Source organism: Falsihalocynthiibacter sp. CO-5D18, assembly GCF_041205445.1.
GTDB classification, from domain to species: Bacteria; Pseudomonadota; Alphaproteobacteria; order Rhodobacterales; family Rhodobacteraceae; genus Falsihalocynthiibacter; species Falsihalocynthiibacter arcticus.
In genome coordinates, this window is the sequence record NZ_JBGFCF010000009.1 from 57672 (window position 1) to 115342 (window position 57671).

Consider the following 57671-nt stretch of genomic DNA (forward strand, 5'->3'; position numbering starts at 1 on the left):
AGTACCGTATCATCTTGCGCTCCTCAACCTGTCGGTATCGGATAGGCACCCGTTTTCGCATGGAATAAATTCCGTTACGCTGTTCTAAGCTTTTCATTCCATCCGCCGCTATTGTGACTTTGCAAACAGTTATCAGCATTACGCGCAGAATGACAAGTGTACCTAATTGTGTACCAACCTGTGCACCAAAACTCGAAGCAATCCTGCATTCTTACTTGACGCAATTGCTGCCTTCAAAAGGAAAATTTTGCACAAATCATTTAAAACCAGCGCGTTAACGAAAGATTTCTCGTTTTCCATACCAAAGCTCAGGGAAGGTTCTGGCGGAGGAGCAGTCCGCCTTCGTACATTCCAACCCGTTCCGAAAGGCTCCCACAACCAATTATAAATAAAGGTAATAATTCCATACTTGATCCTATACGTTCCTACACAATCCTGTACAATCCCCCATTAGGTGGGGGATATTATGGGGGATCAAAGATGACCACTGGTGGTATCCGCAAACCTGAAAAAGCATTGACAGTGCAATTCGTGAAATCGGTCACGACAGCCGGAAAATATTTCGACGGGAATGGCTTGTTCCTACGCGTGAAATCGAACGGGACCAAGCAATGGGTGCAGCGCATCACTATTCGCCGCAAACGCTGTGAGCTCGGGTTAGGCAATCCATCGCTGGTATCCTTGGCGGCAGCACGGGAAACGGCACTCGAGAATCGGAAGCTGGCGCGATCGGGTGGCGACCCAATGCGCGCAAAAAAAGAAGCCGCTGCAATGTTAACCTTTGAACAGGCTGCTAGAACAGTTCACGAACTGCATAAGCCAACATGGCGCAATGTGAAGCACGCAGCGCAATTCATAAGCACGCTGGAAACCTACGCTTTCCCTCGCATGGGTAATCTAAAAGTAGGTGATGTGGAACCTTCCGATGTGCTGGCTGTACTGTCACCTATCTGGACGAAAAAGCCCGAGACCGCACGGCGTGTGCGGCAACGTATTGGCACCGTAATGAAATGGGCGGTTGCGCAGGGCTGGAGCCAAGACAACCCAGCGGATGCAATTGCACAAGCCCTGCCCAAAATCACAAAAGTGCAAAAGCATCGGAAATCCCTACCCTATCAGGAAGTGCAAAGCTGTCTTCGCACTATCAAAGCATCAGGTGCTGGGATCACCACCAAACTGGCTCTGGAATTTCTTGTTTTGACTGCGTCGCGATCTGGCGAGGTACGCGGGGCATTATGGTCAGAGTTTGATTTTCATGGGGCGTCCAGTGCGACAACGGCGACAATGGCGACATGGGAAATTCCAGCCGAGCGGATGAAAGCAAAGAAATCGCACCGCGTCCCAATTTCAGAACGAGCTCTCACTCTTCTACGAGAGGCGGAGCCAATGATTGATGATACTGGCCTCGTGTTTGTAGGCACAAAAATGGGCAAACCGCTTTCAGATATGACCTTATCCAAACTTGTGAAAGAACATGGCTTTGAAGTGGACGTCCACGGGTTCCGCACTTCGTTCCGTACGTGGACGCAAGAACAGACAAACTTCCCGAGAGAAGTCGCGGAAGCCGCTCTTGCGCATAAGTTGGGCGACGCAGTGGAGCAAGCTTACGCCCGATCGGATTTGTTTGATAAACGGCGCATAATGATGGAAAGTTGGGCAAATTTTATCTCTCTTTCAGAGAGGGCCGTCTAAAAGACTTGAAACGAATAAGGACACGAACGCTGGAAACCTTCAAAGCGATTTCCTGTAGTCAGATCAACTTTGCTACTTTCTGGTCACGCCTGTTCCGACGAGCGGATAACGCGGCGGATTGCACTGCAATCGAAAGGACCCCACATTACAACGGCATTGACAACAAGGTTGCAGGGTCGGTTCCCAACACTTTATTTGGCCTGATCAATTCAGTGCATGTCGACTACTATTTCAAAAACAGGGCAAAAGCCCTTCAAGATTTTTTTTCACCTAAGGTCACGGAGTTCTAATTGGTGGATAATTTTTTGAACGAAGGTGTTGCCTTGCAATCCCGACGATTGCAGTCATAACTTTACGTTGTTCTGAAAAACGCGGAGTTTACTATAGAATGGTCATTAGTGAAGACGACGCTGATCGATTGATCGCAACAATACTGGATGCGCTGACGGATAAAAATTTGGAGCCAAACGGATCCGGGGTCAATGATCTGATTGGTCAGTGGCGCGCCGAGATTGAATCAGGACGGGCGATCGACCGAAAGTTGACCTACAAGCAAAGCCCTGGTCTCGATGAAGTCAGTGGTACTCCTCGCTCTGGAACCTCCACTTCTGGTGACTTCGTTGGCAAAGAGGAATTTACTAAAGTTGAACAATTCGATCTTTTGATAGAGACTCTCGGCCTAGCTTTTATGGCCCCACAAATGATGGCATCACGCTTTCTCGACAATATCGAGAAATTTTCTTCGCCAGAAAATAGTGGAAAAGCTGAACCTACTAAGATTTCTCTCGCCGATGGCGGTGACTCTGAAGGTGCAGTGCGGCACATAAATCGAGAAAATGTTGCTCAATCGGCAGCGGCAACAGATCAGCTGGGAAAGCTTCTCCAAGAGTTAGCTAAAGAAGCTGGGCTGAAATTGCGCCAGTTTAAAACTAGTGTTGAGGAAATCTGATGCCACTACGCGCAGATATGTGGAATGATATTTCTACAGCAATAGGAACCGCTAAAAGCGCCAACCTTTCGGGAACATCCGCTGGGAACGACCTCTATGAGTGCTACATTTGGGCATTGGTCCTTGAGGCAGCACAACGAGAGGGAGCTACAATTCAATTGATTACACGGTCCGGCTCCCCAGTTAGTAACTTTTGGTTTCGAACAGCGCCTTCATCGATATTCTCGACAACGCATGATTACTGCCACGCTCAAATACACTTCATTGGACGCCCTACGCTTGAGGCACACGTCGGCATATTTGTATCGGGAAAGTCAAAAGTAAAACATGAATGTGATGTCGCTGTAATTCATTCAGACGAGGCCACTATATGCCGAAGTGAAAACGTAAACCCGCGATCGAGTAAGGTACTTATGGCGATCGAATGCAAATACTATCTCAGTAGTAGTTTAGGGGTAAACCTTGGCCGTTCCTTTCTTGGTTTGGTCGACGATATCTACACAAATAACCGATATTTTGTGTCTACACAAAACACTGGATCGGTGGACCGGCTTTTCTCTCGCCACAAGAAAGAATACGAAATTGGTTTGTCGCCTATGACGCCCGACTTGGAGATTAGGCTTCGTGGTTCCTTTGAAAAGGTGTTTCGAAATTTTAAGACTGGATAGATTCACCTTAGTTATTGTTCTGCAATTTGAACGACCTCCGAGATTTTTCAGGAGACCTGGGTAAGGTGTTGTCGGCTTTTTGTCCGGATGATCATTGCCTCACTAAAGAACTAAGCCCAATTGTAGCTATAATTTTCGAGCTACTGCATATCGTAGGAAGAACATTTGCCTAAACGATCTATTTCTCAGAGGATCGGAGACCAAGCCGAACACCTCGCCCAAGGAGCTTTTCTAGATTCTTCAAACTGGATTTGTAGAACCCAGTCGCATGACTTTGGGGTTGATCTGGAAGCAGAGCTTATCGACATCATCAATGGCGTCGAAGAATTGTCCGGCGCACTCGTGAAAATTCAAGTCAAAGGAACGCTCAAGCCGATTCTCAGGGACCGCGGTTATTATATCCGATTAAAGACGGATTATCTCAAGTACGCTAACCAGTTTAGAGTTCCGGTAATCCTTCTCTTGGTGAACGTCCTCAGCAAAGAAATCCACTACCTTTGGCTGCAGGAGTACATACTCGGCAGGGAAGATATCTTGTACGGGGCCAAAAGTGTTTTGGTTAAGGTTCCCAGAGAAAACGCGCTCAATCGTTCATTCGATCATCAGCTTCCAGAGATAGCGCTGGGCGTGACTAACGGCGCTCAGTTGATGGCCGTCCAGAAACTTTTTGAAGTGTTTTCATCAAAGTATGATCAGAAGGCAATGGAATTGGCTTCGGGTCTCCTTGAGCATCTTGGTGAAGGGGGGCACGTTTCAATATTCAATGGGGCCATAAACAATCTGATCAAACGAGGCCCGCACCTGTCTCGAATAGGCTCACAAGAGTTTGGGAAAATCCTAGCCGACCTTACTCGTCGTTTTGGCGACAAGTTGGATGCAGACCAAGTATTAAAGATGGTTGTAAGGGGCGACTCCTACTCTCTTGCCGGCCTCGACGGGCTGCTCGGTCTCTATGACGGGTTCCCCGACCACGCTAAGTCGCTTGATCTGGCAAGCCAGTTCGATAAACTCGGTCTCCACCAATTGAGTTGGTATTGCCGCTTTCGAGAAGCGCATGCTCAGTTGGATTCTATGAGTATTTGGCTCCAAATTTCCCAAATTGAAACTGCGTTCGAAACTAAGGCTGGAGTCCTGTTTATCCCTGAGGAAGAACGTGACTATTGCAGTATGAAATGGCCCAATAGAGCAGACGCAGTCTACATTCAGTCGCTCAAACTACGAGAAACTTAGGCCATTCAAATACTACTTACACTCTGGCACAAAATCTCCTAGGCGTCATATGGGTACAAAAACGCGCTATAATCCATCGACTTAGGACCGCTTGGTGCAAATGGAAGACCACAATGCATTCACTTTCCTACATAAACGAGTCGGACAAAATGGCCGCCTAAGGCCAAAAATCTAACCCCAAGGATCCGAGCAAAACTGGAGAATACTTGGGGCTCAGATCCAAGCACAAAATGACGGAAAGATGAATGAGTTATATTTCCACGTCAAACAGCGCCATCTTGATTGTTAGAATTAATCAGAATGATTCGCGCACGGCACTTTTTAGGTACTTCCAACCGTGATCGCCCAATTCATTGGTCAATATTTTTAGCGAACGCTCCACATATTTCGCCATACAATGGTCTTCCACACAGTTATCAATCAATTCTATAGAAGTTTTTTTACGAAGCCCCGCTTTAGACAAAGACTCGCAAGATACTGTACTTTAACAAAAAAATTTCCGCGTGGGCTTCTGGCGTAAAAAAACCGATTATTACGCCGCGCCCCTTACGCTGCACTGCAACTCTCACTACAATGCCTAACAGGTACGGTAAGAACCGAGACAATCCGTGCGGTGCCCCCCTAGATTAGCGATTGGCGTCGCTAAAGGGGGTCACCGAGATAGGCCAAGAATTTGCTAACCCATGGTCTGTCTCCTTTCTCTCATTTTTTGGCAGGTTTTCCAATGGGAAAATTTGGCATTCAACAAATGAAAAAGGTAAATAGGATGGAATCTATCCATAGACGCCCAGAAGTAGAGAAACAAACAGGGCTATCGCGCAGCACGATCTACCAACAAATGTCCGAGGGAACTTTCCCGAAGCCCATTCGCATCGGTAAGCGTGCTGTTGGTTGGACGGGGAGCTCAATCTCGGCATGGCTTGCGGATCGAGCAAAAATCAACGCCAATTAAAATGGCCCCGCTGTTCAGGGCGGGGCCTAGGCCATATTCACACATTATTTATAGCCTCGCCCGCCCTCTTTTGCAAATGCAACATGAGGTATTTTAAATGGTATACGACCACTTCTCTAGAAATTCGGTACAGGTTTTTGACTGCTACAATGCGCTTTTTGACCAGCGCATTGCAGCACTCAAAAACGAATTCCGAGATATTGACGTTTGGCCAGTCAGGGCAATTATTCACGTCCAACTTAAGAAATGCAAATGGCCCAAAAAGGTTGAGTATCATGCACCCAAGGACATTGCATACGACTGTCTAAAATTGGGCACTCACCCGACGAGGCGCATGAGCGAACATCAAACCTCATATTTATGCATTCGTTATGGCCATACCACGGCACAAGCGAAATTTGTAGCCCCTCTGGCCTGCGAAGGATGGGGGTAATCATGGATATTCAAAGACTTACGGAAGATCTTGGCGGCAGGTGGCACGGAAGCTACGGGCTGGCCTATTGCCCTGCACACGACAACACTCGGACCCCTGCCCTGTCGCTAGCCGAAGGAACGGACAACCGACTATTAGTGAAATGTCACACTGGATGTACGTTCACAGAGGTTTTGGACGCCCTACGCAGACGCGGACTAATAGATCAGGGCAGGAGTGACTCGACGCCGAATCCATTGGTACAAGCGCAACGTTGGGCGAAAAAACAAACTGATGCTGCCACAAGGGCAGCACAGGCAAGACGCCTTTGGACCGAGGCAAAACCCATAGCGGGCACTCTGGCAGAGGTCTATTTAAGAAAGCGCGGCATCACCTGCTTCCTTCCCGAGTCTTTGCGTTTTTCTCCATCATGCTGGCACGCATCCGCCCAGCGGTATCCGGCACTGGTTGCCATGATCGAGGGGGCCGAAAGCTTCGCAGTACATCGCACCTATCTTGCGCCGGATGGTACAGGAAAGGCCGCAGTGACGCCCTCAAAAACGATGCTCGGTCAATGTGCGGGTGGAGCTGTTCGCCTTTCAGAGGTGCAAGGACCGCTTATCATATCTGAAGGAATCGAAACTTCTCTAAGTCTAGCAAGTGGCCTTTTTCGCGGCCCTGCAAGCGTCTGGGCCGCATTATCCACCTCTGGAATGAAATCTTTGCGCCTGCCCCAGCATCCATCGCAACTGACGATTGCTTCCGATGGCGACAAAGCGGGCAAAGAGGCATCGTACGCCCTAGCTGAGCGAGCAACGGCTCTTGGCTGGAATGTGGCCTTACTCCCTGCCCCCAATGGGCTGGATTGGAACGATTTTTTGAAAGGAGGTGCTTTATGAACGCACCGCAACCCATCCCGTTCAAGGCCGAAGGGCCACACCCCCTATTGCACGAATTTCCAATAGGCGAACCATATCCTGTGGCCTCCCTTGGACCGCTGCGCAACCCTGTGGAAACGGTTTGTGGCATGACCCTTGCTCCCATCGCCATTCCGGCACAATCGGCCCTGGCTCAAGCATCCTTGGCTTTACAGGGCCATGCCAATGTCGAAACACTGGGTGGTGACCGCCCCCTTTCTCTATTCGCCCTAACCATCGCTCAATCGGGCGAAAGAAAATCGAGCTGCGACGCCCTGCTGATGGCCGCTCTGCGCGATTTCGAACGAGAGCAAGCCTGCGCATGGCGAAATGATTTAATCGTAGCACAAAACGCCCAAGCCCTTTGGAAAGGCGAACGAGACCGCATTTTGCAGAAAGCAAAATCGGACAAAGGGGAGAAGCGTAACGAGGCGCAAGCCAATCTCGACGCGTTAGGTGCTGAACCGCTTTTACCGCCATCCTCTGACCGGACAGTTACAGAACCGACCTTTGAGGGCTTGACCCGCAAGTTTGCCGAAGGACAACCGTCACTTGGTATATTCTCGGATGAAGGTGGGCAATTCCTTGGTGGATACGCCATGAATCACGAGAACCGGCAAAAAACACTAGCAGCACTAAATGATCTTTGGCAGGGAAATCCGATCAGGCGCACGCGGGCGGGCGACGGCTCTTTGACGCTTTTTGGGCGAAGATTAGCCGTACACCTTATGGTACAACCCTCTGTAGCACGGGCTTTCATGTCTGACCCAATGGCAGCGGATACGGGTTTCTTGCCAAGGTTTCTAATATGTGAACCGGTTAGCACTATCGGCACTAGACTACATGCTAGAACAACTCGAAACGATGCCGCACTTGCTGACTTCTCGAGCAAATTGAAACACATTTTGAACGCTCCTATGCCAATGGACCCTGAGACTCGAGAATTGACGCCACGCATTCTACCCCTTGCCCCAGCGGCTCGATCGCTTTTGGTGCGCTTTTCCGATGCGATAGAGAAGCAACAAGCCAAGGGTGGAGACTTGGCGTATGTCACAGGCACCGCGTCAAAAGCGGCGGAACAGGCGGCGCGCATCGCAGCTGTACTGACACTTTGGGGCGACCTGAACGCACCCGAGGTTTCCGCGCATTATATGGCGAACGCTATCACACTGGCCCAATTCTACCTAGGCGAGGCCCTTCGCCTGTCAGATGTGGCGACCGTATCTTTGGACATCGAACGGGCTGAAGTATTACGAAAATGGCTATTAGAATCGTGGGAATTCCCCGAGATTGTCATTCGCGATGTTATGCGACTTGCACCTATTCGGGCATTGCGTGAGAGCCAAAAGGCGAAAGCATCGATAAAACTCTTGGAAGACCACGGATGGCTTGTTCGACTGGAACCCGGCACTGTGGTGAATGGTTCAGCACGAAAAGAGGCATGGCGCATTGTGAGGCATCAAGATGTGGTTTGATGTGCAAACGGCACTTGCAGAAATCGAGGGGGGCAATGCGCCCCCTTCCCAAAAACGAGAAAATTCAATTCTTAAGCCTTGTGTCGCCGTTGTCGCCGTTGTCGCACTCCCCCACTCGTCAAAACTAGATACTTTTCCGGCACACAGACATCAGCCGGAAGCCTATCCTCATCCGGAAGCCTATCCTCATAGTGTGTCGATTGGTGGCTGGCCCAAAACATGGACGGGGCGCATAGTCTCAATGGCCGAATGGCAGGACCTGAACGAATGGGAACGGAATGGGCAAAATGGACGGCACTGGAATGGTCTCACGCGGGAATGGAATGACGTTATTGAAAAGTGAACCGTCACAGGTTTTCGTGCAGTCGCACCTAATTATCAAACTCCCCAGATATAGGCGCAACAAGGTCAGTTCGGTGTGGTTTAGACGTGCCGGAGCATACAACCCAAACCTCATGATCAGCTTAAATAAAATGGATTTCGTCACAAAAAAAACAGCGAGCACATCTTGAGAGCTTTTCCTATATAATCGCAAGATTATGGCTTGAATGCGAAAGGGGAACAGCTAGTGGTGATAACTGAATTATCCGAAGGATTCCGCGGTTCTTATTTGCCTTCACAAATTACAAAACCGTTTAAAATCTACCCATAATTCTGTTGTCAAACGATGATTGGTATGCGGCGGAGTTGCTCTCAATAATCTTGTTGAATTGATGCTGCTTGCAATAATTCGTTGAAGATGGAATTCACTAAACGAGCCGTGCGAAATTAGTAGCTGGCAGTTGGTCATTTTGACATCTGCACTGGCTGCTGATTGCGGCTAACTTGGCGCTTGCTGCCCTTTGCTGCCGTTCATCGTGCCTTCGGGATGCTGCACTGCGGCCAGTCGTACCTGCCATTCGCTACACGCGCGCCATGACGTTTAGTGGATTGCACAGGCATTCGATTCAGCCTTTCAATTTCAGCTTCCTGATCGTCAGCTTTCGGCAATGCACCCACTCTTCAGGCCAAACTGCACTGTTGCCTGATCCCTCCAGTTTTGGCGCACATGCCGGAGGCCGCCCGTATCTTTTCCAGTCATAAGACTTTTGTTATTATGTTGCTGTCAAATTTTGGCCTGCAGATCAAACCTATCCCGCATTAAACTCGTTCCAACGTTCTTGAAATTTGGATGCGGACGGTCCGTCTTCCGGAAGTTCCAGCATCTTTTCCTGCAGGTCAGGGTAAGCGAGTTTGACATTTTTTTGCATTGTGACGCTCAAAGTTTTTGGGTCCACCGCAATCAAACCTGCGTCGAATAGCCGATGAAGGTCTGCTCGCAGGACAATCGAGTTTGCCGCACGCATCTCTCCAGATTGTGCGTGTGGAACGATGTGTGCCGCTTCCAGAACTGTAACTAGAGTCGTGCCCGAGATGGCACAGCGATTGCCCCAAAGGGCGAGGGCATCGCGTCTGAATTGCAGTTGACCCGGCCGCGCGAGACGTCTTGCGGTTTCGTATGCTCTTGCAGCGGAGCTATCAAAATCGCCGTCTCGCTCAACGTCCCAGATTGCGAACCCGTTGCTTTCCAGCATGTCAATAATTGGGTCGGTATGCCAATTCTGATGAGGGATATTTTTGGCACGCAATGCTGCCTTGCCTATCGCTTTTGCATCCAACTTTTCACCATGCCAAATCAAAAAGTACCGCCTGCTTCGTCCAGCATTTAGTTCCCTCATCCACGCGTCTAAGTCATCAGCTTCTTGATATTCAGCGATCCCTTCTTCGATATCAGTATTGGAAATTTTCTGCAGTAGATCTGAGAGGGTATCTGGTCTGGTGTTTGGCCGATTCATAGAGGTTCTCCTAGTTGGTTATTCAGCTTTAAGATGCAAGTCTTACTCGGCGGCAGATATTAAATCCAACTAAAGGCACATCTTGAGCGTTATGAAATCGACCAAATACCTGCGCGATTGTCTAGGGGGAAATCAAAGCGGCTATTTTGTTTGTCTTTCGGCAATCGCTATACGACCTCGGCGTCGTCTTTCGATTTCGCGCCCGCAGCGAAAGCCCGGAAACCGCCCTTTGTGTCGATCGACGTGAACGGCCCATAGCTGCCATCCGATTGCCATTCCCGATGCTGCAGACGCAGCCCGTATTGCGGACATTCGTACATCTCGCGGCGTTCTCAGGGAGCCGATGACCGGTTGCCGAAGCTGACGCCAATCCAGCCCGACAGCAGGCGATCAGAATCTTCGTCCAGACGTAATAACCCGATCGCCCGCACCGCCGTTCATAAGCGCAGAGAGGCAAAGTGCTTCTGGCTCCGCCTGCCGATTTTCGTGGGGTGTTGGTAGTGTATGAATATCCATTTGGCCTTGACTTCAGCCAGAACTCGTGGGGACACTTACATAGTATCGCTGTGCCGTATCACCCAGTCAGAAAGAACGCGCAGGCTTAATTTTAAACCGAAAAAGGAGAGCATTCATGGCACTTAAACCAGGACCAAAGCCGGTAGCAAAATCAACAGGGAAACCAGATCAGCGCCGTCGTGATAACAAAACCACGCCAGGGAATACACCCTCCCTCAAACCTAGCAAATCTAGCAAGCCCCCAGAAAAGAAATGAAAGAGAACTCTCGTTAATTTGCCCTTCTAGTCCTGCAAGCCGATCACTTCTACGCTGAACGACAAGTCTTGGGACGGAAAGGTAGGTTTGTCCGGCTAAGGCTGATCCTTATCGGTCGCGGCCGATTGAGCAAGAGACCGCAAAGCGCAGCAAACGGCCGGTCAGCATGTTGCCATGCTCAGGTAGCTGACATGGTTCCTTTGTTATCCCCAACCTGGTTGGGCGTCGCTTCCGGCCCTTACGACTAACCGGTGAATAGGTGCCGTAGAACATCCTGAGCGATGTCCAAGGTGGGAATTGCCAGCATGGCTTATCCCCCAACTCCAAAAGCCAGGGAGTAAATCCGTGCGCGCTTATAGGTATGCATCATACCATCCCACCACTCTCTAGCGAGAAAGTCTATATAATCACCATGCTTCGAGAACATCTGGGCTCTGACGTTTGGCCTATGGCCCTGCAACGGAATGCTTGCCAGACTCCCCACTTACTATTTATCAATATACGGTTTTTGAAGCATTTTTTGCAAACCAGAAACGGAAGTCCTGTTCATACCTTTTCAACCCAACATAAACTTCTTTAACTCCAGACGTCTCATCATAACTTTTGCTTGATTTGTATTTTGAGAAACTCACCCGGTAAGCAAGGGACTGACGACAAGTTTTGAGAATTTCATCCAACCATTCCCGATTGGCCCACAAAATTTCGCCCTCATCCTGGTATCTGCCCCCTCTACCTTCTCCGTCAGGTTTCCACGATCCCCAGACCTCACTCTTGAGGGCGATACTACCTTTGCTATCAAGCCATCGGCGGTCGTTTTCGTCCGATCTTAGTCCAAGAGCTTTATTGATCGTATGCCCCAAGCGTGGCCGCGCGATTGCACCCCTAGTGGCCCACTCATCGCTCGCATCAATGCCAATGGGATACGTTTCCGGATCCCATATCAGCGGGGCGAATGCGCTTTTGGTGCTGAACCGATCACTGCGTCCATCTGAGCCAAATCGTGGCAACCAAAGTTCATGATCAGGTAATTTTGCCAAGCTCGCGCATTGGCCGATCATGCCACGGTTTCTTGTTAAAGCGGACGTATAGCTAACATAGACTCCGTCAACTGACTTCCAGTGGCCATACAGAGGCAAAAACTGATCCTCTACGCTCGGGCTCAGCCCAACTTTTGCCAACAACTTGTCTTGGGCAACGAGCGTTTCTTCGTATCCTTTGCGTTCGCCCAACAGATGCTCAAGGGCAACTTTAGGAACGTTGTCTTTATGGTCAGATAGCCAAGAACCGTCTCTAAAAGAAACGTCCAGCTCCTTTAAAAAATCTCGCCACGGATTAGCATCTTCACTATCGCAACTATTACGCACCACTGGCTGGATCTTCGCTCGCTGTGTCGCAGCGCTAATAAAGGCGTGTCTCTGAACGTGCTCACGATAAGATTCATATCGATCATCCCGATCGTAACTGTAGCTAATTTTGCCCGGGAAATCGTTCATGTCTTTTGCGTTAGGCCAGCGCTTAACAACGTCGTCAGCTATACAATCGATTGCTTCATTTTCAGAAATTCCAAACAGCCTCGCTAGTTCAGAAACTTTGTATTTGTTGAATTCATAGTCGAAATCGAAGTTCAGCCGACGTTGCTTTTTCTGCGGCCACCCATCGCGTTCGATGACCCCTTGAGGCGGGGTTTCAAGTTCTTCCCAGAGTTTTTCGAGCTCCGGGTTTTGTGTTACTTTGCCTTCAATATTCTTTAGGCACCGCAAGAGATGAAGTCTATTCAGAGCATGCAAGTCCGCACGTTTCAAAAGGGTCGCAAGTTTCGACTTATAGACCATGAGTTTGTCGCCGTGGTGCAACGCTGCCCGCGCCAATCCCATCAAAAGCCATTGCTGCGCATTCAGGAATGCAAAGTGATGATCCTCAGAGGCTAAAGCGGGGTTCTCCACTTGATCGAAGCAGTCAATTAGACACCCGACGTCCTTCACCAAGCCAACATCAAGCATGCCCTTTATGCTTCTTCCTGCGTTCCATCTGACAAATGCATCATCAGAGCCAAGAAGATGCCAAATGATATCAGCTAACAGATTGCCCTCATCGTCCTTACCCACAAACGCGGCGCGATAGGCACCTTCGCCTATCTCATCGCCGACATTGGCAGCGGGGCTGGATAGTAAGTTCTCGAATGCATCTAGGGCCGCTGATGGAGTGGCGTGTGTCGATAGAGCGGTGGCGACCTGAAGCCATTCGTCTCCACTAAGTTCGAGACGTTCCTTCGCGATGATTTCAATGACAGTTTGCATAACAAACTTCGGATCATCGTACATTTGCGACATACGAGAAATTTGCCGTGGAATGCCGGAATAACGAAGATTAAAAAGCTCCGAACCTTTGAATGCAAAGAACTTTTCTATCAGGCGCTTTGTCCCGTTCCTTACATGAGTCGTGCTACTGCTCCATGTTTCGACGCACTGGATCATCAGTTCAAGAACGGCTTCAAAACTAAGTTCTGTTGACTCGCAGATAGCCTCTAGGAATTTGACGCGCTTCTCATAAGGGCACGTCCTTTGAATTTCTTCTAACAGACGCTGCCGACTTCCAAAGTCCAACTGCTTATTGCCTTGTAGATCTTGAATAGATTTATCTAGCGATAACACGGACGCAGGGTCGCATTGAGCCACAATGGCATTGAAAGCATCTTCATTTGCTTGTTTGTCGGGACGATCTTCGTCTACCTGAAAGCTGAAATCGCTTCCGGTTTGGTGGCTGCTGTTTCTAGCATTTTTAACGTCACGCCTTATGCGGGCTGCCTCCCGCCGCCCTTGCAGGCGATCCTTTAATCCATTTTCATTAAGCTCGTCAAAAGCTTCAATACAATCAATTTGGCTTTCCCATAACCCTTCCCATCCGCCAAAGCTGTGCTCACCTTCAAGCTTGTCAGACACAAGTGAAAAAATTGCCTTTCGGCTCTCTGGCTTAGCGACTGAAAGTAAATCTTTGAGGCCTGTACCTACCTGCCATTCATGCCAACCATGATCTTCACATAGGGTGAGCAGCACAGCAGCGCGCCGTGGGTCTAGGCGACCCTCTTTTGAAAGGAGACAAGCGAGCTGTGGAAGGCCATAGGAGTAGTCAACGACATCCTGATCGTTCCAACGCATCAGCTTGTAAATCGCGGGCAGGCCAACGGATGAAGCTGTAGCGCGGCCAAAAAGCGTCCAACCAAATTTCGATGGCTCATGCTGGAAGATCGTGTGGCAAAGGTTCATCAGCCGATGTGATAGTTTAGGTTTGATCCAGCCCCCCGGCTGTTCGGCTGCGTAGTGTAAAATTGAGTAGACTAAATCAAAATCATCGCTACCCATTTGGTCAAGTTGAGACAAACCTTGAGCGTAGTATTCCCTCGCCTCTTCTGTGCTCATAGGAAGCAACGATAGTGCTAAATCTCGATAGGAATCGCCGCGTTGCTCGATAAAGTCATCTTTTAGAATTTCTCCAGACAACGAAGTTGCAAAAGCACCGGTCACGTCCGCCAAGTTGGAGCGCCTAGCAATAAGAGACAGCAATCCCAGTTTCTCGCTAACCGAAAACCGATTTGCACCAACGATAGCTATAAGCTCTTCTGCTTCGCTTTTTTCAACATGATCGCAATACCGCAGCAGGACCCTGGCAAACCCAATACCAACTCGTCGAGCAGTTTCGTCTCTTCCGCCTTCAGCCCTCCAATGGATGTCTGGCCTGAGTACTGTTTTCCAAATAGCCAAAAAGCTAGCCAGTGTTTCATTTGAAAACGTCTCTTTCGCAAAAAGGGCAGCCTCAATTGGCTGGGCTAGCTTCAAGACGCATGCAGCTCCTTTTACAATGCTCTCTTGTTCGCTGTGCGAAAACTGTTTTTGCTTCTCTGGCTTTGATGGCTTTCGTCGATTGTGCTGATGTTTGATTACAGTCAGACTATCGAGAAACGAACCCAATTCCGCTTCGGTTGTTATCGATTTTGCTTTTTGACCCATTTTGACATCGTTTGGCAGAAGATGGCGAAATGAAAGTGCCTCACCAGATGACCAAGCAGCTACACAAGCTGCATAGACAGGAGACCATATCCTGCTCATACCGTGTCGTTCGCCATAGTCATAGCTCGACGGTCTTCGGTGTGGGGACAACCCAAAAAGCCGTTGTGCAGACTGTCGAGAGTTTACAATGAGGCAGCTCATTGCTGCGCTAGTTACGGAACCTTGTAGCTCCATATGGTGATCATGGTTATCTTTATAGCTTTTGTTTTTCATTTGTAGCGACAGCACACTAGCAGCACGTGACACGGCTTTGAGTTTAGACTTATGGAGACCGCGCTCAGTCGAAAGCAAACCAATTTGTAAGGTTATCGACTCGCACTTTTTCGAAGCAGCAAACTCCGCGAGGTTTTGCAAAGGCTTGCCTCCGACTGCTATCTCATACTGCGCGCAGAGCGAAACCAGCTCATCAACGACTGAGCGCGCAAATTGAGAATTCCAAATCTTCATATTCCTATTAAACGATGAGAAATTATTCTCGAGCACGTTAAGGAATATGACCGCTGCAATATCAGATGCTCCGTACCCTGATTTTTTGTGTCTTACGTCTTCGTCGTTGTTATTGAGATACCAGTTGAGCCATCCAATCGCTCGTTGTTGATGGATGCGCGCCTCGTCCAATTCTTCCGAAAAGCTGTAGGCAACTATAAGCCGCGTATCACGCGCACCACGCCAACCTGAACGATCATTGAAAAGGCGTCGAGAGGCATCGGAATCTCCAAGGATGGTTGCCAAAGCGGGAGAACGACGGATAAATTCATCTCCCCGCGCGTTAGCTGAGGCCACCTGTGATAATTGCATCGCCAAACTTAAAACACGGTCCAAGTCCGTGTCCCGCGTAGCAAGCGAGAAGGCCGCGTTCAGGCGCACCAATTTCAAACGACGTTGACCGTATGCTGACGCTACGGCAGCAGGGAATTGATCGGAGAACGCAAGTTCATAGGCCCTTTTGCCGTCGCCAATAACTACAAGAAAGTGGGGCAGTGCCTCTGCAGCGTATATCGATCCTTGTTGACCATCCTGAAGTCTTTGTGCGATTGATTGCTGAGCAGCGAGCTCGCCAGCATATTGGTCTTTGATGTATGTCTCAGTGGGCTCGTCGCGGAATATCGCGCCGTGTTTGACCAACTCGAGCATGGGAGCAAGATCAGAAGCCGCGCTATTTATTTGAGATTCAGACCATCCAAGCGCCTTAGCCAATTCGTTCAACGGAATGGGTGGTGGCAATAGCGAAAGCGCGGCGAAAAATTCGTGGACTTCAGGTTTGTTCCATCCAGCCAAATGCAGATCCCGAAATATCGCATCGCATTTTTCTGCTATCAAAGCTTCTACAGATATTTCTGTCTGAATTGCACTGCCGGAGACATTAATGTCCCAGCTTTCATCGAGATACTCAAGAACGCGGGCATTGCCTTGCGACCGAGCCAGTGCGGTAGAAAACTCTACGTCCGTCATGTTTTTGCGCCGCGATGCAAGGAACTGCCGCGTTTCTTCTCTCGAGAACGGTTTTAGCTCAAAGCTTTCGGTTTGGCTGTTTCCGACAACGCTGTCCATTCGATGAGGACGCGCGGTTAGCAACAGCTTTACGCCATCAATTGGTTCCTCACTGAGTGATGCAAGAAGAAGCCGGGGGAAGGCTGTTTGGTCACGCGCATTTGCTTCTAGCTGTGCATTGTCGGCAGCATCAAGAACAACCAGCACTCCTCGAAGCGATGATTGTGTCTTAACAGTCTCGCTTGCTTGCTTGAGGCGCTTACGTGCAACACTAACCAAAACAATCTGATCACCATCGGTCGGTAGCAATGGATCGCAGAGACCGCGCGTCGCAAGTTCGTTAATAATCTGAAGTAGCCCAACCTTCGGCAAGTGACGTGCTTGAGCTTCTGAACGATATCCTCCGCCACCAAAACAGTCAAAAATCACGACCTCGAAGGTATCCGAGAAGCTCGAGGCAAGGCTTTGGATGAATACCGTTTTTCCAACACCTCCGTCCGCATGTAGAAAGACAGGTAAACTGCAATCAATTATCTTCCTTTTGACTGCTTGTATGGCATCACGCTCAACAAGACCTGTCACTCCTACGAAGCGTGTTTCCGCTGGAAATAGTTGGTCCTCGTCACACTCAAGAGCATCGAGAACATCTTCGCGCCTGATGGAGTTCCTACCTTGCCCCTCGATCTGCGATTTCTCACGGACGAGCTCTGTGAGCGCAAATAGTCTTTTTGCTGCGTGCCCGGCAGATTCAGCCGACCAATCGCTGACTGTTCGACGCAATGTGCGATTTTGTGAAGGAAGATCGATGGTCGAAGCGCGAAACTCAATTAGTGGGAAGATTTCTTCTGCAACAATTTGCTCATCATGGCACCATTCTTTGAGGTAACGTAGTTGCTGTGCTGCTCCGGGCGCCTTTGGCAGCGCACCCGACTTCAAACATGATATCGCGCTCCAAAGATCGTCAGAAAACTCAGCATTCGTTACAAAACCGAATGAGAGCTTTTCGGAAATTTCCTCATCCTTTGCGCTTTTCCGATAATCCCGTAACGTTGCCGCAAATTTCTTGATGGTTTTTTTGAGATATGAAGAAGTAACAGAATCGGATGCCGCCTTGTATTTGAACTGCAATATTTGCTGCGAGGAACAAGTGGCGAATGTATCGCCGCCCCCGTAAAACAGAATAAGATCGGCAATCTCCTCTGCCTCTCTACCGAGCTTCATCTCTTCGTTGGGAGAGAGCCCTTCGACGATAATTGAGAACAAGTTGTCTTTTGGGAAAACAAGTTGAAGTGCGCGCCTAGCGGCCCACCGCTCATGAAATGTATGGCCTGCACGTGATGCCCGAACGGTATCAATTTGCTTTGTAGCTTTGGCCAAACCCGCCCTCCATTTATAATAGCAACGTTATTAAACTCTTGCACACCACAGAGGAACTGCAAAGCGTCCATGCTATTGGCACTGGCGTCAGAAACTAGACATGGTCAAGGTTTTAGGAACTGGCAGCACTCTTTGAGAGTATATTGTCTACCCGGTCTTTGAGGTTGGGGAAAAACGTGAGGTTAAACGCCCAAGCCCAAAGTCCGCATTTGCTCTAGCACCAAAAAACTTCGCGGTTGCAGCGAACTTCTGCTTTCCGCCCTTATAACCCAATACTCTTCAATCGATGACTACTGTTTTGAGCCGCTAAAGTTCAAGTTCGAAAGCTAAACCAGAACCATTCAACCACAGGCTTATGCTTCCCCCGTCATCGTAGATTTTCGTTAGATAGCGCCTCGCTTCTGGTCCATTTTTCATTGCCGCAAATAGCTAAAAAGAAATTCTCAGCTCCAGAATTAGAAATACTGTTCCACGCAATTCCAGTAGGTTCCTTTGTGAGATGGGGGACATCGTGGGGGACTGAAGCGAAGTAATTCACATAAAAATCAGCAAAAACAATAACTTACTTCTTAGTTATGGCGGAGGAGCAGGGATTCGAACCCTGGGGACCCGTTAAGGCCCGTCGGTTTTCAAGACCGGTGCATTCGACCACTCTGCCACTCCTCCGACTTCGCACGTGTTAACGAGGGTTTTGTGATTCGAAAAGCCCTCAGTTGAGCGCAGAAAATCGCGCATTGGTGTAGGACAGGCTTTTCATGTGCCCAAGGCTTGGTTAGAGTGGCGGCAAAAGACACTATAGGTGTAATAAAATCAGGCGAATTGCCACCAGTGCATTGTACGAAAAATGGACCAAGGCATTGGGAAAGAAATATAAAAATAGCCAGAAACTGGCGGTTACGCGTGCAAACGCGGACGATAGAGGGCGAAGCATGTTGGGACAATCGTATATCAAATTTGCCGTAATCACGGCCTTGAGCTTTGGGCTTGTGGGTTGCGTCGAAAATACGGGCACAAAAAATAACCCCGGAAAATCAACATCAGGATCAACAAGAACCGTTGAAAATGATGTCGAAGCACCGGAGGTTTTTCAAGTCACCGAAGAGGGGCTTTGGGATGGCCGCCCGTCACTGGGTGGGGTTTGGGTTGCACATCCAACCGCAAAAGACCCTGAGCGGGTTTTAATCCGGAATGAGGCAAACGGCAAGTTTGTCATTGGCGCTCTTTTCCGAAAAGAACGTGAAACACCTGGCCCCAAACTTCAGGTTTCCTCGGACGCGGCAGACGCCATTGGGATGATCGCCGGTGCTCCCGTCCAGATGAGCGTTACCGCTTTACGGCGTGAAGAAATTACGATTGAAGACCCCGACGAGAGCATAGAAATGGTTGAGGTTTCGGATGGAGAGGGCGTGATCGCCGCTGAAGTTACGGAAACCGCGCTCGATCCAATTGCATCCGCTTCTGCGGCGCTTGATGCGGTAGACAGCGAAGTAGCACCAGTGATCGCGGCAATGCCAGCAGCGACACCAAAACCTGCTTTATCGTCGACGAAAAATACCTCCGAGCAATCCTTCCTACAACTTGGGATTTACAGCATCGAAGCCAACGCAAACTCAACCGCAGAAAAAATGCGCGGCGCGGGCATGATCCCAACGATCAAGAAACAAACCTCCAAAGGGAAAACTTTCTGGCGTGTGGTTGTTGGCCCTGTGGGCGGAAAATCCGAAAAAGATGCGTTACAAAAATCGGTGACCGCACTGGGCTATAGCGGCGCCTACTACGTATCGAACTAAATCTAAAAAGGGGGAGCGTCATGCGTTTGTTCAATAACCTGCGATCCGAAATTGGGCGCCGATCCGTAATAACCGGATTTTTGACGCTTCTTCTCGCGCTACCCGCCGCTTTTACGGCACAGGCGCAGAACTACGATACGCGCGCCCAAAGCGCGTATGTATTGGACCTTACGACGGGTACAGTGCTTCTTGAAAAAAATGCCGACATCCCTTTGCCACCAGCGTCAATGTCAAAACTAATGACGATTAATATGTTGTTTGAGGCCCTACAGGACGGGCGCGTGACCATGGACACGGTTTTTTCCGTATCCACGCGTGCGAAAAACATGGGCGGCTCGACAATGTTTCTCAACGAAACCGACCGCCCCACCGTTGGCGAATTAATTCAAGGCATCATTGTGTTGTCTGGAAACGACGCGTGTGTCGTTGTAGCTGAAGGGCTTGCGGGCACTGAAGAGGCCTTTGCTCGCCTAATGAATGACCGCGCCAAGGCACTCGGGATGAATAATTCAACTTTTGAGAACGCCTCCGGCTGGCCTGCGCCCAATCAACGTATGAGTATGCGGGATCTTGGCTCATTGGGGCAACGGTTGATCACGGAATTTCCTGAATACTATCATTTCTTCGCTCAGACAGAGTTCGGCTATGACGGGCGGGCACCAGACAACCGCTTCAATCGCAACCCGTTGCTCAAACTGAACATTGGCGCGGACGGCCTAAAAACGGGGCACACAAGCGAAGCGGGCTATGGACTTATTGGCTCTGCCCTTCAGGGCGATCGACGGGTTGTATTTGTCATTTCTGGCCTTAACAGTGAAAAAGAGCGCGCAGAAGAGGCGGAGCAAGTGGTGAACTGGGCCTTTCGGCAATTTGTTCTAAAGACATTGGCCAAAAAAGACGAGATCTTGGCAACCGCCCCCGTGTGGATGGGCAGTACACAAACTGTCGATCTGATCGCCCCAGAAGACCTGCAGATATTATTTCCAGCTCTTGCACAGGGCGAAATTCAGGCAGAAGTAGTATTCAATAGTCCGATTCAAGCGCCCGTCAAGGCGGGGGACGCCCTCGCCGAACTCGTTTTGACGCTTCCCGACATGCCCCAAACCCGCTTGCCCCTCGTCGCCAAACAGGACGTCCTTGAGGGCGGTTTTCTCCCTCGGTTGCGCTCGAGTTTTTCAATTCTGTTTAATCGCTTCACGGGCGACACGCTGGGCTTGTCCATCTGAGCCTAGAGGGCTAGGTTCCGCAAATGACCATCGCTAAATTTTCATCCCCCAAATGCAATCCCTCCAACTCTGGGGGGCTTTTCATTAGTTTTGAGGGGATTGATGGCTCGGGAAAATCGACTCAGATCAAGCTCTTAAGAGATGCATTGCGAGCTGATGGGTATGACGTTGTTTTAACGCGCGAGCCCGGTGGTTCTAAGGGAGCTGAAGAAATACGGTCGCTGGTCCTTGAAGGCGATCCGGATCGCTGGTCGGCGGAAAGTGAAATTTTGCTTTTTACAGCCGCCCGTCGCGACCACCTCGAAAAAACGATTTTTCCCGCCATCGAAGCCGGAAAAATCGTTCTCTGCGACCGTTTCGCCGATTCCACCCGCATGTATCAAGGCATAAGCCGTGGCGATTTACGCGCCGTAGTAGATCAGTTGCACAGCTTGATGATTGGCCGTGAACCCGATTTGACCTTCATCATTGATATGGATCCGAAAACGGGCCTCTCCCGCGCCAAGTCGCGTCAAACAACCGAAGAACGGTTTGAGGACTTTGGCGAAGACCTACAGAGCAAAATGCGCGCAGGATTTTTGAAACTCGCGCAGGAGTTCCCGACACGCTGTCAGTTAATTGACGGAAACCGAGATATGGAAAATGTTGCCGCCGATATCCTAGCGCGTGCGATGGCGAAGATATCTCAGAACATGGCGCAACAGAATGGCTGAAGCGCTAGAACCTGACCGCATCGAAGGCGCGCCCCACCCGCGTGAAACCCACGAAATCTTGGGGCAGAACCGCGCTCAGGCTGCGTTTCTTGAGGCGTTCAACACTGGCCGCCTGCATCACGGCTGGCTAATGACCGGCCCACGCGGTGTCGGCAAAGCAACCCTCGCGTGGCAAATTGCGCGCTTCCTTATCTCGCAACCTGCGCACAGCGGGCCAAGCCTTTTCGGCGACGATCCCGCCCCTGCAAAAACGCTTGCGATTTCTCCTGACAATCCGGTCTCGCACCGCATTGCGGCGATGTCGGAGCCACGTCTATTTTTGTTGCGGCGGCCAACGGATGAGAAAACGGGCAAACTTAAAACCGTCATTTCCGTTGATGAAGTGCGTCGACTCAAGAATTTTTTCTCCCTTTCGGCCACCGATGGAGGACGTCGCGTGGTGATCGTAGACGCAGCTGATGAGATGAATGTTCAGGCGGCGAATGCGCTTCTGAAGCTTCTAGAAGAGCCGCCAGAAAACGTAACGCTCCTCCTGATCAGTCACCAGCCCAGCCGCCTTTTGCCGACGATCCGGTCGCGGTGTCGCGAATTGCGATGCCACCCTCTTCCCCCCGAGGAAATGGCTCTGGCGCTCGCGGCAGCCGGGGCGCAAAACGACGCCAACCCCGTTATTCTTGCCGCACTCGCGGCCGGAAGCGTCGGAGAAGCCATGCGCCTCACCACGCTAGATGGGCTCAAAACCTACCAATACATCATTGATTTGATGCAGGCAGCACCCGGGCTTGATCGCCAACGCGCCCTCGCTCTTGCGGAAACGGCTGTTGGGGCAAAAAATGTGCCCCGATACGATCTATTGCTCGATTTGCTAGACCTTCTGCTGTCGCGCATGGCGCGTGCGGGCGTGTCGGGGCCACCTGTGATTGAAGCCGCCAAGGGCGAAGCGGGATTATTTTCCCGCCTGTCAAATTGCCCACCGCACGCGCGGGAATGGGCCAATCTACAACAATCGTTAAGTACACGCGTGCGCCATGGGCGCGCCGTGAACCTTGACCCTGCCGCGCTCATCCTTGATATGCTTTTGAAGATGGACCAAACTGCGGGCACACTTGCCCAAAATCAATAGACTTCAAGGGATTCCGGATGCTGCCCCAAATTACCGATAGCCACTGTCACCTTGATTTTCCGGATTTCGCCGACGAACTTCCTGACGTCATTGCTCGCGCTCAGGCCGCAGGTGTAAGCCGCATGGTGACTATATGTACGCGCCTCAAAAATGCCGCGAACGTTCGCGCGATTGCGGACGCCTATGATCCCGTTTTTTGGGCCGCGGCGACGCATCCTATGAGTGCCGCCGAAGAGCCGATGGCAACAGTACAAGAGCTTGTCGATCTTGCGAAACACCCAAAATTCGTCGCCATTGGCGAAACGGGACTTGATTACCATTACACCCGAGAAAGCCTTGATATTCAACAGGAAAGCCTGCGCATTCACATCGAGGCCGCCCGTCAAACAGGCCTTCCCCTCGTCATCCACGCGCGTGCGGCCGACGACGACATGGCGCGTATTTTGGCACAAGAGCACGCGGCGGGTGCCTTTTCCTGTGTTATGCATTGCTTCTCAAGCAGTGCCGAATTGGGCCGCGCGGCCCTTGATCTTGGATTCTACCTTTCGATGTCTGGCATCGCCAGTTTTCCACGTTCTACCGAGCTTCGTGAAATCTTTGCCTCGGCCCCCGTGGACCGGATTCTGGTCGAAACGGACGCACCGTATCTTGCGCCACCGCCCCACCGTGGCAAGCGCAACGAACCTGCATTTAGTGCTCTAACTGCCGCCGTCGGCGCTGAGGTCTTTGACATGCCCTTCGCGGAATTCGCCACCCAAACCCAGTTAAATTTTGATCGGCTGTTTGCAAAAGCCGCGGCTTGGACTCCATCGTGATGCGTTTCACTATATTGGGTTGCGGCTCCTCAGGTGGCGTCCCTCGATTGGGTGGGCTTTGGGGCGCGTGCGATCCGCAGAACCCAAAAAACCGCCGCCAGCGCTGCTCCATGTTGGTTGAAAAAATTGGCCCCAACGGGGTTACCCGCGTGTTGATCGATACATCGCCCGACATGCGCGCCCAGCTTTTGGCCGCCGAGGTCGGCACGTTGGACGCCGTGGTGATGACCCACGCCCATGCCGACCACATGCACGGCCTCGATGACATTCGCCAAATCGTTTTCAACACGCGCACACGCATGCCCGTTTGGGCCGACAGCGACACAACCAACGATCTAATCTCGCGATTTGGTTATGCTTTTGTGCAACCAAAGGGCAGCGACTACCCGCCCATTTGCGATCTCAACTCGATTGATGACGAGGATTTTGTGGTTGAGGGACCGGGTGGCGACATCACCTTTACCCCCCTTCCCGTTCAGCATGGACGCATCACGGCGCTGGGGTTTCGCATGGGGGGCTTGGCGTATCTTCCCGATGTTTCCGCGATGAGTGAAGACACGTTCAGTCGCCTCAACGGACTTGAAGTTTTCGTGCTCGACGCTCTTCGCTACAAGCCCCATCCAAGCCACATAAATCTTGAGACCTCCTTGGACTGGATCGCTCAAACCGCCCCGGAGCGCGCGGTCATTACAAACATGCATATCGATTTAGACTTCCAGACCCTCGCCAGCGAATTGCCTGCAAACGTGACCCCTGCCTTTGATGGTATGGTGATCGAAACCAAAGGCTAACCATGCAAGCGCTCATTGATGTCATCTTGCCGGTTTTTTTGGTTATAGGTGCGGGCTATCTTGTTGTTTGGAAAAAGCTATTTTCCGACGATGGTGTCGATGCCCTGATGAGGTTCACCCAGTATTTCGCGATTCCCTGCCTGCTATTTCGAGCCATTTCGACGCTGGATTTAAGCGAAAATCTCGACCCGCGCCTTCTCCTCAGCTTTTATGCAGGGGCCACAATTTGCTTTGTCCTCGGTATGTTTGGAGCGCGTTTTTTGTTTAAACGCCCGTGGGAAGATTGTGTGGCCATTGGGTTTTGCGGGCTTTTTTCAAACTCCCTATTGCTTGGTCTGCCCATCACGGAACGGGCATTTGGCCCCGACGCTCTTCAGGCAAATTACGCGATCATCGCGGTGCACTCGCCCTTCTGTTACGGACTTGGCATCACCGTCATGGAAGTCGTTCGCAATCGCGGCGGAAGCCCCCTTGCAACGGGGCGCGCCGTCTTGCGCGCGATGTTCCGAAACGCTTTGGTCATCGGCATCGCACTGGGGTTCGTAGTTAATCTGACGGGCCTCTACATCCCGACGCCCCTGTCCGACGCCATTGATCTCGTGGCAAGAACTGCACTGCCCGTCGCGCTTTTTGCTCTCGGAGGCGTGCTCTTTCGCTATCGCCCTGAAGGGGATTTACGCACGATTTTCTTTGCGGTCACCCTTTCGCTGCTCGTGCATCCGATGATCACATTTGCGATGGGAACCCAACTCGAATTACCAACACAGAGCCTGCGATCCGCCGTCCTCACGGCGTCTATGGCGCCGGGTGTGAATGCCTATGTTTTTGCAAATATGTACGGTGTCGCGAAGCGTGTCGCGGCCTCGACTGTGCTCATTGCGACCGCCCTTTCTATTGGCACGATTTGGCTTTGGCTCGCGGTTCTGCCCTAGGGTAAACTTTGGAACGCGGGCCACGCTCCAATTGTCCTTTTGACAGAACCGATTAGCGGCTATAGTTCCCACAGAGCAAAAAATGGTTAGAGCGCGTACATTATGGCAAAGAAATCTGACGTCGGCCAAAAATTCAACATTTTGATCATCGGGCAAAATGGACGCCTCGCCTATGAAGCCTTGCTTTTTGTGGCCAGCCTGCGCGCGAGTTCGCCGAACTTCAATGGCCGCGTTTTTGTCGCCGAACCCCAGCCCTCGGATCTTTGGCGCGGACAAGCCCCCCGCATGCCCTCCGATATCCACGACGCGCTTACGGATATGGGGGCGGAAATCCTGCCGTTTGAGAACCAGTATTTTGGCAAAGCTTATCCCAATGGCAATAAAATCGAAGCTCTGCTTGCGATGCCCAAGGGCGAGAATTTCGTCTTTTTCGACACCGATACTTTGGTGACCGGCCCCTTGGATGAGATCGAATTTGACTTTGATCGCCCGTCCGCTTCGATGAAGCGCGAAGGAACGTGGCCCGAACAAGAGCTTTACGGCCCCGGATATACCCAGACATGGAAATCACTTTATGATCGCTTTGGTCTTGAATTTGAAAGCACGCTCGATCTCTCGCAACCCGATGAATACTGGGAGCGCTACCTTTATTTTAACGCTGGATGGTTCTACTTTCGCTGCCCGCATGAATTCGGCACCCGCTTCCTCGAATATGCCCTCGAAATTCGCGACGACACCCCAGAGGAGCTTGTTTGTCAGCCGCTCACCCCGTGGCTCGATCAAGTCGCGCTCCCCTTGGTCATTCACTCCTTTGGTGGCGGTCGCCCCTCTCCGTCGGTCAGCAAACTGGATGGTGAAACGAGTTGCCACTACAGGTTTCTCCCCCTCCTTTATGCGCGCGAACCTGAACGGACCCTCGAAATTCTTGAGGCCGTAGCAGCCCCCAATAAGCTTAAAAAACGTCTAAAACTCTATGACCCGATCAAGCGCATGATCTATCAGGGGCGCGGACGCAAAGCCCGCGCGCTTTTTGATCAAGACAACCTTCCGCGCCGTGAAAAAGTTATCCGAAACACGCTTCGGCGCGAAGGGTTTTGGATGCGTTAATGGCAAAGTTTTTCTCAAGCTGAATTAAGCCATTGTTGCGATGCAGACTTTTGCCTAGTCTTCTAGAGATTTTCATAAGGAGGTTCCAATGAGTGACGTAAAATCCCTCGGCTTTGACACCCAACAAATTCACGCGGGCGCACACCCCGACCCCGCGACAGGCGCACGCCAAACACCAATTTATCAAACAACAGCTTACGTTTTTCGCGATGCGGATCACGCCGCCGCGTTGTTTAACCTGCAAGAAGTCGGGTATATTTACTCCCGCCTAACCAACCCCACCGTCGCAGTTCTGCAAGAACGCATCGCAACCCTTGAGGGTGGCATTGGCGGTGTTTGCTGCTCCTCAGGTCACGCAGCCCAGATCATGGCGCTCTTTCCCCTGATGCAACCGGGTTTGAATGTGGTCGTCAGCACCCGTCTTTACGGTGGCACAATCACGCAATTCAGCCACACGATCAAACGTTTCGGTTGGTCAGCCACATTTGTTGATTTTGACGATGAGGCGGCGGTTGCGGCGGCAATCGACGAAAACACCCGCGCCATTTTCTGTGAAAGTATCGCAAATCCGGGCGGCTATATCACCGATATTCCGGCCATTGCGAAAATCGCCGACGCGGCAGGTATTCCGTTGATCGTCGACAATACATCCGCGACGCCATATCTCTGCAATCCAATCGCCCTTGGGGCCACATTGGTTGTGCATTCCACCACGAAATACCTCACTGGCAATGGCACGGTCACGGGCGGTTGCGTTGTGGATTCGGGCAATTTTGATTGGGGTGCCAACGATAAATTCCCGTCGCTGTCCCAGCCAGAACCCGCGTACCACGGCCTCGTGTTCAAAGACACATTTGGCCCGATGGCCTATACATTCCACGGTATTGCCATTGGTTTACGCGACCTTGGCATGACCATGAACCCGCAAGCCGCCCACTATACTTTGATGGGTACCGAGACGCTTTCGCTGCGCATGCAACGCCACGTCGAGAACGCGCTTGAACTGGCGACATGGCTCGAAAAAGACCCCAGAGTTGACTATGTGACCTATGCGGGCCTGCCGTCGTCGCCCTACTATGGCCGCATTGAAACAGTCTGCCCCAAAGGTGCGGGAGGGCTCTTTACCATCGCGCTTAAAGGCGGCTATGACGCGTGCCTCAAGTTTGTGGATAGCCTCGAAATCTTTAGCCACGTCGCCAATCTTGGAGACACGCGCAGCTTGGTTATCCACTCTGCCTCGACAACCCACCGCCAATTGTCGCTAGAGCAGCAAGAAGCTGCGGGCGCTGCTCCAAATGTCGTGCGCCTCTCGATCGGAATTGAGGACGTCGCAGATTTGAAAGTTGACTTGGACCAAGCCCTTACCAAAGCAACGGCTTAACAAAATCGAGGGGGGTTCGCCCCCCTCATCCCCCAAAAACCGCTTCGCAATATGCCGTATTTTGCTATGGGCAAGAATACGCCTCCTCGGTAAAATTTGGCGCAATTGGGGGTGCCAAGATGACTCTAATATGTGGTAGATCAAGAGGATGAAGCCAAGTTTTGCCCTAAACCTTTCTCACGAAGGCATTCGCCTGTTCTCCCGCGCAACTGGGGGATGGCGACTCGTTGGTGAGACGGATCTCGACACGCCCGACCTCGCAGAAACGCTCGCCTATTTGCGCAACAAAGCAACCAAGCTTTCTGGCAGTGGTTTGAGCAGCAAACTCATTCTGCCAAACTCCCAAATCCTATTCACAAGCCTCACCGCACAAGGGCCAGATGACGCAAGCCGAGAGGCGCAAATCCGTGAAGCCTTGCGAGATTTGACACCCTATGATCCATCGGAACTCGTGTTTGATTGGCGTGTTGCAGGTGATATGGTGAATGTGGCCGCCGTGGCCAAAGAAACATTGCAAGAAGCCGAAGCCTTTGCCGTAGAGCATCGTTTCAACCCTGTTTCCTTTGTTGGGGATACGACGGATGCCAATTTCGAAGGGGAACCTTTCTTTGGGGCAACAGCCTTTTCATCCGCATTTCTTGACCAAGAAGATGCCGTTGAAAAAGACGTTGAAGCCTTTGTTATTTTAGACAAAATGCCCAACGGTAAAAACAAGATTTTCTCAGGAAAGCTACAGAAATCAGTCCTGTTGACACCTGCGGCTGAAGACAAAGTCAAGCCCACCGAAGAGCTTATGAGCGAGATACCGACGGAGATTTCCGCACCAGAAGTTACTCAGCAGACAGTAGCCGAAGACACAGTCCCAAGCGACGACATACCTGTAGTTGAACCCGAAATTTCCGATCCAGAAGCCTCGAAAGAGGACAAAATTTCGAGCAGTAAAAGGCGTTTATCGATTGCGCTAGGAACGCAGCCTGAAAGCGAGGAAGAAGCGAGCATCAGCACACAAGTTGATCCGCAATTGGACACCTCAGAAGCGACTGAAAGCGACAAAGGCCCCTCAGATGACCTTGAATTTCAAAACGAGGAAGCCCCTGACACCACCAGCGTCCCCGACCTTGAGGCGTTTTTTTCGAGCATTGACGCGAAAAAACCTGTTTTAAACCAACAGACCCCCCCAATTCCTGCGCATTTATCCAAGGTGAAGGGCACATCCTCTGTGCCACCCTCAATCGCCGTGTCGCGCAAAGCACTCACAGCCGAGCGCAGTGATACAGGGGGCGCGGGCGAATTTGTGCACCGTCCTGTGGCTGCGCCAAAGATTCCCGACGGGATCGCCGAGCGCTTGAAAAACAACGGGGCGAAGCAAAGCGAAAAGCCCGCAAGCAAATCCCTAACGCAAACCGCAAGGGGACTTACGTCGTGGCGCAGAAAGTCACAGTCGGAAGACACCCAAACACCCCCCTTTGCCTCGACACGCGAGCCGACCGATATCGAGGCCAGCGAAACCCGTCAGAAGCCTTCGGACGCGGTCCTTTCTCCTGATCCCGTCGTCGTCACAAAATCAGAGCCTCTCCCCCTTCTTGCGCCCATCATTCCCACGCCTGTTGTCAGCGAAAGCGCGAGCTCGGATCCAATTCCAAGTTTTGAGGAACGCTTGGCGCACGCCCATGTCACCTCAGCGGATATGGAATTGCCCGACAGCGAGCATTTAAGCGCAAGCCTTGGACATGAGGCACAACTTGCGCGTGACAACGACTTCAAACCCGCCGCAGTTCAGCCCCCATTGGACGTCACTGTATTTGGGGCACGAAAGAGCAAAGCGTCCTCATCGAAAACGCCACGTTTCTTGGGCCTTTTTCTCCTTTTGGCGCTTCTTTTGGTCATGGGTATTGCCGTTCTTTGGTCTGTTATGGGACCGATTAAGGACGCGCGCATCAATATCGACTCCGATGTGGGAACCTTCACGGAATTCAACGCCCAAGCGCAAACATCAGCCCAAGAAACGGCACTGCCAGAAGACTCTGTTTTTGCAGCCTTTAACGCAGATGTTGAAATTGAAGCTGAGGCTGACGCATTTGATCTCGAGCTGGAAATCCCATCGGATCAGACGCTGAATGCAGTAGAGCCGAGTCGCCCTGCCCCGCTGACTGTGGCCGAGGCCGAAAAAACCTATAGCGACTCTGGGATTTGGCAACGGTCGCCAGACCTCAAATCAGCGCCAGAGATTGAAGATACCGACCATCTCTATGTTCCGTCTCTTGATCCGGAAGTTGATTTGTCTGACCCAGTGGCGCTTCCGACAGCGGACGCCCTTCCAGATGACTCCCCCATTCCACAGCAACCGTCGCCCGCCCCTGCCGGAAGCACTTTTGCGCTTGGCGACAATGGTCTCGTTGTTCCTTCAGCGGATGGGACGATCAATCCCGACGGAATTTTGGTTTTTTCCGGTCCGCCTCCTAAACGCGCCGCGCCGCGCCCCGATACCGGCGACGTCCTCCAGACCACCGATTTGGTCCAGACCGAAATTGGCAATAAGCGGCCTTTGGCACGCCCAGAAAACTTAGCAGATTTACGCGAAATCGCCCTCTTGGGTGGACGCACACGAGAGCAGTTGGCCCGCCTTCGTCCAGCACCGCGCCCAGTGTCCGAACAGATCGCGGCACAAACTTCCCCCGAAGGCGTCGCTCTCAGCACAACAGCAACAGAGTTTGCCGTCAGCACCTCACGTATCCCAAAGACGCGACCGAACAACTTTGCCGCCCTTGTAGAGAAGGCTCGCGCCAACCCCAAGAACGTTGCTGAAAAAGAAACCGTTGTGGCAGCAGTGGCCGCAAAACCAAGCGCCGCGGCGACGGGGCCAAAAATTCCAACCCGCGCGTCCGTCGCAAAAGAGGCAACACAAAAGAACATGATATCTCTAAGAAAAATCGCGCTAATTGGCGTTTACGGCACCCCGTCAAAACGCTCCGCCCTTGTGCGTATGGGCAATGGCAAAATAATCGAAGTCAGCGTAGGCGACCGTGTGGACGGCGGAAAAGTAGCGGCCATCGGCGCGGACGAAATCCGTTATGTCAAAGGCGGGCGCAATATATCATTAAAAATGCCGCCACGCGGTTAACACGCGTAGCGGCAAGACCGAAGTTTATTCTGCGGCTACTCCCGCACCGTTTTCAGCGTCTTTTTCGGTATCAAGTTCGCCGTTATCGATTTGCTCTTGCTCGATGGATTCAAACAGCGCTTTGAAATTGCCCTCGCCAAACCCGTCGTCCCCTTTGCGTTGAATGAATTCAAAGAAAATGGGACCGATCACTGTTTTTGAGAAAATTTGAAGCAGAATTTTCGTTTCACCACCATCCACAACACCTTCGCCATCAATAAGTATGCCGTGATTTTTCATGCGAGCAATCGGCTCGTCATGCCCAATAACACGATCCTTGGAGAGGGTGTAATATGTGTCTGGCGGGCCGGGCATGAATTTAAGCCCGCGCTCTGCAATCGCATCAGTGGAAGCGTAAATATCATTCGAACCGACGGCAATATGCTGAATACCTTCGCCTTTGTACTTCTTAAGATAGGCCACAATTTGCCCAGTTTCTCCTCGGTCCTCATTGATCGGAATGCGGATACGACCACAAGGCGACGTGAGCGCGCGGCTTAGCAGACCCGTGTATTTCCCCGCGATGTCAAAGAAGCGAATTTGTTTGAAGCCAAAGATGCCGCTGTAGAAATTAAACCACGTATCCATATTGCCCTTGTGGACGTTATGGGTGAGGTGATCGAGGTAATAGAACCCAACGCCTTCAACAGGTTCTGTGCGATGGAAAGTAAAATCTCCGTAGGCGGAGCCATAGTCGCCATAGGCGTCGATGAAATAAATGAGTGAGCCGCCAATACCCACAATCGCAGGCACGTCGAGCGTTTTTGTGTCGGCATCAAACGGTGTTGCACCGGCGGAAATGGCGTGGTCGTAGGCCTTCTGAGCATCAACAACCCGCCACCCCATAGAAGCGGCGCACGGGCCATGTTCACTCACGAATTCCATCGCCATTGAGCCAGGTTCGGCGTTCAAAATATAGGTAATGTCACCTTGCTGCCAAAGTTCAATAGCTTTGGTTTTATGTGTGGCGGTGTGACTGTACCCCATCCGAGAGAATAGATCGCGTAACTCCTGCGGGTTCTCGTGGGCGAATTCGACAAACTCGAATCCATCTGTTCCAGCGGGATTTTCTGCGGTAATTTTTGGGCGGGGGGCATTGTGAGGGAAGGGTCCCATTTTATATCTCCTGTGTGCGCTAAACACAGGCTATCTGCAGTATCGCGCGTAATGTGCGCGAAATGGCACTCAATGGCTATTGATTCACACATATATTGCATAATATGTTAGTAATATGAAAAATACACGCACCCCGCTTGATCGAATGGATTTAGATATTCTCGGCGCCCTGCAACAGGACGCCCGCCTCACAGCCCAAGAGTTGGCACAAAGACTCGGCCTGAGCGCGAGCCAAGTGGGCCGTCGCCGCCAGCGACTTGAAACCGAAGGATATGTTCACCATTACACGGCGCGCCTTGATCCTGCTGCGCTTGGCCTATCTGTTCAGGCATTCATTGAGGTTTCCATGGCAACGCATGGGATCGAAAACGCGACCAGTTTCATGCGCCTCATCGGGACCTGCCGTGAGGTCACGTCCGCTTGGACACTTACCGGTGCGGCCGACTATATGTTGCGGTGTTATTGCGAAGACCTTCCGTCGCTCAATCGTTTAATCCACGAAGTGCTTCTGCCTCACCCTTCCGTCGCCCGTGTTCAGAGCCAAATCGTTATGGACCAATTTAAAATTGACGCACCACTGCCACTTTGACGTCCGAAAATCACTTTTCATCGCGAATTGAACTACACCTCCCGTGCAACTCCCCTTAAGGTCATCCCTATGGAAAGTTTCCTATTTCAAGCAACTATTTACCTCGGGATCGCTGTGATTGCCGTGCCGATTGCCATGCGATTTGGGCTAGGCTCGGTGTTGGGGTATCTTCTGGCGGGGATCATAATCGGCCCGATGCTCGGGTTCGTGGGCACCGAGACACAAAGCCTTCAACATTTCGCCGAATTTGGCGTCGTCATGATGATGTTCCTCATCGGCCTTGAGCTTGAGCCGCGCGCGCTTTGGGCTATGCGGCACCGCCTCATTGGGCTTGGTGGCTTGCAGCTGGTGCTCACGACGGGGGGCATCACGGCAATTGCGCTGTATTTCCAACTTCCTTGGCCGCAAGCACTGGCCGTCGGCCTTACGCTTGCCCTCTCTTCAACAGCCATCGTTTTGCAAACTTTAAACGAGAAAAACCTGATGCAAACGAACGGGGGGCGGGCGTCCTTTTCTGTGCTTCTGGCCCAAGATATCGCCGTAATCCCCATTCTCGCGCTTCTCCCCCTTCTCGCGCTCACAGGAGTGTATAATGAGCCAGCTGCTGCGCAAATTGCGAGCGAGCACGGCCCCAAATTCGGCCCGTTTGAGCCTATCAACACTTGGTTCTCGGCCCTCTCACCTTTTGGCACGACCTTTGTGACAATCACGGTAATTCTCCTGATCATACTTGGGGGGGCCTATCTTACCCGTCCGCTGTTTCGGTTTATCCATTCCGCACATTTGCCGGAATTATACACCGCGCTTTCCCTTGTGATTGTCGTGTTCATCGCGGCCGTTATGTTGTTGATCGGCCTCTCGCCGGCTCTTGGGACCTTTTTGGCGGGAATGGTATTGGCAAACTCCGAATTCCGTCATCAGCTCGAAAGCGATATCGCGCCCTTCAAAGGATTGCTCCTTGGCCTCTTTTTTATCACCGTCGGTGCGGGCATCAACTTTGCGCTGTTGATCGGGAACCCCATACAAATCCTCGGCTTTGCCATAATGCTGCTGGCCTTTAAATTTTTGGTTCTTTTTGTCATTGGTTTTGCGTTCAAATTGAAAGGCCCTGACCAATGGTTGTTTTCACTGGGCCTCGCTCAAGCGGGTGAATTCGGTTTTGTACTGGCGTCCTTTTCGCTCACCCAAAACATCATTCCGCGCGACTTAAGCGAGAAGATCCTCCTGATTATCGCGCTTTCGATGCTTCTCTCGCCTCTCCTGTTTCTCCTGTATGAGTTTCTGGCACAGCGTTCAAAAAAAGAAACCAAGGCGCACCAGAAGGAAGATGAAATAGACGAGCAGAACCCCATTATTATTGCGGGAATCGGACGGTTTGGGCAGGTCGTAACACGGCTGGTTCAATCTGCGGGCTTCAAAACAACGGTTCTGGACCACGATCTTGCCACTGTTGAGGTGATGCGAAAATTCGGGTTTAAAGGGTTCTTTGGCGATCCGACACGCCCCGAAGTCCTCAATGCTGCAGGCTTCGCAAAGGCACGCGTTTTGGTGGTGGCCCTCGATGACCCCGAAGCCGCCCTGCGCCTTGTAACCTACGCACGCAGCAAACGCCCCGACATCCATATCATTGCGCGCGCGCGCGATCGCGGAGACGTATATCGCCTTTATGCCGCGGGTGCGAACGATATCGTGCGCGAACTTTTTGACAGTTCTCTTCGCGCGGGTCGCTATGTTTTAGAGAACGTTGGCCTCTCCAAATACGAAGCCGCAGAAGCCGAACAGACATTCAAAACGCACGACCGTATTGCCGTCCGCGAACTTGCGGCTCTTTATGATCCACGGGTCCCGTTTGGCGAGAATCCCGCATATATCGAGCGCTCCAAGGAATTCGCCAAAGACCTCGAAGCTGCCCTTTTGGCAATCCGGAAATCCTCTGAAAATTAGTCGTTAGAAACCCCCGCCTCTGCGAAGGTGGACATGCCCGAGTGACAGGCCACGGCACCAATCAAAACCCCAATAGCCAAGGCCGCGCCCGACCCTTCTCCAAGACGAAGCCCAAGATCAAGCAACGGTTCTTTGCCAAGTTTTTTCAAGACAGCCCCGTGCGCGCCTTCGGCTGAGACGTGTCCCGCAACAGCATGGTCAAGTACATTTGCATTCAACGCGTGCAAAACTGCCGCCGCAGAGCAGCAGATAAACCCATCCAAAATGACTGGAATTCCTTCGATCCGCGCTCGTGCTATGGCGCCTGCCATTGCGGCGATTTCACGCCCCCCAAGGCAACGCAGCACCTCAAGGGGAGCACCAAGAGCGCTGGAATGTAGGGCAAGCCCCGCGTTGACTACGGAAATTTTCGCGGCTAAGGCCTTGTCATCCACACCGGTTCCGCGCCCGGTCCAGTCCTCACCTTGTCCACCAAAGATCGCCGCCAGAATTGCGCTGGCAGAGGTTGTATTGCCAATGCCCATTTCACCTGTCACCAGAAGGTCCGTGGCAGGATCGACCGCGTTCCAGCCAACCGTCAAGGCCTCAACGACCTCTGCTTCGCTCATCGCCGGAGCCGTCGTGAAATCTGCTGTTGGTGTATCCAACGAAAGTGCATGCACAGTCATCTTCGCGCCAAACGCTTTGGAAAGCTGATTGATCGCCGCGCCGCCGTGCTCAAAATTTATCACCATTTGCGCCGTAACTTCGGGCGGAAAAGCTGACACGCCTTGGGCGGCAACACCATGGTTTCCCGCAAAAATCACCACCTGTGGCGCATGAATCGAAGGGCGGTCTGTTCCACGCCAGCCAGCGTACCAAATGGCAAGGTCTTCGAGGCGCCCTAACGCTTGCGGGGGTTTGGTGAGTTGGGCATTACGCGCCCGCGCGGCTAAAACGACTTCAGGATCTGCAGATTTGGCGTCGGCAAACACCTTTTCAAACTCGGCCAAAGTGGAAAATGGTGCGCTCATATTGTGATCCTTTATTGCGGTACGTGCCAGCAGTGAGTACCCTAGCTTTGAGATTGTATAGCGACAGAAAGGGCATGAAGATGCCTCAAAACGACACGCCCCTCATGCAAGTCACAGATATTCCAATTGCCCTTGGCATATTAAGCCGCTTCCCCGTCGAAGTAAGCCAAGAAGCCGCGCAGAAACGAGCGGCCTCGGCGGCATGGGCCTATCCAATTGCAGGCGCGGCGATTGGTTTTGCTGCGGTTCTCGCTGGATGGGCGGCAATGGCATTTGGTCTGCCGAATGTGGCGGTCGCTGGGGTGGTTTTGGCGACACTCATTATGGTGACAGGCGCAATGCACGAAGACGGGCTTGCGGATACATTTGACGGGCTTTGGGGAGGGCATACACGCGAACGACGCCTCGAAATCATGAAGGATAGCCACGTTGGTGCCTATGGTGTTTTGGCGCTTGCCGTGTCTGGTTTGGTTCGGTTCGGGTTGATTTTATCCTTGATCGCATCTGGGCATCTCTGGGCCATCATCGCGACCTGTGCAATGAGCCGTGCGCCCATGGCCTTGCTGATGGCCAAAATGGAACCAGCGCGCAGTATGGGCCTTTCCCACAGTGTTGGGCGTCCACGCCTAGAAACCGCTTTACTTGCCGTTTTGATCGCGCTTTTGATCGGCTTTCTCTTCTTAGGCGGCACAATTTTACATGGCGTATTGCTCGCGGCAATCGCAGTTGGCGCTTTGGCGTGGATCGCTGAGAAAAAGATTGGCGGTCAAACGGGCGACATTTTGGGCACTTCGCAGCAACTGACGGAAATTGCGTTTCTCGCAGCCGTCGTCTCGGCCCTCCCCGCATAGAAAAACGCGCCCAACTTTCATTGAGCGCGTTCTCTAAAATCGTATTTGAAGCTTAGGCTGCGGCAGGTGCGCGCGAATCCAAAACGTCGTTGATCTGTTGCTGTGCGAGGTCTTCGCCCTCACCAGAAACAGCCGCAACTTCACGGGTCAAACGCTCTAGCGCCGCCTCATAAAGTTGACGCTCGGAATAGCTTTGCTCGCGTTGATCATCTGTGCGGTGAAGGTCGCGCACAACTTCAGCAATGGCCAACAAGTCGCCGGAATTGATTTTCTGTTCGTACTCTTGTGCACGGCGCGACCACATCGCGCGTTTCACCTTGGCTTTGCCCTTTAGGATACGCATGCAATGGGCAACGGTATCCGCAGACGCAAGCGAACGCATACCGACTTCGATCGCCTTATGGGTCGGCACCCGCAGTGTCATTTTATCTTTGGCAAAGGAAATCACGAAAAGCTCAAGCACGATGCCTGCGATTTCTTGCTCTTCAACATTCACAATCTGGCCAACACCATGCGCAGGATAAACAACGAATTCGTTGGGGCGAAAGTCTAGTTTTTTAGATTTGCTCATTCAGCACTCTTCCTTGTTTTGAGACAGCGCAAGGGATGCATCCGCGGACTTGGACAAAGCCACGTTCGGTCTGCACCTCTCAGAAGAAAAAGGCCCGCGCACGGTCTGTGCTAAGCGGGCAGCTTCGGGACACTGTCTGTATCTACTCGCCTACTATATCAGAAAATCAACCTATAGGAAAGTTACGTCAGCATAGGTTTGCACAACCCCCTAAAATCATGGGGGATTTCACAAAAACTCTCACATTTAGGGCCGTTTTCTGAGCCCAAAATAGGCCAAAAAACGAATCACTCTTAGCTGCCTTCGCCGGGCTTCTCTGAGAAGTACTTCTCAAGTTTTCCGTCTTCTCCATCGCGCTCTTCCGCATCGGGGAGCTGGTCTTTCTTGGCGATGATCACAGGCCAAAGTTCCGAATACTTGCGGTTAAACTCAACCCATTTTTCTGTATCTGGCTCGGTATCGGGACGGATCGCATCCGCTGGGCACTCAGGCTCGCAAACGCCGCAATCGATGCATTCGTCTGGATGAATCACCAGCATATTTTCCCCTTCGTAGAAGCAATCTACGGGGCAAACCTCGACACAGTCGGTATATTTGCAAGCGATACAGGCGTCGTTGACGATATAGGTCATGCGGGAACTCGTTTGTTTGTTTCGACGCCCTAGCTATTCTAGCTCGCGTGATCTTTCAAGCATTTGACGTCGGGAAAGAATGCTTTTGCGCCGTTCCTTTTTGGTAGGCCGCGCTTTTCCCTCGTATTTCGGTTTAGCTGGAACAGTTTTCTGCTCGTAGGGCGCTTTGGGATCGGGCGGTGGCGAATGATCCTCATAGAGTCCTTGCGCTTCGGGTGCTGGCCCGCGTCGAACCGACATTTGCATCACGCGCACGATCCGAACGCGGTCTCCTTGCGGAAAGGTTAGCGTATCCCCGAGGGCGACAACGTAGCTCGACTTAGTTATTTTCGCTCCATTCACCCGCAAATGCCCGCCGGTCACGAGTTTGCTCGCTAGCCCGCGCGTTTTAAAGAATCGCGCGTGCCAGAGCCATTTATCAACCCGAAGTTTGGGCGGGAGTTCACTCATAGATTATTTTTTATCTTTCAACCCCATGAGGGCCATTGCGAAGGGATTGTCGGGATCAATCGGCTTCTCTTTTTTAGGAGGTCGTGCTTGGAAGTTTTTGCCGCCTTGAGGGGCTGGCTTTCCACCTTTTGGCCCACCGCGTTTTGCGTCAGGTTTACGTCCTTGTGGCTTGCCGCGAGTACCTTCAGCCGCATCCTTTTGTGGACGACGATTGTTTGGCCGAGGCTTCGGTGCCCATGTAAACGTATAGAAAGCCTCCATTTCAGGAGCTTCGACGCCTGCATCTGGAGCTTTCGCCTCTTCTGCGTTTTCTTCCGCAGGAACGGCCTCTAACGGGGCCGTACCCTCTGGAACTGCAGTTGTTGCATCTTCGGTCGCAACCACTTCTGTCGCTTCTGGTTCAACCGCGGCCACAACGGGGACCGCTTTAATTTTGCTGCGCTCGCCCTTTTCGGCTTTATAGCCAAGGCCGACCATCAGCTTGGAGAATTGCTCCAAAGTCATGCCCGTAATCGACAACATGTCAGGATTGGCTTCAAAACCGGAACGACTGTTTTGTGTACGCAGTAGGTCTGCCAAGCGTTCCAACATATCAATACGAATGGCTCGGTCGCCCGCGTTCCGATATCCCGCCATCATATCAGCGCCCAATGGAGCCGAAGTGTCGGTCGGAATTGTCACAAGACCCGGAGGGGGGCTTTCGGGAAATTCTGCCAAATCTTTGGCCAACGACCAAAGAACCAGACGCAAACGTGTCGCGGCAGGCTTAAGCAAGAGCGGCATAAAGATCGTAAACTGACCAAAACGAATGCCGTGCTTGCGCAGCGCGCCACGGGCGTCCTGATCGAGGTCTTTCACTTCGGTGGCCACTTGATCGCGCGAAATAATGCCGAAATCTTCGACCATCCGGAAGGCGAAACCACGGGCCATCCCTGTGAGAGCCTCATCGCGACTCATCGCCAATAGGGGTTCAAACAAGGTCGCGACTTTGCGATCAATGAAATGTTGCAGGCGACGTGTGACCTTTTGGATCACATCGGGGCCGGCTTCCTCGTCGACAAATGCAACGACCAAAGGCTTGAGCGGGTCCGATCCGACGACCAATTTTCCCAGCGCAAGTTCGCCCCACATGAGGCCCCCTTGCTCGGTGAAATCGATCTCGGTATCAGGCGCGTTATAAAAACGATCTGCACGCAAATGGAACTCTGGGGCCAGAGCTTGCAGGCTTGCTGCCCGCAGTGTTTTGGCCTCTTCAGAGCTAGCGCTCTTATCTTGGCTGAACTGAAATCCCTCTAGCTTACCGACGAATTCGCCCTCAACTAGAACTTCACCTTTATCGTTTACGTCGGCCACTAGGCCCTCCTTCTGCTTCAACCGCCGCAACAAAACACTTGTCCGCCGGTCAACAAATCGTTGTGTGAGCGCTCCATGGAGCGCGTCTGATAATCGGTCTTCTACAGCGCGCGTCGCTTCTCGCCAATGGGTTTCGTCGTCAAGCCACCCGCTACGCTGAGAAACATAAGTCCATGTGCGGATAAACGCCAATCTTTTAGATAAAACATCGATATCACCGTCCGTTTTATCGATCCGTTTGACCTGTCTGGCGAACCAATCGTCCGGCACACGGTCAAATTCCTGCAAGAATCGAAACAATTGCTCCAAAAGTCCCGCATGTTCGCCGTGGCTGATTCCCCGAAAATCCGGAACACGGCAAACATCCCAAAGCCGTTTAACATCGCCAGCAGAAACAATTTTATCGCTCACAATCGGCATCGCCGTCAGTGTTTTGAGGGTGCGCAGATCGTCCGCTTCGCGCGCTTTTACCAAACGTTCGTCATTTGGCGCGACTTCAAGACTTCGAATCAACGCATCGCTAGTGCCAAATTCCAGCCGTGAATTGCGCCAATTCAGCTTTTTAATGGGGGCGAAACGGTGGTTCATTATGGCATCGGCCAAACCATCCTCAAGCGGAGCAGCGTCCCCCGTCACGCCAAAACTGCCGTGGCTCATGTGCCGCCCTGCCCGCCCTGCAATCTGGGCCAACTCATTGGGCATCAAGGGTCGCATACGCCGCCCGTCAAACTTATCCGTGGCCGAAAACGCGACATGGTTGATATCAAGGTTTAGCCCCATCCCAATGGCATCCGTCGCCACCAGATAATCCACCTCGCCGTTTTGATACATCTCGACTTGGGCATTGCGGGTGCGCGGACTAAGCCCCCCCGTCACAACGGCCGCTCCACCTTTTTGCCGACGCAGAAGTTCGGCTATCGCATAGAGATTTTCCACCGAGAACCCAACGATCGCCGAGCGCCCCGGCATTCGTGCGATCTTTTTACTGCCTGCGTAAGTCAGCTCCGAAAGCCGTTCGCGACGAATAAAATCGACATCCCCCAAGAGATCGGCAATTGCGCTGCGCATCGTGTCCGACCCCATAAACAAGGTTTCGTGCAAGCCACGGGCGCGCAGCAATCGGTCGGTAAAAATATGGCCCCGCTCGGGATCGGCGCAAAGCTGAATTTCATCAACCGCAAGGAAATCACAGCCCATTCCCTCGGGCATCGCTTCAACCGTACAGACCCAATATTGCGCGCGCGGCGGCACAATACGCTCCTCGCCCGTCACCAATGCCACGACGGATGGCCCGCGCAGAGCGACAATCTTGTCATAAACTTCGCGCGCCAAAAGGCGCAACGGCAGGCCAATCACACCAGTTCGATGTGCCAGCATACGTTCGATTGCGTAGTGAGTTTTGCCCGTATTGGTCGGGCCTAGGATCGCTTTGATCCGCGGCGCGTTCGCCATGTTCTTCAGCCCTTAAAGGTTGGTCCCGCCGACCGATGCACTCAAGCGCGCAATGGCTTTTGCGACCTGCGGTTGGTTGGGGTGTATTAAGGCAACCTGCTGATAGACCTCAAGCGCTTGTTTGGGTTTACCCGAATCCTCCAAGATTCGCGCCAGTCCAATAATCGCGCCAAAGTGGCGTGGCTCTAACGATAAGACCGTTGCGATGTCCGAAACCGACGGCCCATACATACCTAGATTAAAATACGTCGTCGCCCGCCCATTATATCCTTCGGCAAAATCGGGTGCGTGGTCGGTGAGCGCCGTAAAATGTTCCACGGCCACTTCCAAATCCCCTTGTGAAAGAGCCGCATAACCGCGTTCTAGCAAGAAATTCATCGACTCCGAGCCGGACTCCCTGAAAAGAGCGCGGATTTGATCTTCGGTCTTTTCCCAGTTTTCGTTTTGCGGGTCTGCGAGATCTGCGAAAAGCACATCCAAATCGACATCCTGCGCCTGAACCGCTTGCCCGCCAGCCCACAAAATGACTGTCGCAAGAAGAAATGCCGTAACGATACGATTGAGAAAGGGGTTTAAAGCGCTCATAACAAATGCAACTGTAGCCGAAAGGTTGGGAAAAGCGACCCCCAAACCTTCACGTTTTTAGGAGAATCTAAATGAGCGAAATAATCACTGCTGCCGTCGGCGTTTTGTCTGAGAAAATCAAAACCTTCGATGGGACTGCAAAGTTCATGGTCGAAGGCGAAGGCGGCATTGTCATCGACGCGGACGGCGTGCGTGCGGGCGACGACGACACGGATGTTACTTTGTCGGCGGATGTCGAAACGTTTCAGGCCATTCTCGACGGCAGCTTGAACCCCACAACGGCCTTTATGACGGGCAAACTTTCTATGGACGGTGACATGGCAACCGCCATCAAACTCGGTGCAGAATTGTCCTAAGCCATGAAAACTGCCCCCTTTTATGAGGATATAGTCGGCGCCGCAGACCCCGGAGACGCCACATGGTGGACGACTTCTGATGGTGTGCGGATTCGATTGGGCGTTTGGAACCAAGATGCGCCCATGGGAACGGTCCTGATCTTCCCTGGGCGCACGGAATACATCGAAAAATACGCGCCAACGGCCACGGTTTTGGGCACGCGCGGCTATGCGGCTTTGGTCGTTGATTGGCGGGGACAAGGCCTCGCAGATCGGGATGCACCTGATCGCCTACTTGGTCATGTTGAAGATTTTCAGGACTATCAACTCGATGTCGCGACCATGGTGGCCGCAGCCAAAGAAATGTCCCTTCCCGAGCCGTATTATCTACTGGGGCATTCGATGGGCGGATGTATCGCTCTGCGCGCGCTTTCAAATGGTCTTGATGTCAAAGCAGTATGTTTAACGGGGCCAATGTGGGGGATCAATGTCCCGCCAAGGATGCGCCTTCCCGCGTGGGTTTTGGGTGCGGTTGCGCATCAGGTCGGCAAGGGGAAAACCCTAAGTCCGGGGACAAATATTCAGACCTATGTCCTTACGGAACCCTATGCGGACAATATGCTGACAAGTGATCGGCCAACCTACGAATGGCTTAAATCCCAAGTCGTTGCGCATCCTGAATTGGCTCTCGGCGGACCGTCGCTTGGCTGGCTCATCGAAGGGTTGCGAGAGTGTCGCGATCTCGCAAAACTGCCCTCGCCCAATGTTCCTTGCCTGACGTTTCTCGGAACAAATGAGCGCGTTGTTCGCGCAGGTACCATTGGAAAACGCATGGCGCATTGGCCGAACGGACGTTTAGAAATGGTCGCGAAAGCCGAGCACGAAATCCTCTTTGAAAATCCCGAAACATTAGATCGTGTAACCGACATCATGTGTGAATTTTTTGGTGAGAATACTTAGCCCGCGCCCTTTCCAAATAAAATCCCGCGCGATTTTCCTGTGGCTTGGGGTGTTTTTACCTTTGCGCGCCCCCATACCCCTTGAACCGCCCCCCTCCTAAGGCCTATGTCTAGAGGGCAATTATTGAGGTTTTTCATGCGTTTTTCCCGTCCTATGCCCGTCTTCGATGCGACCCCCTCCACTGGGGAGGCCGCCGATTTCGGCGATCTGCCAGAATGGAACCTCGACGATCTTTACACCAGTGAAGACGCGCCCGAATTGACCCGTGATATGGCTTGGCTTGAGACGGCCTGCGCCGATTTCGCCGCGGCCTACGAAGGTAAACTCGCCGATCTGGATGCCGCCGGAATGCTTGCTTGCGTTCACGCCTATGAGGCAATTGACCTGATCGCAGGCCGCATCATGTCATTTGCGGGCTTGCGGTATTATCAGATCACAACCGATAGTGATCGCGCGAAATTCATGTCCGACACCCAAGAAAAAGTGACCGTTTTCACGACTCCGCTGGTTTTCTATAGCCTTGAGTTGAACCGCCTTGAAGACGACGCGCTGGCAAACATGTTTGCCGAAAATGCCGGTTTGAAACGCTACAAGCCGATTTTTGATCGTCAACGCGCAATGAAGCCGCACCAATTGTCCGACGAGTTGGAAAAATTCCTGCACGATCAATCAACCGTTGGTGCCGCAGCGTGGAACCGTTTGTTCGACGAAACAATCGCCGGCTTACAATTCACTATTGACGGCGAAGACATGAACCTCGAAGCCGTTCTCAACCTTCTGACCGACCAAGACCGTGCAAAACGCGAAGTGGCGAACTTTGAATTGGCCCGTGTTTTTGAAGAGAACATCAAAATATTCGCTCGCGTTCACAATACATTGGCCAAAGAAAAAGAAATTGATGATCGCTGGCGCAAAATGCCCTCGCCCCAGACGGCGCGGCATTTGTCGAACCATGTAGAACCAGAAGTTGTCGAGGCCCTGCGCAATGCGGTTGTGGCCGCCTATCCAAAACTCTCGCATCGCTATTATGCCCTCAAGGCAAAATGGCTTGGCCTTGAGACAATGCAAACTTGGGACCGCAACGCGCCTCTCCCCAAAAAAGACGAGAAAACCGTCGATTGGCAAGAAGCCAAAGACACTGTGATGGAAGCCTACGAGGGTTTTGACCCTAGAATGGCCAAGATCGCCGCGCCGTTTTTCTCCGAAGGTTGGATTGATGCAGCGGTCAAACCGGGCAAAGCGCCCGGGGCCTTCGCGCATCCAACGGTCACAAATGTGCATCCCTATGTCATGCTCAACTACCTTGGGAAGCCGCGCGACGTGATGACGCTAGCGCATGAACTTGGCCACGGCGTGCACCAAGTTTTGGCTGCGGAACAGGGCGAGCTTCTGTCCTCCACCCCCCTCACATTGGCCGAAACCGCCAGTGTTTTTGGCGAGATGCTGACCTTCCAAGCGATGCTCGCTAAGGCCACCACCAAAGAAGAGCGCAAAGTCCTGCTTGCGGGTAAAGTTGAGGATATGATCAACACGGTCGTGCGCCAAATCGCGTTTTACGACTTTGAATGCAAACTCCACGCGGCCCGCGCCGAAGGTGAACTCACCCCTGAAGACATCAACGCGCTTTGGATGTCAGTACAGGCCGAGAGCCTCGGACCTATCTTTGAATTCACACCGGGTTATGCCACGTTCTGGGCCTATGTCCCGCACTTCGTGCACTCGCCGTTCTATGTCTATGCCTATGCCTTTGGTGATGGCCTCGTGAACGCGCTTTACGCCGTCTACGCCGAGGGCGGCGAAGACTTCCAAGAGAAATATTTTGATATGTTGAAGGCGGGCGGCTCCAAGCACCACTCAGAACTGCTCGCTCCCTTCGGACTTGACGCCTCCGACCCCAAATTCTGGGACAAAGGTCTGTCGATGATTTCCGGCATGATCGACGAACTTGAAGCGATGGAGGACTAAATGCGCGTCACCCTCCCCGCTTTCACCCTCCTCGCATTGGCGCCCTTCGGTGCCTTTGCGGAACCATCTATGGTCGGTCAATGGAGTTGTGAAAACTACTCCGAGACCAACCAAATCATGGGAACCGTCGCCTATTACAATAATGGCACGAGCGAAGGCAGCTTTGACGCCACAATTGTCGGAAGCGACGCAACTGTCGAATTGATCGGGACTTATCGCGCGGATTGGAAACAGGAAAAATCGCTCCTTGTCGAAACAATGACGTCGGTTGATGTCCAAGACCTCTTGATCAACGGCCAAAGCTACATGGATACGCCCACCGAAACAGAATTTGAAAATGCCATGTTGGCGGAGGGGGCAACCACGTCGCAAATTATAGATTCGAGCGAAGTTATGGTTGTACTCCAAGATACCGACGGCAATATTTCTTCCTGTAGTTTGTTTTAAAATACTTTTCACATCACGTGTTTAGCAATTCTCATTGTTTATTCGCTCATATGAAATAGACTTTTCCGAAAACAACGAGGGTTCCTATGCGCGGTATTAAACGACTCCTGAAAATTGTTCTCGCCATCCTTGTTGTTGGCCTTGGGGCTTTGCTCACTTTTGGACCGGGCTATTTGGAAAGCAATTTGAATACGGTCGAGGCTCACGCGCCCTACCCCGTCACGCCTGATGCCCAAGCGTTACACGACAGCCTCGTGATCGGTGATTGGCACGCCGATACGTTGCTTTGGAACCGCAGCTTGCTTGAACGTGGCGACCGTGGCCATGTGGATGTCCCGCGCCTGCAGGAAGGCAACGTCGCCCTTCAGGTTTTTACCACGGTCACCAAAAGCCCCGCAGGGTTAAACTACGAAGAGAATTCCACCTCTGCGCGCGACAATATCACCCTCTTGGCTTATGCGCAGTTATGGCCACGCGCCGCATGGGACAGCCTGCTTGAACGGGCGCTGTATCAGGCAAGTCGTTTGCATAAATACGCAGACAAAGCTCCCGATGACTTAACGATTATCACCACGCGTAGCGAACTCGACAGCCTGTTGGAAAAGCGTGCCGCAGGGGCAAAAACCGTGGGCGCATTGCTCGGCACCGAAGGGGCGCATCCTTTAGAGGGTAAAATCCAAAACATCGCCGCCCTCGAAGCCGCAGGGTTTCGGATGATCTCGTTACAGCATTTCTTTGATAACGCCGCTGGGGGCTCGCTCCATGGCACAGCAGACGCAGGGCTGACCGATTTTGGCCGCGAAGTTGTCGCCCAAGTCCAAGCCCGCAACATGGTTTTGGACGTGTCCCATTCAAGCCAACAAGTCATTCGCGATGTGCTCGAAATTACTGAAATGCCCATCGTTGTAAGCCATACAGGTATCTTCAGCAACTGCCAGATCAAGCGCAATATCCCCGACGACCTCATCCAAGCCGTTGCTGCAAAAGGCGGCACGATTGCGATTGGCTATTGGAAAGACGTCACTTGCGACGATACTCCAATGGGCGTCGCAAAAACCATCAAGGCGGCGATTGACCTCGTAGGTACAGATTATGTGTCTCTTGGTTCGGATTTTGACGGTGCCGTGGGCACCGCCTTTGATACATCCGAATTGGCCGCGCTGACGCAAGCGCTCCTCGACTTAGAGATTTCTGAAACCGATATCCGCAAAGTTATGGGCGAGAACATGGTGCGCGTGTTGCGCGCCCGCCTCGCCCCCTAGGCTACTTTTTCGCTTTTGCAAAGATCTGATCCATCATGGATTGGGCCTTTTTGCTATCTTCCAGCGTGTATGGATAGGCGGAACCGGTGCCAACGGATTGAGCAAAGTTTTCGACTTGAAGCACATATTGGTTCAGCCCCGGATAACGCGACACAGTTTCGCCCGCTTCATTAGACAGCCAAACTTGCGCCTCTCCGGCGACATTGGCATTGAAAGGTGTCGTCACGCGGATTTTCCCTTTGTCTCCAAGGAATAGCATTTCTTGATGTGGCGCGAGGCGCATCGAAACCATGCCCGAATAGGTAAATCCTTCGAACTGCGCCTGAACATCGGTAAACACATCCACGCCCCCCTCCTCACGCATTGAAACGGCCGTAATTTCGGGCAGGTTTGCGCCCGTCGCGAAAAGGGTACTGGCATAGATGTATACGCCAATATCACGCGCCGCGCCGCCGCCAAATTCCGCAAGATTGCGGATATTGTCGGTCGCGGACTCGTTGTTGTAACAAAACTGACCACTCACATGACGTAGGGTACCAATATCTCCTGCAGCGATCCGGTCCCTGACCTCAATCCACTGCGGGTGATGTGCAATCATAAAGGCTTCGGCGGCGACAAGGCCCGTTTGATCGCGCAGGGCTATAAGGTCGTCGATCTCATTCGCTTCAAGCGCAACTGGCTTTTCGCACAACACGTGCTTCCCCGCCTGAAGAGCTTTTTTTGTCCATGCCACATGGAGATGATTGGGCAACGGAATGTAAACGGCATCGATATTTGGCGAGGCCAACAAAGCATCGTAATCGCCAAAGACCTCAAGCGACGGGCAGAATGCCTGAAATGGCGCGGCCTTGGCTGCATTTGACGTTGCCAAGGCTACAAGTTCGTTTCCTATGGCTGCGTGAATAGCGGGTGCCATGAATCTTTCTGCGAAATTTGACGCGCCCAGAATTCCCCAACGTAAAATGTTGCTCATATGAAGTGCTCCCTATAAATTTTTGCTAAGTTACCATGTTGTCCACGTTGCGCAATACGCGTCAGTGACACAGAAAAAGGGCCCCGATCAACGGAGCCCTTTTTAAAAATTTCGATTTAAAGCCCTAGGAAGGAACCAGTAGGCCTTTGTCTTTGGCGGTCTCGCGCATCCGCTCTTGAAGCTTCTCGAACGCACGCACCTCAATTTGGCGTACCCGCTCGCGGCTCACATTATATTGGCCCGACAGCTCTTCCAACGTCACCGCTTTGTCTGTCAAGCGGCGCTGTATAAGGATATCTTTTTCGCGGTCATTCAAAACGTCCATAGCTTCGGTCAAAAGCTCGCGACGAATCGTCAATTCGTCATTCGCTTCATAGTCGCCCGCTTGGTCGGCATCGTCATCTTGGAGCCAATCCTGCCATTGTGTTGTGGTGTCCCCGTCGCTGCCGATCACGGCATTGAGCGACGCATCCCCACCGGAAAGCCGGCGGTTCATCGAGACAACTTCAGCCTCGGTCACACTCAGATCATGGGCGATACGCGCCACATGCTCGGGGCGTAAATCGCCGTCTTCAAGGGCACCAATACGGGCTTTCGCCTTGCGCAGATTAAAGAACAGCTTCTTTTGCGCGCTAGTTGTACCCAATTTAACGAGGGACCAACTGCGCAGCACATATTCTTGGATGCTCGCGCGAATCCACCACATGGCATAGGTCGCCAGACGGAATCCCTTCTCGGGATCAAAACGCTTCACAGCCTGCATCAAGCCGACATTCGCCTCAGAGACGACCTCGGCTTGTGGCAAGCCATAGCCTCGATACCCCATGGCGATTTTCGCCGCGAGACGCAGGTGGCTTGTGACCATCTTATGCGCGGCTTCGCTGTCTTGGTCCTCGACCCAGCGTTTGGCCAGCATATATTCTTCCTCGGGTTCCAGCATTGGAAACTTGCGGATGTCCCGAAGGTAATGACTCAGACCTTGTTCCGGTGTTGCGGCCGGTAGGTTTTTAAAATTGCTCATTCTTCTGCCCCCTGTTTGTTATGTTTAGACAGTTAACATTCAGATAATTACGTTCGTAGTAAGTTCAAGTGGCAAAGGCACATGGGAGACCCCATAACGCATCTGTCTTAAGCAAATATGAGCGCCGCACGTCCTGATATCCAGTGAAATATAAGGAATTCACAGCTAAGTGCGAGTCTGAAACATTCCTATGGGAGTGCGTCAATATCCCCGCCAAGGGCTTGAATCAGGCCAACCATATCCGCAGGCATCGGCGCTTTGAACTGCATCGCTTCCTTGGTTACAGGATGCACGAAGCCAAGAGTTGCCGCATGAAGCGCCTGACGCGGGAAGGCACGAACGGCCTCGACACCACCGACGCCCACAACTTTCTCCGACAATTTGCGTCTACCACCATAAGTCGGATCGCCAATAAGACTGTGACCCGCATGCGCCATGTGAACGCGAATTTGGTGGGTGCGGCCCGTTTCAAGCCAACATTCAATCAGTGACGCCACCGCGGGGGTGCCCAAAGGCATCACAATCCGGCTGCGGGTCACAGCGTGTCGCCCGCCGTGAAATAAAACCGCCTGACGTTGGCGATCATTTTTATGACGCGCCAAATGCGTGGTGATCTTCATAATATTTCCGGATTCAAAATTGACGCCTTTGACGCCCCGCACGCGCGGATCATTCGCATCGGGCATGCCGTAAACAACCGCGTGATAGTGGCGCACAACAGTGTGTGCCGCGAACTGTTTTGCGAGACTGTGGTGCGCCACATCCGATTTTGCTGCCACCAAAAGGCCGCTGGTTTCTTTGTCGATCCGGTGCACAATACCAGGCCGCTTCTGGCCACCAACACCCGAAAGCGTATCGCCACAGTGAAACATCAGCGCGTTCACAAGCGTGCCATTCGGCGATCCGGGTGCGGGATGCACCACCATGCCGACGGGCTTATTTACAACAATGAGATCGTCGTCCTCAAAAACCACCTCAAGCGGGATATCTTCGGGAAGGATGTGGCTTTCGGCAGCAAAAGGAATGGTGATTTCAAAGACATCCCCTTCGCTTACCTTCGCCCGAGGGTCGGTTTGAACCACGCCGTTTTGTTTGATCGCACCTTCTTCGAGCAATTTCGCCATACGCGACCGGCTCAAAGAGGCTTCTACTGGTACGTCACGCGAAAGCGCTTTATCAAGGCGTTTAGGGGGATCAGCAGCGATCACCACAGATACAACGGAGAGTGCGGACATGAATGAGGCTCCTGAAACGGAAATCGAACTTCCGGCCAACCTAAAATTTCTGCGCGTCTTAGTTACAATACTGACGGCAACGATGATTGCAGGGCTTGTAGTGGTGATTGTTCTGCTTGTCACCCGTTTCCCTGACAAGGAAACACTTTCAGGTACGAAATCAAGCATTCTACCCAGCGAAATTACTTTGCCCGAGGGAGTCGCTGCTCGCGCCTTTACGCAGGGAAATGACTGGTATGCCATTGTCACGGATCAAGACCAAATCCTAATCTATGACCGTGACAAACAAACCTTACGCCAAACAATCACATTGCAAAACGACTGACCCAAAGCGGATAGCCCAGCGATGAACTGGGCTATTTACTCTATTTGACTGGTTTTCTTGGCTTGGCGAACTTGCCCTTGCCCGTGGCCTTGTGGCGCAGCTTTTGCGACGTATCTTTGGGGTCAAATCCGGCTGGTGGTCCCGATTTTTTCGGGCCACCCGCAGGTTTTCCAGCCGGTCCACCGCGTTTGGGTCCAGAATCTGCAGATCCACCGAATTTCGGTTTGAAGTCCGCGCCAGAAGCCCCTTCTGCACGAGGTTTGCGGGGTTTGTTATCCGTGTTTCCGGCGTATTTCCCGGCTGGCTTACCTGCATATTTACCAGCGGGTTTGCCTTCATACTTACCGGCAGGTTTGCCTTCGTATTTGCCTTCAGGCTTTTTGCCTTCGTATTTACCTGCGGGTTTGCCTTCGTACTTGCCCTCAGGCTTTTTGCCTTCGTACTTACCGGCTGGCTTGCCTTCGTATTTGCCTTCAGGCTTGTTGCCCTTGTACCCGTTGGCGCCATCATGCGGCTTGCGGTGCGAATCCGAACGTGGGGCACGTTCTTCGCGAGGGCCACGATCGGGGCGCGGTCCACCGCGCGGTTTGTCACCAAAGCTCGGACGAGCACCTGAATGACCACTGCGCGCAACGTCTGGAACCTTGTCGAGCTTGGTCGCTTTTACGTCTTCTTCTAGGATGTTGTCTTTGCCCAATGCCGCAAAGAAACGATCTGCAATGGTGGCGTCCAACTCAACATATGTTTCATTGGGAACCATCTTGATCGCGCCGATTTCGCGTTTGGTAATGCCACCAGCCTTGCAAAGCAGCGGAATGAGCCAGCGTGGCTCGGCCCGTTGCTCGCGGCCAACATTGAGGGACAGCCAAACAGAACTCGCAAATCCACGATTCTCTGTGGGCGCGTCTACACCGCCGACTTCACGCAACTCTTCCGGAGAGGTGCGCAAGGAGCGATACTGCGCGATATACGCAGAAGCGATTTGCTCGGGAGTGTTCCCTTCGAGGAGCGCCGCAACAACGGCTTCTTCGCCGAGAACTTCTTCTGTTTTGAAGCTGGCGATCAAACGCTCATCGTCTTTGGCGCGCACGTCAGACGCACTTGGAGGAGTGCCCCAATTCGCGGTAACTTTCGCCCATTTCAGCAAACGTTCAGCCTTGCCACGTTGATTTTTTGGAACGATCAACGCCGAAATGCCTTTTTGGCCCGCGCGACCTGTACGGCCAGAGCGGTGCAGAAGAGCTTCTTGGTTTTGTGGTAAATCAGCGTGCACAACAAGATTTAGACCCGGAAGGTCGATCCCGCGCGCCGCAACGTCAGTCGCCACACAAACTTGGGCGCGGCCATCGCGCATCGCTTGAAGAGCGTGGCTACGTTCTGCTTGGGAAAGCTCGCCGGAAAGCGCCACAACGCGGAAACCACGGTTGGTAAAACGCGCCGTCAAATGGTTTACGGTCACACGTGTGCCACAGAAAACAATCGCCGTTTCGGGCTCGTGAAAGCGTAGCAAATTGATAATAGCGTTTTCGCGGTCAGGCGCGGCACAGACCAAAGCTTGATAGTCGATATCAACGTGTTGCTTGGCTTCGGAAGCGGTTGCAACCCGCTTGGCGTCTTTTTGGAAGTTGCGTGCAAGGTCGGCGATTTGACGTGGAACCGTCGCCGAGAACATCAAAGTGCGACGCTCTTCTGGGGCTTCGCCAAGAATAAACTCGAGGTCATCGCGAAAGCCAAGATCGAGCATCTCGTCGGCTTCGTCCAAAACGATTGCCCGCATTTGGTCCATACGCAAAGATTTGCGCGCGATATGGTCGCGAAGACGGCCAGGTGTGCCCACAACAATGTGTGCGCCTTGGTCCAATTCGCGGCGTTCGGTCCGCATGTCCATGCCGCCAACACAGGACGCGATGCGCGCACCCGTTTCAGCGTAAAGCCATTCAAACTCGCGGCGCACTTGCAACGCCAATTCGCGCGTCGGTGCCACAATCAATGTAAGGGGCGCATCGGCCCGCTCAAATCGGAGAGCATCGCCAAGAATCGTCGGCGCAATCGCTAGACCAAAAGCAACCGTCTTACCCGACCCAGTTTGCGCGGACACCAAGAGATCGGATTCAGCTAATGCAGGATCGGAGACGTCTAGCTGAACGGGGGTCAGCTCGGTGTAACCCTTTTTTACAAGGGCGTCGGAAAGGGGCGGCAGAATGCCTTCGAATTGCGTCACGGCGATATCTTTCGAAAAAATCATATCGACCCATTGGCCGACGGAAAGGGCGGGCATATTCAGAAGTAGGCGATAAAGCAATCAAAGAAGAGCCGAAAATCGCATTTACCCCTTAAAAAGTAACAAATGCATGAATTTCGCTCTCAAGAAGCAATAATGGCCCACGAATACGATGGCTGTAGGCGCATTTACTTTGTGCGCGCGGCACGAGAAATGATCTCGCACCGAGCGGCAACAAGTGCCTCTGCCGTTTGCGCGAGTGAATTTGCAGACGCGAATGCTTCTAGTTCCGCGAGGACATCAAGCATCCATTGATGTTTTTCCAGATCTTCCCAAAACACCAATGCGCTTGCTTGATCCGCGCTTTGCCCCCGCGCCCCTATTTTCAAATATCCCGGTTGGATTGAAACAATAGTATCGGCAAAGGCATGCGTGCCCGTTTTGGTCGACCGGATGTGATTGGAAACTTCAGACAATACATCGCTTTTCCCGCCAATTACTTCGGACTTTTGCAAAGAAGCGTCATCGGCAGAAACATTTGCTCCGCGTCGTTGGTTTTTCACTGGGGCAAAGGGCACAACATTGATGCCGGATTTACCAGAGGCCAATCCCCCAAGAGCGACCATCGCTTCAGCTGCGGCAAAATACGCGCTAACGATTTTGTTTTTTTCGCTCTCATCCATAGTAAATCCCGTACCAACCCTAATAGTTACAAAACAAAATTCTCTTTTCGTCTCAATCTGCTTTTCTCCACACGCTGCGTCGCCGCTTGCGCAATATGGAGAACAACATCCTTAACCCCAGACTCGAATCCTACGACCCGATCAATTCCCGCAAGTTTTGCATCTTCAGGCGATACCTCATCAGAAATGACCAAAACCGTAGCAACACGTGTTCGCGTAGACTGAGAGCGAATGTGCCGCGCAAACTGCAACACCTGAAGTTCAGATTGCCTCGAAACTATAACCACAACATCGAATACCCGAAGGGACATTTGATCCAAAGCTCGTTCAAAATCTGTTACGACTGACAACCAATTCTCGGAACCCAACCTATTCAGGACAGCTTGTCCAGCGAGCGAATGCTCGCCAAGAATCAAGGCCGCGGGTCGTCGTTCTATTGCAAAAGAATCAATCACACACCGTCCACAGACAATTGCTTATAGCAACTTTATCTAAAGGAACCCTGCACATATGTAAAGATGCTAGTAGCAATAAGATAAATTTCAGTACGGTTAGAACACGATTGCGGTCATACCTAGGATTACTTGTGGATTAAAGGAGCGCCGAAGTGACAGCGGCGACTAAATCGTCGCCTTTAAATGGCTTGTACAGAAAGGTTTTTGCGCCTTTGATATCCGCGAGAGCCGTCGTCGTTTCCAAGGGAATAAGACCGCCGCCCCCCGATACGAAAACCACGGGTAAATCTGGCAGTTTCTGGAGAATACTGTCGTAGAGATCTAAACCACTATCCAGTCCTAGCCATACGTCCAGCACCGCAACATCAAAATCATCGGTTTCAGAAATGACAACAAGAGCCGGTTCTGGCCCCTCGCAAAGAACGACCTCAAATCCAGCTCTCGACAAAAATCTTTCCATCAATTCTCTTAATTGTGGATCATCATCAACGACCAATACTTTTGACATTAATTGCCCCAGCCAATTTTACCCTACATTCACGACAATACACTCTAAAGATTTTTTGAACACACCCTTTTCATCTTCAGGTAGTTTCGACACGCATTCAGCGAGGCGCATCAATGGATCGTCCTTTAGCGCTTGCAAGGCAGCAGGCTGTAACACCAATAAGAAACTGCGCGCATCGTGTTCGCTTTTCACCTGTTCTATAAACCCACGTTTTACCAATGTTTGCACTGCGCGACTTGTTGGCGCGGCTGTGATCCCCAAGAATTTAGCAACCATATGTGCTGTGCGTTGCTCTGATGGAACCCTTGCAAGAAACCTCAGAATCGACCATTGGAGCGGCTGTATGGCCCCCGGTTCTCTGCTTGGATAGGTCGCGCGAACGATTTTTTCGATCAATACCGCCGCTGCCACATCACTTTTTACCATTAAAAACCACTCACACTTGCACAAATCCACTATAGCTAGGTACTTGTTACTAGCAATAAATATAACATTTTTTGTTAAAATATACGCTGTGACCTGAATAGAGCAAGATTTTTAATCCGACATTTTAAACGAAGGGTCAAAAGGCGGGCAACAGCTTAAAAATGGTGGGAATGGGTTTTGATTAGCAAAACGTTAGAGAAAGCCATGCGATACGCCCGACAACGGGTTTAACAAAGGCCCTAAAAGTTACTGTATTTAGAAAATGGTACCGCCACCCCGACTTGAACGGGGGACCTCTTGTTCCACAAACAAGCGTTCTAACCAACTGAACTATGGCGGCACACTTTGGCTGATTTAGCGCCCACGTGCGGTGAATGCAAGGGCCGCGAGGTATGAAAGTGTGGAATTTCGCAAGTATTTGCCTCCATCACCGCGTCGGACCTCAAAACGTCGCCAATTGCCGCCTAAAAAACGCCCTCTTGCCTCCGTTGCCAGTTGGGTCTAGTCAATTTGGGCAATCAAGGAGAGCAAAAATGGGTATCAACACCGAAAAAGAAGTCGAAGCCAATCTACAGATTGGGCCAACATCTTTGGGGAACGTGCGCCTCTATATCGAAGCAGATGGTGTTGAAATTCCAATGGATTTCACGCCGGATGAAGCATTGGAAATCGCCGAAGAAATCCGTGCTGCAGCCCTTATGCTTGCGGGTAAGAAATAGCTGCCACACCAGGATCACGATAGCTTTGCAATCTTCGTGCGGCATCCCGCGCGAATTTTTGCGTGAGTTTTTTACGTCGTGCGGGCGCAATTTTCACTTCGGGCCCCATACGAACAATTTCGGCGTCATAGCTATCGGCAAGGATAAGCCCCGTTTCAAGTGGAAGCAGGTTTATTGGAAAACTCCCGTCAACGGCCCAGAAATATCGATCACACCAAGGTAGATACCCCTGCCATTTGCTGTCCGCTTGAAAATCGGCACGATTAGACTTGCATTCAACCACCCAAAACTCGCCTTTCGGGCCTAATGCGATGACATCCACACGCAACCCGCGCTCAGGAACAAATTCCTCGATCACCGTGAAATCAAGCTGCAATAAGTGCCTGCACACGCCCCGCGCCAACAATTGCCCATCTTTGAGCGTCTCTATGGAGTTATCGCCAGTTAAAGAGTTCATGCCAAACATGAACAAACCATAAACAAAAAGTCAAGACACAAGAGATTTCCAATTAAAGCCCCTTCGCCCCTTGCCGCATGCTCTATGCCCACTTATGTCAATGGACGGCGGGTTCTGCTCTTCTCGTAAACAGTGGGTACAAATTCCAGAGGCCTTAAGCAAATCCTAGGGAGCTGGCTCTGTTTGGACCCTGGTTCAATTATCTGGTGCCCACCTGTACATACAGGTCCCCAGGAATTAGCTGCCCCTACGGTCGCTGCGGGCCCGCCACAATCTCCCAATAAAAAACGCCCCAAAAGGGGCGCTCCATGTGGCTTAGACCGGCAAGTTTTTATGCAAAAGCTTCTGGTTTGATTTCACGCGCCATAAAATCCAGCACTGCGTTGACAAATTGTGGCTCTTTGCCACTAGGATCAAAAGCACGGGCAATATCGACGAACTCACTGATTATTACGCGTGGCGGCGTTTCCAAAGCCACCATTTCCGCACCCGCGGCCCGAAAGAGCGCACGCAAGGTGGGGTCGATCCGTGCGATGGGCCATTTTGCGACCAAAGCGCGATCGGTCATTTGGTCAATCTTTGCCTGATGGTCGACTGCGTTTTCGACGAGCGCTTGGAACAATTCCATGTTGCCCTCCATCATCTCGACACCCTCATAAATGGCACCGAAACGGAACTCTTGGAATTCCTGCACGATAGCTTCAATGGTTTGCCCAGAATTCTCCATCTGAAACAGCGCCTGAACCGCATAGAGCCGCGACGCAGATTTTTTCTGGCGGCCTTTAGATATTTTTGGCGCCGCTTTCGCGGAGGTCTCTGGGTTTGTCATGCGGTCGTTCCGTTTTCCTTGCCGCCCGATGAGGCGATCAAAATACTGTCGGGAGTGGATTTAAAGCCCGCTCCTTTACCTTGGCCGCCCCATTTGCGCGAAAGTGCGATGAGATGCAAGGCCGCAGCGGCCGCCCCGCCCCCTTTATTTTGATCGGCAGGGTCTGCACGCACCTCAGCTTGCTGCCGATTTTCGACAGTAAGGATGGCATTACCGATGCATACCCCTTGCAGTCCCAAGAGCTGAATCGCACGACTGGAGTCATTACACACCGTATCATAGTGCGTGGTTTCCCCTCGAATAACACAGCCCAGCGCCACATAACCGTCGAAGTTTGACATACGATCCGCGATGCCAATACAGGTCGGAATCTCAAGCGCACCAGGGACTTGCGCGATTTCATATGTGCCGCCAGCGGCTTCGATTTCGGCGATCGCGCCCGCAACCATATTGTCGGCAATATCTTTATAGTATGGCGAAACGACGATCAGAAGTTTCACCGGAGCCGCGAATTCCGCACGCGGCATAATGTAGTGCTGTTCGTGCCCAGCCATTAACCGATCTCCGAAATTTTGCGGGTGCCCGTAATTTCTAGCCCATAGGCCTCAAGCCCCACAACTTTTGGAATCGGTGAGTTGGTAAGCAATTCCAAGCGCGACAGGCCCAACGACGAGAGAATCTGTGCGCCGACTCCATATTGACGCAAAGTCTGTGGTGACGCTTCTTCACTGGCGTGAAGTTTCATGTGAACGTCGCGCAAAAGCACCAAAACGCCGCGGCCTTCGTCGGCAATCATATTCATCGCATCGCTAAATTCAGCGGCGCGTCCCTTGCCGCCCACGCCGATCACATCCAGCATTGGATCAAGCGCGTGCATCCGTACAAGGACGGGTTCACCGGTGGAAATATCACCCTTCACAAGTGCGATATGTTCTGCCCCGTGTGCCTCGTCCGTGTAAATCCGCAACTCCCATTCGCCGCCAAACTCGGACTGAATCTTGCCCTGAGAATTGATTTTAACGAGGTTATCGTGACGACGACGATAGGCGATCAAATCGCTGATCGTACCGATTTTCAGCCCGTGGCGTTGCGCAAAGGAAACGAGGTCCGGCAGGCGCGACATGGTGCCATCTTCGTTCATAATCTCACAAATCACGCCGGAAGGGTTCAAGCCCGCAAGGCGGCTGATATCGACGGCGGCTTCTGTATGCCCAGCCCGCACCAACACGCCGCCCTTACGTGCGCGCAAAGGAAAGACGTGGCCCGGGGTGGCGATGTCAGTCGCACCCTTGGTGGAATCAACAGCCACAGCGACCGTCAAGGCGCGGTCATGCGCCGAGATCCCCGTGGTGACCCCTTCACGTGCCTCAATTGAGGTGGTGAAGGCCGTTTCGTGGCGCGAGGAATTGCTGCTGCTCATCA

Annotated in this window: 49 protein-coding genes and 2 tRNA genes (2 of these 51 cut by a window edge); 28 read left to right on the forward strand and 23 right to left on the reverse strand. The window is 52.1% G+C overall.

Annotation, left to right across the window (positions count from 1 at the left end):
• Positions 1-139: the beginning of a DUF6538 domain-containing protein gene (locus AB9F27_RS13035; protein ID WP_369757821.1), read on the reverse strand. 1178 nt of this gene lie to the left of the window's left edge; only the first 139 of its 1317 coding nucleotides appear in the window; the start codon lies at positions 137-139; its stop codon lies beyond the left edge, outside the window.
• A gap of 341 nt (positions 140-480) precedes the next feature.
• Here AB9F27_RS13035 and AB9F27_RS13040 point away from each other — a divergent pair, with 341 nt between their 5' ends.
• The 7 genes from AB9F27_RS13040 (at position 481) to AB9F27_RS13070 (ending at position 8638) form a co-directional block, all read left to right on the forward strand.
• Positions 481-1692: a tyrosine-type recombinase/integrase gene (locus tag AB9F27_RS13040; RefSeq protein WP_369757822.1), complete on the forward strand. Its 1212-nt coding sequence runs from the start codon at positions 481-483 to the stop codon at positions 1690-1692.
• Between the two features lie 388 nt (positions 1693-2080).
• Positions 2081-2641 carry a hypothetical protein gene (locus AB9F27_RS13045; protein WP_369757823.1) on the forward strand — a complete coding sequence of 187 codons (561 nt, stop codon included), beginning with the start codon at positions 2081-2083 and terminating at the stop codon, positions 2639-2641.
• An 833-nt stretch (positions 2642-3474) separates the two neighbouring features.
• Complete coding sequence (locus AB9F27_RS13050; protein WP_369757824.1) at positions 3475-4539, forward strand: DUF4365 domain-containing protein; 1065 nt, start codon at positions 3475-3477, stop codon at positions 4537-4539.
• 766 nt (positions 4540-5305) lie between these two features.
• A complete protein-coding gene (locus tag AB9F27_RS13055; RefSeq protein WP_369757825.1) occupies positions 5306-5491 on the forward strand; it encodes a helix-turn-helix transcriptional regulator in 186 nt (61 codons plus the stop codon).
• A gap of 435 nt (positions 5492-5926) precedes the next feature.
• On the forward strand, positions 5927-6802 hold the full coding sequence (locus AB9F27_RS13060; RefSeq protein WP_369757826.1) for a toprim domain-containing protein: 876 nt from the start codon (positions 5927-5929) through the stop codon (positions 6800-6802).
• On the forward strand, positions 6799-8295 hold the full coding sequence (locus tag AB9F27_RS13065; RefSeq protein WP_369757827.1) for a YfjI family protein: 1497 nt from the start codon (positions 6799-6801) through the stop codon (positions 8293-8295). The genes AB9F27_RS13060 and AB9F27_RS13065 overlap by 4 nt, the downstream gene beginning before the upstream one ends.
• On the forward strand, positions 8285-8638 hold the full coding sequence (locus AB9F27_RS13070; protein ID WP_369757828.1) for a hypothetical protein: 354 nt from the start codon (positions 8285-8287) through the stop codon (positions 8636-8638). Before AB9F27_RS13065 ends, AB9F27_RS13070 begins: the two co-directional genes overlap by 11 nt.
• 787 nt (positions 8639-9425) lie before the next feature.
• Here the strand turns inward: AB9F27_RS13070 and AB9F27_RS13075 are convergent.
• Positions 9426-10130, reverse strand: a complete 705-nt coding sequence (locus AB9F27_RS13075) for an HNH endonuclease (protein ID WP_369757829.1) — start codon at positions 10128-10130, stop codon at positions 9426-9428.
• A gap of 631 nt (positions 10131-10761) precedes the next feature.
• Here AB9F27_RS13075 and AB9F27_RS13080 point away from each other — a divergent pair.
• Complete coding sequence (locus tag AB9F27_RS13080; RefSeq protein WP_369757830.1) at positions 10762-10902, forward strand: hypothetical protein; 141 nt, start codon at positions 10762-10764, stop codon at positions 10900-10902.
• 494 nt (positions 10903-11396) lie between these two features.
• Here AB9F27_RS13080 and AB9F27_RS13085 read toward each other — a convergent pair whose 3' ends face one another.
• Together AB9F27_RS13085 and AB9F27_RS13090 are read right to left on the reverse strand one after the other, a co-directional pair.
• Positions 11397-17834, reverse strand: a complete 6438-nt coding sequence (locus AB9F27_RS13085) for an NACHT domain-containing protein (protein WP_369757831.1) — start codon at positions 17832-17834, stop codon at positions 11397-11399.
• Between the two features lie 576 nt (positions 17835-18410).
• Positions 18411-18500 (reverse strand) — tRNA-Ser (locus AB9F27_RS13090).
• A gap of 263 nt (positions 18501-18763) precedes the next feature.
• Here AB9F27_RS13090 and AB9F27_RS13095 point away from each other — a divergent pair.
• The 10 genes from AB9F27_RS13095 to AB9F27_RS13140 all read left to right on the forward strand — a co-directional run bounded on the left by AB9F27_RS13095 (position 18764) and on the right by AB9F27_RS13140 (position 30833).
• Positions 18764-19624: an SPOR domain-containing protein gene (locus AB9F27_RS13095; protein WP_335585698.1), complete on the forward strand. Its 861-nt coding sequence runs from the start codon at positions 18764-18766 to the stop codon at positions 19622-19624.
• 20 nt (positions 19625-19644) lie between these two features.
• Positions 19645-20850, forward strand: a complete 1206-nt coding sequence (locus tag AB9F27_RS13100; protein ID WP_335585699.1) for a D-alanyl-D-alanine carboxypeptidase family protein — start codon at positions 19645-19647, stop codon at positions 20848-20850.
• 23 nt (positions 20851-20873) lie between these two features.
• Complete coding sequence (gene tmk, locus AB9F27_RS13105; RefSeq protein ID WP_335585700.1) at positions 20874-21563, forward strand: dTMP kinase; 690 nt, start codon at positions 20874-20876, stop codon at positions 21561-21563.
• The gene (locus AB9F27_RS13110; protein ID WP_335585701.1) at positions 21556-22686 is read left to right on the forward strand and encodes a DNA polymerase III subunit delta'; all 1131 of its coding nucleotides are present in this window, start codon (positions 21556-21558) and stop codon (positions 22684-22686) included. Before tmk ends, AB9F27_RS13110 begins: the two co-directional genes overlap by 8 nt.
• A gap of 17 nt (positions 22687-22703) precedes the next feature.
• Positions 22704-23501 (forward strand): TatD family hydrolase, encoded by a 798-nt coding sequence (locus AB9F27_RS13115; RefSeq protein WP_335585702.1) that lies wholly within the window; start codon positions 22704-22706, stop codon positions 23499-23501.
• Positions 23501-24292, forward strand: a complete 792-nt coding sequence (locus AB9F27_RS13120; RefSeq protein ID WP_335585703.1) for an MBL fold metallo-hydrolase — start codon at positions 23501-23503, stop codon at positions 24290-24292. The genes AB9F27_RS13115 and AB9F27_RS13120 overlap by 1 nt, the downstream gene beginning before the upstream one ends.
• 2 nt (positions 24293-24294) lie before the next feature.
• Positions 24295-25224 (forward strand): AEC family transporter, encoded by a 930-nt coding sequence (locus AB9F27_RS13125; protein WP_335585704.1) that lies wholly within the window; start codon positions 24295-24297, stop codon positions 25222-25224.
• Between the two features lie 102 nt (positions 25225-25326).
• A complete protein-coding gene (locus AB9F27_RS13130) occupies positions 25327-26331 on the forward strand; it encodes a hypothetical protein (RefSeq protein WP_335585705.1) in 1005 nt (334 codons plus the stop codon).
• 88 nt (positions 26332-26419) lie between these two features.
• Positions 26420-27712: an O-acetylhomoserine aminocarboxypropyltransferase/cysteine synthase family protein gene (locus tag AB9F27_RS13135; protein ID WP_335585706.1), complete on the forward strand. Its 1293-nt coding sequence runs from the start codon at positions 26420-26422 to the stop codon at positions 27710-27712.
• Between the two features lie 148 nt (positions 27713-27860).
• The gene (locus AB9F27_RS13140; RefSeq protein WP_369757832.1) at positions 27861-30833 is read left to right on the forward strand and encodes a hypothetical protein; all 2973 of its coding nucleotides are present in this window, start codon (positions 27861-27863) and stop codon (positions 30831-30833) included.
• 24 nt (positions 30834-30857) lie between these two features.
• Here AB9F27_RS13140 and hppD read toward each other — a convergent pair whose 3' ends face one another.
• Positions 30858-31988, reverse strand: a complete 1131-nt coding sequence (gene hppD, locus AB9F27_RS13145; protein ID WP_335585708.1) for a 4-hydroxyphenylpyruvate dioxygenase — start codon at positions 31986-31988, stop codon at positions 30858-30860.
• 115 nt (positions 31989-32103) lie between these two features.
• Between hppD and AB9F27_RS13150 the strand changes: the two genes are divergently transcribed.
• Together AB9F27_RS13150 and AB9F27_RS13155 are read left to right on the forward strand one after the other, a co-directional pair.
• Positions 32104-32577, forward strand: coding sequence for an Lrp/AsnC family transcriptional regulator (locus AB9F27_RS13150; RefSeq protein ID WP_369757833.1), 474 nt, complete (start codon positions 32104-32106; stop codon positions 32575-32577).
• A gap of 69 nt (positions 32578-32646) precedes the next feature.
• Positions 32647-34521 carry a cation:proton antiporter gene (locus AB9F27_RS13155; RefSeq protein WP_335585710.1) on the forward strand — a complete coding sequence of 625 codons (1875 nt, stop codon included), beginning with the start codon at positions 32647-32649 and terminating at the stop codon, positions 34519-34521.
• Here AB9F27_RS13155 and cobT read toward each other — a convergent pair.
• Entirely contained in the window at positions 34518-35534 is a 1017-nt protein-coding gene (gene cobT, locus AB9F27_RS13160; RefSeq protein WP_335585711.1) for a nicotinate-nucleotide--dimethylbenzimidazole phosphoribosyltransferase, read from the reverse strand. The genes AB9F27_RS13155 and cobT overlap by 4 nt on opposite strands.
• Positions 35535-35608: 74 nt before the next feature.
• Between cobT and AB9F27_RS13165 the strand changes: the two genes are divergently transcribed.
• Entirely contained in the window at positions 35609-36385 is a 777-nt protein-coding gene (locus AB9F27_RS13165; protein WP_335585712.1) for an adenosylcobinamide-GDP ribazoletransferase, read from the forward strand.
• A 52-nt stretch (positions 36386-36437) separates the two neighbouring features.
• On the opposite strand, the gene AB9F27_RS13170 is transcribed toward AB9F27_RS13165, so the two are convergent.
• The 5 genes from AB9F27_RS13170 to AB9F27_RS13190 form a co-directional block, all read right to left on the reverse strand.
• Positions 36438-36956 carry a CarD family transcriptional regulator gene (locus AB9F27_RS13170; protein WP_039001046.1) on the reverse strand — a complete coding sequence of 173 codons (519 nt, stop codon included), beginning with the start codon at positions 36954-36956 and terminating at the stop codon, positions 36438-36440.
• Between the two features lie 293 nt (positions 36957-37249).
• The gene (gene fdxA, locus AB9F27_RS13175) at positions 37250-37588 is read right to left on the reverse strand and encodes a ferredoxin FdxA (RefSeq protein WP_039001047.1); all 339 of its coding nucleotides are present in this window, start codon (positions 37586-37588) and stop codon (positions 37250-37252) included.
• 33 nt (positions 37589-37621) lie between these two features.
• Complete coding sequence (locus AB9F27_RS13180; protein ID WP_335585713.1) at positions 37622-38038, reverse strand: RNA-binding S4 domain-containing protein; 417 nt, start codon at positions 38036-38038, stop codon at positions 37622-37624.
• Positions 38039-38041: 3 nt separating this feature from the next.
• A complete protein-coding gene (locus AB9F27_RS13185; RefSeq protein WP_335585714.1) occupies positions 38042-40843 on the reverse strand; it encodes a helicase-related protein in 2802 nt (933 codons plus the stop codon).
• Between the two features lie 12 nt (positions 40844-40855).
• A complete protein-coding gene (locus tag AB9F27_RS13190; RefSeq protein ID WP_335585715.1) occupies positions 40856-41428 on the reverse strand; it encodes a tetratricopeptide repeat protein in 573 nt (190 codons plus the stop codon).
• A gap of 71 nt (positions 41429-41499) precedes the next feature.
• On the opposite strand from AB9F27_RS13190, the gene AB9F27_RS13195 reads away from it, so the two are divergent.
• From AB9F27_RS13195 to AB9F27_RS13215, 5 genes are all read left to right on the forward strand, one after another.
• Positions 41500-41784, forward strand: a complete 285-nt coding sequence (locus AB9F27_RS13195; protein ID WP_335585716.1) for an SCP2 sterol-binding domain-containing protein — start codon at positions 41500-41502, stop codon at positions 41782-41784.
• Between the two features lie 3 nt (positions 41785-41787).
• Positions 41788-42723 carry an alpha/beta hydrolase gene (locus AB9F27_RS13200; protein WP_335585717.1) on the forward strand — a complete coding sequence of 312 codons (936 nt, stop codon included), beginning with the start codon at positions 41788-41790 and terminating at the stop codon, positions 42721-42723.
• Between the two features lie 135 nt (positions 42724-42858).
• Positions 42859-44688: a M3 family oligoendopeptidase gene (locus tag AB9F27_RS13205; RefSeq protein ID WP_335585718.1), complete on the forward strand. Its 1830-nt coding sequence runs from the start codon at positions 42859-42861 to the stop codon at positions 44686-44688.
• Entirely contained in the window at positions 44689-45135 is a 447-nt protein-coding gene (locus tag AB9F27_RS13210; protein WP_369755898.1) for a hypothetical protein, read from the forward strand. It begins immediately after the preceding gene.
• An 86-nt stretch (positions 45136-45221) separates the two neighbouring features.
• Positions 45222-46397, forward strand: coding sequence for a dipeptidase (locus tag AB9F27_RS13215; RefSeq protein ID WP_369755899.1), 1176 nt, complete (start codon positions 45222-45224; stop codon positions 46395-46397).
• A 1-nt stretch (position 46398) separates the two neighbouring features.
• Here the strand turns inward: AB9F27_RS13215 and AB9F27_RS13220 are convergent, their stop codons facing one another.
• The 3 genes from AB9F27_RS13220 to AB9F27_RS13230 all read right to left on the reverse strand — a co-directional run bounded on the left by AB9F27_RS13220 (position 46399) and on the right by AB9F27_RS13230 (position 49626).
• Positions 46399-47370 carry a Gfo/Idh/MocA family oxidoreductase gene (locus AB9F27_RS13220; RefSeq protein WP_335585721.1) on the reverse strand — a complete coding sequence of 324 codons (972 nt, stop codon included), beginning with the start codon at positions 47368-47370 and terminating at the stop codon, positions 46399-46401.
• A gap of 124 nt (positions 47371-47494) precedes the next feature.
• Positions 47495-48391 carry an RNA polymerase sigma factor RpoH gene (gene rpoH, locus AB9F27_RS13225; RefSeq protein WP_335585722.1) on the reverse strand — a complete coding sequence of 299 codons (897 nt, stop codon included), beginning with the start codon at positions 48389-48391 and terminating at the stop codon, positions 47495-47497.
• 188 nt (positions 48392-48579) lie between these two features.
• Entirely contained in the window at positions 48580-49626 is a 1047-nt protein-coding gene (locus AB9F27_RS13230) for an RluA family pseudouridine synthase (protein WP_335585723.1), read from the reverse strand.
• Here AB9F27_RS13230 and AB9F27_RS13235 point away from each other — a divergent pair.
• On the forward strand, positions 49625-49951 hold the full coding sequence (locus tag AB9F27_RS13235) for a DUF6476 family protein (RefSeq protein ID WP_039001058.1): 327 nt from the start codon (positions 49625-49627) through the stop codon (positions 49949-49951). The genes AB9F27_RS13230 and AB9F27_RS13235 overlap by 2 nt on opposite strands.
• A 40-nt stretch (positions 49952-49991) precedes the next feature.
• Here the strand turns inward: AB9F27_RS13235 and AB9F27_RS13240 are convergent, their stop codons facing one another.
• From AB9F27_RS13240 to AB9F27_RS13260, 5 genes are all read right to left on the reverse strand, one after another.
• On the reverse strand, positions 49992-52196 hold the full coding sequence (locus tag AB9F27_RS13240) for a DEAD/DEAH box helicase (protein ID WP_335585724.1): 2205 nt from the start codon (positions 52194-52196) through the stop codon (positions 49992-49994).
• A 164-nt stretch (positions 52197-52360) separates the two neighbouring features.
• Positions 52361-52855, reverse strand: a complete 495-nt coding sequence (locus tag AB9F27_RS13245; RefSeq protein ID WP_335585725.1) for a hypothetical protein — start codon at positions 52853-52855, stop codon at positions 52361-52363.
• A 591-nt stretch (positions 52856-53446) separates the two neighbouring features.
• Positions 53447-53818 (reverse strand): response regulator, encoded by a 372-nt coding sequence (locus AB9F27_RS13250; RefSeq protein ID WP_335585726.1) that lies wholly within the window; start codon positions 53816-53818, stop codon positions 53447-53449.
• 18 nt (positions 53819-53836) lie between these two features.
• Positions 53837-54244, reverse strand: a complete 408-nt coding sequence (locus AB9F27_RS13255; protein WP_335585727.1) for a helix-turn-helix domain-containing protein — start codon at positions 54242-54244, stop codon at positions 53837-53839.
• A 263-nt stretch (positions 54245-54507) separates the two neighbouring features.
• A tRNA-His gene (locus AB9F27_RS13260) sits at positions 54508-54584 on the reverse strand.
• 193 nt (positions 54585-54777) lie between these two features.
• Between AB9F27_RS13260 and AB9F27_RS13265 the strand changes: the two genes are divergently transcribed.
• Entirely contained in the window at positions 54778-54963 is a 186-nt protein-coding gene (locus AB9F27_RS13265) for a DUF6324 family protein (RefSeq protein WP_039001063.1), read from the forward strand.
• Here the strand turns inward: AB9F27_RS13265 and AB9F27_RS13270 are convergent.
• The 4 genes from AB9F27_RS13270 to ribB form a co-directional block, all read right to left on the reverse strand.
• The gene (locus tag AB9F27_RS13270) at positions 54941-55420 is read right to left on the reverse strand and encodes an MmcB family DNA repair protein (RefSeq protein ID WP_335585728.1); all 480 of its coding nucleotides are present in this window, start codon (positions 55418-55420) and stop codon (positions 54941-54943) included. The genes AB9F27_RS13265 and AB9F27_RS13270 overlap by 23 nt on opposite strands.
• 331 nt (positions 55421-55751) lie before the next feature.
• Positions 55752-56249 (reverse strand): transcription antitermination factor NusB, encoded by a 498-nt coding sequence (gene nusB, locus AB9F27_RS13275; protein WP_335585729.1) that lies wholly within the window; start codon positions 56247-56249, stop codon positions 55752-55754.
• Entirely contained in the window at positions 56246-56803 is a 558-nt protein-coding gene (locus AB9F27_RS13280) for a 6,7-dimethyl-8-ribityllumazine synthase (RefSeq protein ID WP_335585730.1), read from the reverse strand. Before AB9F27_RS13280 ends, nusB begins: the two co-directional genes overlap by 4 nt.
• Positions 56803-57671, reverse strand: the 3' portion of a protein-coding gene (gene ribB / locus AB9F27_RS13285) for a 3,4-dihydroxy-2-butanone-4-phosphate synthase (protein ID WP_335585731.1). Its footprint extends 241 nt past the window's final position; the window shows 869 of its 1110 coding nt (coding positions 242-1110); the start codon falls outside the window, past its right edge; the stop codon is at positions 56803-56805. Before ribB ends, AB9F27_RS13280 begins: the two co-directional genes overlap by 1 nt.

Coding starts and splice junctions, on each gene's coding strand:
- AB9F27_RS13040 (WP_369757822.1), top strand. CDS start 481: ATGACCACTGGTGGTATCCGCAAACCTGAAAAAGCATTGACAGTGCAA.
- AB9F27_RS13045 (WP_369757823.1), top strand. CDS start 2,081: ATGGTCATTAGTGAAGACGACGCTGATCGATTGATCGCAACAATACTG.
- AB9F27_RS13055 (WP_369757825.1), top strand. CDS start 5,306: ATGGAATCTATCCATAGACGCCCAGAAGTAGAGAAACAAACAGGGCTA.
- AB9F27_RS13060 (WP_369757826.1), top strand. CDS start 5,927: ATGGATATTCAAAGACTTACGGAAGATCTTGGCGGCAGGTGGCACGGA.
- AB9F27_RS13065 (WP_369757827.1), top strand. CDS start 6,799: ATGAACGCACCGCAACCCATCCCGTTCAAGGCCGAAGGGCCACACCCC.
- AB9F27_RS13070 (WP_369757828.1), top strand. CDS start 8,285: ATGTGGTTTGATGTGCAAACGGCACTTGCAGAAATCGAGGGGGGCAAT.
- AB9F27_RS13075 (WP_369757829.1), bottom strand. CDS start 10,130: ATGAATCGGCCAAACACCAGACCAGATACCCTCTCAGATCTACTGCAG.
- AB9F27_RS13080 (WP_369757830.1), top strand. CDS start 10,762: ATGGCACTTAAACCAGGACCAAAGCCGGTAGCAAAATCAACAGGGAAA.
- AB9F27_RS13095 (WP_335585698.1), top strand. CDS start 18,764: ATGTTGGGACAATCGTATATCAAATTTGCCGTAATCACGGCCTTGAGC.
- AB9F27_RS13100 (WP_335585699.1), top strand. CDS start 19,645: ATGCGTTTGTTCAATAACCTGCGATCCGAAATTGGGCGCCGATCCGTA.
- tmk (WP_335585700.1), top strand. CDS start 20,874: ATGACCATCGCTAAATTTTCATCCCCCAAATGCAATCCCTCCAACTCT.
- AB9F27_RS13110 (WP_335585701.1), top strand. CDS start 21,556: ATGGCTGAAGCGCTAGAACCTGACCGCATCGAAGGCGCGCCCCACCCG.
- AB9F27_RS13115 (WP_335585702.1), top strand. CDS start 22,704: ATGCTGCCCCAAATTACCGATAGCCACTGTCACCTTGATTTTCCGGAT.
- AB9F27_RS13120 (WP_335585703.1), top strand. CDS start 23,501: ATGCGTTTCACTATATTGGGTTGCGGCTCCTCAGGTGGCGTCCCTCGA.
- AB9F27_RS13125 (WP_335585704.1), top strand. CDS start 24,295: ATGCAAGCGCTCATTGATGTCATCTTGCCGGTTTTTTTGGTTATAGGT.
- AB9F27_RS13130 (WP_335585705.1), top strand. CDS start 25,327: ATGGCAAAGAAATCTGACGTCGGCCAAAAATTCAACATTTTGATCATC.
- AB9F27_RS13135 (WP_335585706.1), top strand. CDS start 26,420: ATGAGTGACGTAAAATCCCTCGGCTTTGACACCCAACAAATTCACGCG.
- AB9F27_RS13140 (WP_369757832.1), top strand. CDS start 27,861: ATGAAGCCAAGTTTTGCCCTAAACCTTTCTCACGAAGGCATTCGCCTG.
- hppD (WP_335585708.1), bottom strand. CDS start 31,988: ATGGGACCCTTCCCTCACAATGCCCCCCGCCCAAAAATTACCGCAGAA.
- AB9F27_RS13150 (WP_369757833.1), top strand. CDS start 32,104: ATGAAAAATACACGCACCCCGCTTGATCGAATGGATTTAGATATTCTC.
- AB9F27_RS13155 (WP_335585710.1), top strand. CDS start 32,647: ATGGAAAGTTTCCTATTTCAAGCAACTATTTACCTCGGGATCGCTGTG.
- cobT (WP_335585711.1), bottom strand. CDS start 35,534: ATGAGCGCACCATTTTCCACTTTGGCCGAGTTTGAAAAGGTGTTTGCC.
- AB9F27_RS13165 (WP_335585712.1), top strand. CDS start 35,609: ATGAAGATGCCTCAAAACGACACGCCCCTCATGCAAGTCACAGATATT.
- AB9F27_RS13170 (WP_039001046.1), bottom strand. CDS start 36,956: ATGAGCAAATCTAAAAAACTAGACTTTCGCCCCAACGAATTCGTTGTT.
- fdxA (WP_039001047.1), bottom strand. CDS start 37,588: ATGACCTATATCGTCAACGACGCCTGTATCGCTTGCAAATATACCGAC.
- AB9F27_RS13180 (WP_335585713.1), bottom strand. CDS start 38,038: ATGAGTGAACTCCCGCCCAAACTTCGGGTTGATAAATGGCTCTGGCAC.
- AB9F27_RS13185 (WP_335585714.1), bottom strand. CDS start 40,843: ATGGCGAACGCGCCGCGGATCAAAGCGATCCTAGGCCCGACCAATACG.
- AB9F27_RS13190 (WP_335585715.1), bottom strand. CDS start 41,428: ATGAGCGCTTTAAACCCCTTTCTCAATCGTATCGTTACGGCATTTCTT.
- AB9F27_RS13195 (WP_335585716.1), top strand. CDS start 41,500: ATGAGCGAAATAATCACTGCTGCCGTCGGCGTTTTGTCTGAGAAAATC.
- AB9F27_RS13200 (WP_335585717.1), top strand. CDS start 41,788: ATGAAAACTGCCCCCTTTTATGAGGATATAGTCGGCGCCGCAGACCCC.
- AB9F27_RS13205 (WP_335585718.1), top strand. CDS start 42,859: ATGCGTTTTTCCCGTCCTATGCCCGTCTTCGATGCGACCCCCTCCACT.
- AB9F27_RS13210 (WP_369755898.1), top strand. CDS start 44,689: ATGCGCGTCACCCTCCCCGCTTTCACCCTCCTCGCATTGGCGCCCTTC.
- AB9F27_RS13215 (WP_369755899.1), top strand. CDS start 45,222: ATGCGCGGTATTAAACGACTCCTGAAAATTGTTCTCGCCATCCTTGTT.
- AB9F27_RS13220 (WP_335585721.1), bottom strand. CDS start 47,370: ATGAGCAACATTTTACGTTGGGGAATTCTGGGCGCGTCAAATTTCGCA.
- rpoH (WP_335585722.1), bottom strand. CDS start 48,391: ATGAGCAATTTTAAAAACCTACCGGCCGCAACACCGGAACAAGGTCTG.
- AB9F27_RS13235 (WP_039001058.1), top strand. CDS start 49,625: ATGAATGAGGCTCCTGAAACGGAAATCGAACTTCCGGCCAACCTAAAA.
- AB9F27_RS13230 (WP_335585723.1), bottom strand. CDS start 49,626: ATGTCCGCACTCTCCGTTGTATCTGTGGTGATCGCTGCTGATCCCCCT.
- AB9F27_RS13240 (WP_335585724.1), bottom strand. CDS start 52,196: ATGATTTTTTCGAAAGATATCGCCGTGACGCAATTCGAAGGCATTCTG.
- AB9F27_RS13245 (WP_335585725.1), bottom strand. CDS start 52,855: ATGGATGAGAGCGAAAAAAACAAAATCGTTAGCGCGTATTTTGCCGCA.
- AB9F27_RS13250 (WP_335585726.1), bottom strand. CDS start 53,818: ATGTCAAAAGTATTGGTCGTTGATGATGATCCACAATTAAGAGAATTG.
- AB9F27_RS13255 (WP_335585727.1), bottom strand. CDS start 54,244: ATGGTAAAAAGTGATGTGGCAGCGGCGGTATTGATCGAAAAAATCGTT.
- AB9F27_RS13265 (WP_039001063.1), top strand. CDS start 54,778: ATGGGTATCAACACCGAAAAAGAAGTCGAAGCCAATCTACAGATTGGG.
- AB9F27_RS13270 (WP_335585728.1), bottom strand. CDS start 55,420: ATGAACTCTTTAACTGGCGATAACTCCATAGAGACGCTCAAAGATGGG.
- nusB (WP_335585729.1), bottom strand. CDS start 56,249: ATGACAAACCCAGAGACCTCCGCGAAAGCGGCGCCAAAAATATCTAAA.
- AB9F27_RS13280 (WP_335585730.1), bottom strand. CDS start 56,803: ATGGCTGGGCACGAACAGCACTACATTATGCCGCGTGCGGAATTCGCG.